This window comes from Streptosporangium sp. G11 (assembly GCF_051192615.1).
Classification (GTDB): domain Bacteria; phylum Actinomycetota; class Actinomycetes; order Streptosporangiales; family Streptosporangiaceae; genus Streptosporangium.
The window spans coordinates 1-56,707 of the sequence record NZ_JBPJUQ010000055.1 but is presented as its reverse complement, the minus strand read 5'-3'; the positions used below and the strand labels follow the sequence as shown (position 1 = coordinate 56,707).

Below are 56,707 nucleotides of genomic sequence, written 5' to 3'. Positions count from 1 at the left end.
TCGACGTCAGCACCGCGAAGTAGAACCCGCTCATGAAGCGTTCGACGATCGCGGTGATCGTGGCTGCTTGTGTGTGGGGCGGTGTTCTGCTCGTTCCCGTCGCTTTCTTCGCGCTGAACTATGGGTGCGATGCCGGCGATGACTACGAAGTATTCGTGAGCACTTCCGCGGCCGGCCTGAGCTGGTGGTGTTGACCCCGCGGTGCCTTTGAACGCTTCGAGCCTCCGCCACCGGCTACGGGAGGCGGGGCTGACGACAACGGCGGCCACCGCTAGCGCACGGCGCCAGCCGTCCGCAGCCCTCTGCTCCCTGACCGGGCCAGGTGGCAGCGTACGTAACCGGGCAATCAATAGAAGCGCCCGGGTTTAATCACGCGGGCGCTTGGATGTGCATAGAGATGCTTCGACCGAGGGCGTCTCCGAGCTTTCCCAGGGTGTTGCGTTTGTCGTCGGGGGAGATGTGGGCGTAGACGGTCATGGTCACTTCGATGTCGCTGTGGCCGGCGATGCCGCCGACGACCCGGGGCGGGGCGCCGAGGTTGAGCAGCAGGGTCACGCAGGTGTGGCGGAGATCGGGAATCGCCCGCCGCCTGGGACGGCTCCGTCGACGATGAGTACCACGGCGTGCCGTCTCGGTGGGATAGGACTGCTCCAACGTTGATCGCTGAGCGGCGACGCCGATGTGTCGCCCCGGGATGTTCACACGATTCGGAGCTTGCCGGCGCCAGTGCTGCTCAGGCCGCACCCGTACAGTCGGCTTCCCTTTGGGCTACAACTGACGCAGCACCTGCATGGCGTCCTTCTCGATGCGCGAAAGATCGTGGAGGATGACGCCGGCCTGTTCGAGGTACCCCGCGTCGCCGCTCTCTCCAGCCTTCGCGATCAGGATGGACACGTCCGTCCACAGGAGGGCGGCCTCGGCGTACAGCTTGTGACCGGCGCGGAGGTTGCCGTCGTCGATCAGCCGGGTGCACTCGTCGAGGAAGTCGCGATAGAGGGCGCGAAACAGGGCGCCGCCGGTGCCGCCCTTCTCCATGAGGAGAGCGGCCTGCGGCAGGTCCTGCTGCGGCTCGCCGGCGCGTAGCAGCCATCCGGGCACCTGTTTGCCGGCCTTCTCGATGCCGCGGTGGCCCAGGTTCGCGATGGGAGCGGCGAGGAAGGCGTCGGCGCAGTCTTTGACGGCGGGGATGATCTGGTCCTGCCAAGAAAGCGGGTGAGCCGGCAGGGTGATGGTGAAGGATCGGTTCCTGGCGGTCATCGGGCCGCGTTCGGCGCGTGCCATGGCGAGGCCGGCCCGGCTGGTGCGCACCGCTCCTCCCTGCTGGTCGGTGTCCACAAGGTAGGCGTCGTGCTCGTCGTAGCCGTACATGGCGACGACATGACCGCCGAAGTGCACCTTGGAGCGGAAATAGTCCAGGTGGTAGCAGTCGAGCTGAAGGCCGACCGGCCGACCGGCGTCGATGGAGGCGGCCACGTTCTCCCACGCCTTGCGCGGTGAGGTGGTCTCCTCGGCCATCAACGTCAGTCCCAGCCTGGCGGCCAGGTTCCTGGTGAGCTCGAAAGGCTTGACGCGGCCTCCGAGAAAGGGAAACGCCATGCCCTTGCTGTCCCAATAGATGAAGGACAGGCCCGAGCCCAGCCCGAACAGCATGGGCTCGGACAGATCAAGTCCCTCATGCCGCAACAGCACCCCCAGCGCCGTCGTCTCGCAGTGGCACATGCCGCGGGTCTCGATGTCCTTCACGATGGTCATGCGTCGCTCTCCTCAGGCTGACGCGGCGAACGGTCACACCGCCCCCCTCCCTGATATCTTCATGATCAACATCTGGGGACCGCTGGGAGTAGCATGAGGCCTCCCACAGTGGGAGAGTCCAGCCGAGACCGCGACAGTCGGGCGAACCCGTGACCGACTCGACGAATTCAACCTGTGTGCCGGCCGCGCGGTCGCGCTTGACGACAACCCTGGCGACAACGTCGGTCACCTCAAACACACTCCGGCGACCTTCCACCCTCTGGCCACGCTCTCCGGCACCCGAGCAGAGGGATTGCTCCGCTCGAAAAACGGAAGGCCGGCGGCTCGACCCTGCCCCTGACCACAGCGGCTGAGCAATATCGTTCAGGGCTTTTTGATCTTCGGTGACAGCAATGTCATCCGATTACCGGTGAGCGTGAGACACGTGGATGATGTCCAGCCGAAATTCCTCCTGATCGACGCGGATGAGCAAATCTGTGGCTCCTGCCTTGATGCCGAAGGCGCCTTCGTCGAGGCGCCGGAGGACGACGAACCTGTGAACGTCGAAATCCTGGGTTGCCTTCCCTCCCAGCGGATGCGTGACTACCTCAGCGGGTCCAAGCGTCACCGCCGGAGGAATCCGCTGGGGCCGGGTGCGCTCCGGATGCTTGATACGGACGGGAATCCGCTCGCGGAGTTCTGGATGGGCGAGATCATCGACTGGCGGCCCTCACCGCTCGGCCGTGAACGGGTGGACCTGGTCGCCCGCTGTGGGGATTACGTCCCCTCCTCTCGTACGCGGCATGTCTGGGAGCGTTGGCGTACGGCCAGGCCCGACCGGATCAATCAGTGGGCCGGCTACGCGGGGGCGGACAGAGAAGAGTGGCTGACCATCGTCTTCCACAACAACCGCTGGCGGACAGGACACCCCGATCGCCCATCGGGACGCACCTACGATCTCGACGGAACGCACGTCACCGACAAAGCGAGCTTCTACCTGGCGATCGGGGAAGCGATCAACGGGCCCGGGGGCTACTTCGGCTGGAACCTCGACGCGCTGGACGACTGTCTATGTGGGCATTTCGGGGCGGAGGCGCCTTTCACGCTGCTCTGGCACCATGCGCACGTTGCTCGGGAATCTCTCGCCTTCTCGTTCGAGGGAGCGGGTGCCGGCTCGACCTATTTCGATGTCATCCACACCGTCTTCGAGGAGAAGGGGGTAGACGTCGTACTGAGGTGATCCTCTGCCGCCCGGATGTTCACCACCTTGCGGGCCGATCCGGGATCGCTGTTCAACGGCGTTGACGCCCTGTCCTGATCTGAGGACAGGGCTTCATCGGAGTCCGCCTGCCTGTTCCATCGTCACGATGGGGCGAGGCGGAGGATCTGGTCGCGGACGGGGTCGTCCAGGTCGGCCTGGAGCAGGCCGTTGTTGATGGCGGGGGCGCAGTTCATCGAGATCGTCACCGCGGCGGCGGGTCCCTGCGGATAGCCGAATATGAGCCGGATGCCGCGTTCGCTGGTGGCTCCGAGCCCTTGGCAGGTGTTCTCGCTCGGCACGGTGTCCAAGGAGTTCAGTGTCGCGGCCAGGGCACGGGCGATGTCCCTGTTGTGCCGTTTGCGGTAGGGCGGCCTTGAGTACGTGGCGTCCCTGCACACGGTGAGGCGGCCAGGCCGCCCCGGAACCAGCAGCTCGTCCTGGCCCCGGCGGTCGCCGGGACCCCTGCAGGGGTCCTCCGGCGGTACGGGCCGCCAGGTTCCGTCCTTGTAGGCGGTGGTGATGGCGGGCCCGACGTACGAGTTGCTGCCGGCGGTGCCGTTGGTGGTCCGCACGCAGCGGTTGACCTCCTCGGCGCTGCCCACCCACAGGGCGCGGCCGTCGGGGTAGGCGAACCGGATGAGGTAATTGGTCATCGGTCCCCCCATCGCCGTGCACATACGGCCTACCTCGGCGTCGGCCACCGGGAGGTAGGCGAGGTCACGGGCCATCGCCGCCGCCTGGTCCGTCAGCGTTCGCGAACCGGCCAGCCGCTCACCACCCGGATGCGCGTTGTCCCTTCCGGGGTAGGCGCAGATGAGGGCCTTCACCGGCGAGCCGGGGACGAGTGACTCCTCCACACCGTTGATGTCGGCGGCGGCGGGTACCCAGCCGCCGATGTTCTCGCTGTCCCAGCGCTGCGGGCAGGTGGCCGGTACGGGCGACGACCCGCTGATCGGTCCCGAGATCACCAGCGTCGCCACGCACACGCCGGCCGCCGCGAGGCCGAGACCGATCGAAGTGGAAAGCTTCATAGTTCATAGACGTCGATTCCCGGTCGATCGGTTCGCTTCGTTCGTCCCTGTCCGGGCGCCGGGTGAAGAGGAGGAGCGCGACCGCGGCGACGGCCGCGGTGGCGAACCCGGCCCGGCCGGCCGTTTTGGAGGTGCTCGGTCTCAGACCGTGAGCGGAGAGTCCTTCCGCATGGAGACTCGCTGAACCACAGAGGAATCGGGCCGAGTGTGATGTGGCAAACGAACCACACGCTCATTGATCGATCAGGGCTACGCGCACCGTGCCGGTGGCCCCGCGAAACGCGGGATCACCGGCACGGCATGTCATGCGAGGTGGTGAAGGGGATCGGTCAGCGGCCCCAGCCCGGCGTGGTGCCGCACTTGGCCTTCGCGTTGATGCAGACCTTCACGAGCGCGCCGAGCGTCTCCGGCTTCCACGCGTTCATGAAGTCCCCGTGAATCGAGGACGCCAGGCCCGACGACAGCGCCAGGCCGTCACCGCCGAGGGAGTCGTAGCCGAGCATGAGCGAGATGTTGGGGACCGCGACCGGATAGGCGCCGGAGCACTGGCCATCCTTGGCCGGCCCCATGTGCGACTTGTGGTCGGGCGAATCGATGTGCTTGCCGTCCCAGCAGTCCTGGAACGACAGCTGGTAGATCAGGTTGCCGCCCTGTGCGCAGACGGGCCAGTTGCCGTCGGCGCTACGTCCGGTCTCCGCGCTGCCGGCGCACCAGAACTGGCCGCTGGCACCCTTCGGCGTCGCCACCTGCCGCTTCGCGTCGCCCTGCACCGCGACCAGACCCGGCGGGAACGGCACGACCTGCGACGGGTCCTTGAGCCGGGAGCCGTAGTACACGCGGAAGTTCTTCATCGGGACCGGCTTACCGTTACGCAGCAGGGTCGGCGCCCAGTAGGCGCTGTGATCCCCAGGCGCGTCGCAGTTCGTGGGACTCGCGAGCAGGTCTTCCGTCGTGGTGTCCGCCGTCACCTTCGGGCCGAAGAAGGTGTGCAGGTGGGAGGCGCCGGACAGGCCGGGCAGCACGACCGGGTCGTCCTTGGCCTCGTTGGCCACCGAGCAGTTGGTGTGGAACTCGGGGACTCTCACGATTCCCGCGGGGACCGCCTGGGGCGCGACCTTCTCGTAGGCGTCCAGGGCCTTCTTCCACGCGGCCTGGTTCACCGGCACCCAACCACCGGCAGGCGCGGTAGTGGTCGGGGTCGCGCTGGGCGTCGAGCTCGGCTTGGGCGTCGAGGTCGGGGTGGAGGACGGTTTCGGGGTCGGGGTCGGGGTCGAGGTGCCCGAGCCGGTGCCGAAGACCTGGAACTCCCACAGCGAGACGCCGTACTGGCTGGACCGCTTGGTCGCGTACAGCCGCACGAACCGGCCGGTGGCCGACACGTTGATGGTCTGGACGCCGCCCTTGCCCGCCGTGGTGCTGTGCACCGTCTTCCAGGGGCCGTTACCGCCGGTGGCGGTCTGGATCTGGAACGCCGTGGCGTAGGCGTTCTCCCAGTTGATGACGATCTTCTTGATGGCGGTGGACTTGCCGAGGTCGACCGCGAGCCACTGCGGGTCGCTGAACTTGCTGCCCCAGCGGGTGCTGGTCTTGCCGTCGAAGGCGGCGGCGGCCGACAGGTCACCGCGCTCCGCCGAGGAGGCGATGGCGGTACGGCCCTGCGAGAGGGGTACCTCGGCCGCGGCGGCGGCCGGGGAGGTGACGCTCACCACGGAGGTGCCCAGGAGGCCGACGAGAACACCGGCCAGCGACAGGCGGCGGACCTGGCGTACGACGGACGCGCGTCCGGCTCGGATGCCGCGCGGGGCGGTTGAGCTCATAGTGAATGAAGTCCTTGTCCTGTTGGGAAGTCGCGGAGGGGACGTCTGGCGGCGCTCGCACGCGCCGTCACATAAGGAGACCCGCAGGCCGCGAGTGGATAACGAAAACTTCGGAGAAGCTCGGAACGTTTTGTCGTCCGTCCCGCGCCCGGCCCGTCTCCTGCTTCGCCGGTCTCCTCCAGCCACCACAGGGCGAGCGGGACGCGGTCGTCCTTGTCCAGCCGTCGGGTGGCCTCGGCGACCTCGCGGTGCCGGCCGGTGAGGCCCAGCCGCCTACGGGACTGGAAACCAGCGCGCAGGCGAATCTTTCTGATCTCAAGTCCGTACAGGCCCTAAGTCCGAGGCGCCGAGTCTGGCTTGGATCGCCCGCCGTGCTCCTGGCTGGTCCCTGGTTCTTCATCTGAATGGCTGGATGTCATCTTCGGATGCGCTTGATCTCGCTGGGGCCGGCGGCCGATGCCGTTTGGATGGGGATCCTGCCGGCGACTTCGCTTGATGATCATGTGGGGAAATACCGGCAGTTCGGAGTGGTTCAATCCAGGTTCTGCGGATCATCTGCTTCGCGATGCGTTGTCATGAGCGGACCGGTCGGGCGCGCAGACGCTGCTCAATCGTGGGATGAGTCTGCGGCGCCCAATGCTCGCGGATGGCATTTCGCGCTCCCCCGCCCCCACGTTGCAGACGTAGCATGGCCCGCACCGGGGCGGCGCCAACCAGATCGACCGCGAACCGATCGGACGCGTACACCCGGCGACGCAAGATCCACAGCGCGGCATGGTAGGCCATCAGCAGGCCGGCCCCGACGGGGAGCAGTACCGGCAGCATCGTGAACTCGATCAGTCCCCATACGGCCATCGCCGCGGCCGCTACCGGCAGGACGTGCTGGGCGGCATGCAAGACGTACACATCAAAACCGAGGTGTCCCAGCGCGATGTAGCCGAGTTGGTGGGCGACCAGACCGGCCAGCGCATCCTGTGGCCATTGTTCGGCTGTGGTCCGGTCGACGATGAGTGTCGCGGCCGGGCGAGGCCAGGCCCACCTGACATCGATCGTCGCTGCCACGTGCAGGTCACCGACGGCGACGGGCAGGCGGGGATCAAGATCTGCGCGCGCCGTGAGAGCGCGCATCAGAATGTGCAGCCGATCAACGGTGTCTATGTCCATTGCCTCCGCCTGCGACGAAAGATCGGCATACGAGCCGCTACCGTCGACCAGTCACGCCGAACTCGGCCGCGCTGATCCTGGAGGTTTTCAGTATGACCGGTCCGGAGGCTGCCAGGACCGCTCCGACGCGGAGTGCCCCCGCGGGGAGGTGCGTCTCCGCATGCGGTGCCTGTGCCATGGTGGCCTTTCCGTTTCCGCCGCTCGCCGGTGGAGCGATTCGGGTGACGGTAGCGCGGTGACTCAGGCGTTGCCGTTGTCTCCACGCAGAGCCGCCGCGAAGCGCCGGCCCGGCGTCGGGTCGACCCCGAAGCGCTCGGCGTAGCGTTCGTGAGTTTCCTCCCACGATCCGTGTGCCTCCTCTTCGGAGAGGGGCTCGCCGGCGAGATGAGGTTCGAGCCGCGAGAGGTAGGCATCCCAGCCGCTGGCGGTCTGCGCGGCGAGGCCGCGGTCGTCGAGGACGTGGGTGAAGACCAGGTGGCAGCCGTCTCCGTGAGCGGCCAGATCGAAGCTGTACAGCTGGCCGGCGTAGGTCCAAGCCAGGCGGTGGGGCGGATCGACCTCGATCACCTCGCCGGTCGCGCCGCCGGCCTCGAAGGTCTCACCCGTCGCCGGTGTCCAGTCGGCGGCCGCGGGGAACCAGCGCTCGAGCTCTGCCGGCACGCTGACAGCTCGCCACACACGCTCGATCGGGTAGGCGAGCGTGCGCTCGAAGCGCAGTGCCGGGCGACCGTCGATCGTTTCCAGGGTTCCGTGAATCATGGGTTCTCCTCCAGGTGTTGTTCCAGAGCATCGAGGCGCCTCGACCAGAACGCGCGGTAGGGCTCCAGCCACTGGTCGACCTCGGCAAGAGGTTCCGGGCGCAGCGCGTACACACGCTGCTTGCCATCCGTGCGCACCACGACGAGCCCGGCCTCGCGTAATACCTTGAGGTGTTTGGACACGCCGGGCTGGCTGAGATCAAGGCGTTTCACCAGCTCTCCGACGGGCCGCTCACCATCGCGCAGCAGGTCGAGAATCTGCCTGCGGTGCGGCTCGGCCAGGGCTGCGTAGGCGCTCACGTGCTCATATTGCCAGATGGAAATATGAGTCTGCAACCCGGAACCGAGCCGGCGCCCCCGAGTGCCGTCCGAGCTCACCGGCAGACGGCTGCTGCCACTCGTCGGCAAAATCAAGGCGGCTACGGCCCGTGAGGAATGGCCGGCCATCGTCCGCCACGGCAACCGCCGGCGGGCAGGACACCCCGATCACCGGTAGGGAGGCACTTCGCCGGAGGTCGCCTGGTTGTGGCGGGGTGCCGCGCCGGGAGGGGAGATCCTGCCCGTATGTGTGTCGTAGTGCACGCTCGGCATTAAGTGTGTGTTTGTACGCAGAACGGGACTTTCCTTCTGCCTAATGTCAGTGCTGTCCGGAGCGCAGCACCGAAAAAGCGCACCGGGCGCAGGTCACACGGGTTCTTCCCGAACACCCTCGCTCAAAGGAAATCCCTCATGCGTAAGCTTCGCAGCGTCCTTGTCGGCACGGCCCTGGCCGGCGCTCTGGCGGCCGGTGTCGTCGCCGCCCCCGCCCAGGCCGCCACCGCGACCACCGCCGGTACGGCCTCGGTCGCCCAGGCGCAGTACACCAAGCACTGGTTCTCCGGCTACTCCAGCTTCGGCCGCGGTGAGTCGCGCGGCGAGCGCTCCTACTACAAGGGCTACTGGTACTACTCCGAGGGCCGCTACTACTTCGACATCAACACCTGGGACCGTGACCGCGACCGGGAGAACACCTTCATCGACTTCTACTACCACGACGACCGCGGCTGGCACAACCGTCGCTTCAACACCGGCGGTCACCACGAGTGGAAGTTCAGCTACAGCGCCAAGGGCGGCTTCGACGGCTTCCGCGTCCGCATCGGCGAAGGCCGCTCCGGCGACTTCGACTGGGGCAACTACCACCGCGACTCCTTCTGACCCTCCCGTGAAGGTGTGACACGCGTCGCGTTCGAAGGGCGAACCGGCGGAGGTGACCAGCGATCCCGCTGACGCCTCCGCCGTTCGGCGCCCTCCCTCCTCGCCGCCCCTCACTGACGAACGCTGACATCGCGGGCCCTCACTGACGAACGCCGAAAATCAGAGAACGGTTTAGCATCGTATGGATGGAGCTGTGGGAGCGTTCCGCGACGCTGGATCTCCTCGGCGACCTTCTGCGCGAGAGCGCCCGCGGCGGTCGTGTGGCGGTGGTGGCCGGCGAGGCGGGCATCGGCAAGTCCGCGCTCGTGACCGAGTTCGCCCGGCGATGCGGGTCGGCGGCATGGGTGCTCTGGGGCGGCTGCGACCGGTTGATCACCCCGCGGGCGCTGGGCCCCCTGCACGACATCGGACGCCAGGCCGGAGGCGTCCTGGCCGATCGGTTGAGCGCCGGCGCCGCGCGGGAGGAGGTCTTCGCGGCCTTCCTGGACGAGCTTTCCGGCCCGCCGCAGCGGCCGCGTCCGGTCGTCGTGGTGGAGGACGCGCACTGGGCCGACGAGGCCACGCTCGACTGGCTGGTCTGGTCGGGCCGACGGATCGGCAGGATGCCGGCCCTGTTCGTGGTGACCTACCGTGACGACGAGGTGGGCGCCGAGCACCCGCTGCGGGGCGCCCTGGCGGCTCTGCCCAGTGCCATCGTGCGACGCGTGTCGTTGGCGCCGCTGTCGCCGGAGTGTGTGACGGAGCAGGCGCGCCGGGCAGGGCGGGATCCGGAGCCGGTCCACCGGTTGACCGGCGGCAATCCGTTGCTGGTGACCGAGCTGTTCAAGGCCGAGGGCCGGGCGGTGCCCGCCGCCGTGCAGGATCTCGTCCTGGACCGGATGCGGGCACTGCCGCGGCCCGCCCGGGAACTGGCCCAGCTGGTGGCGGTGATCCCGACTCGCGCCGACGCCGCCGTCGTGGCGGGGGCGCCGGACCTGGTCGACATGTGTGTCGACGCCGGGGTGCTCGTGCCGTCCGGTGACGGCGTGTCGTTCCGTCACGAGCTGCTGCGCGGCGCGGTGGAGGACGCGATGTCGCCCGCGCGCCGTGCCGCCCTGCACCGGCGGGTGCTGGGCGTGCTGGCGGGGACCGCCGGGGTCGACCCCGGACGTCTGGTCCACCACGCGCTACACGCGGGGGACGAGGCCGCGGTCCTGCGGTACGGCCAGGTGGCAGGCGCGGGCGCGGCCCGGCAGGGCGCGCACCGGGAGGCGACGGCACACTACCGGGCCGCGGCCGTGCACGCCGACCGGCTGCCGGCCCCGCCGCGGGCCGGGCTGCTGGAGGCGTACGCGTTCCAGGCGTACCTGGCGGGGCTGGCCGAGGAGGGACTGCGGGCCCGGTGGGCGGCGCTGGCCGTACGGGAGGATCTGCGGCAACCCGGCCAGGTCGGGGAGAACCTGCGCTGGATCTCCCGGCTGGCGTGGTGGGCGGGAGACGCGGGGCAGGCCCGGGAGGCGGCCGCCCGGGCGGTGACGGTCCTTGAGGCCGAGCCGCCGGGCCGGCAGTTGGCCATGGCCTACAGCAACCGGTCGCAGCTGCACATGCTGGCGGGCGAGCGGGAGACCGCGGTCACGTGGGGGGAGCGGGCGCGGACCCTGGCCGACCGGCTGGGGGATGTGGAGACCTCCGTACACGCTGTGATCAACGTGAGCAGCGCCCGGCTGATGGACGGTGACGACGGCGCGGCCGCGGTGCTGCGAGAGGCGCACGAGCGGGCCTCATCTCTCGGGCTGGCCGATCACGCCGCCCGGGCGCTGGTCAACCTGGCCACCTCGCTGGTCGAGCTGGCCGAGTACGAAGCCGCCGTCCCGGCGGTCGAGCGGGCGCTGGCCTACGCCACCGAGCAGGACCTCGACGGCTACGTCCAGTACCTGCTCGGGGTGCGGGCGGGGCTGCGGCTGGCCCGCTGTGACTGGACCGGCGCGCTGGCCGACGCGGACGCGGCGCTGGACCGGCCGGTCAGGGCCGGGGTCGCCGTGGTTCCCGCGCTGGTGGCGCGGGGCCGGATCCAGGCCGCTCGCGGCGAGCCCGAGGCGTCGGCCACGCTGGACGAGGCCGCCCGCCAGGCCGAACGCACCGGTGAGGTGCAGCGGGTCTGTCCGGTGGCGGCTGCCCGCTCGGAGTACTTCCTGTGGCGCGGCGATGCCGGGCGTGCCGCCGAGGAGGCTCGGCGCGGCCTGGACCTGGCCATGACGGTGAGCCACCCGGTTTACGTCGGGGAACTGGCCTACCGGCTGCGGCGGGCCGACGGGACCGGGATCCCGGGTGCGGTGGCGCGGCCGTACCAGATGATGATCGACGGTGACTGGGCGGGCGCGGCCGCGGAGTGGGTCCGGCGCGGTGCCGGATACGCGCGCGTCGAGGCGCTGGCGGGCGGTGACCAGGGCGCGGCGACCGAGGCGTTGCGGGCCCTGGACGGGCTGGGGGCCACTCGGGCGGCGGAGAGGTTACGGGCCGAGCTGAGAAGGCGCGGATTCACCCGGGTGCCGCGCGGCCCCCGCCGGGCGACGGCCGCCAACGCCGCCGGCCTGACGCCGCGCCAGGTGGAGGTGCTCGCGCTACTGGTCGAGGGGCTGTCCAACGCCGAGATGGCCGGGCGGCTGTCGTTGTCGGTCAAGACCGTCGACCACCACATCTCCGCGGTGCTGGGCAAGCTCGGTGTGGCCAGCCGGGGCCAGGCGGCCGCCGCGGCGTACCGGCTGGACCTGGTCCGTAATCCCGCAAATTAGGGAGATCTCCCCAATCGCGGACCGTCGCGAGGGTCATACCGTTCTGTGCGGAGACGCCGCCGTAAGGGGAGATCGTGACCTATCTCAGCACGCCCGCCGAATCACCCCTCTACCAGAGCGAGCGGGCCGCCCTGGGGTACGTGCCCAACCACCTCAGGGTGCTGGCGCTGCGGCCTGACGTCCACGATGCCTGGCAGCGATTGGGGGAGGCGGTCAGGGCCGGCATGGACCCGCGCCGCTACGAACTGGTCACCCTGACGGCCGCCCGCCGTCTCGGCTCCACGTACTGCGGTCTCGCCCACGCGGCCGTGCTGCGTGAGCGGTTCTACGACGACGCGGCGCTGCGGGCGATCGTGACCGACCGCCACGACGCGGGGTTGGCTCCGGTGGACGTGGCGGTCATGGACTTCGCCGAACGTGTCGCCGCCGATCCCGTCACGGTGACCGAGGCGGACGCCGAGATCCTGCGCGGGCACGGGCTGGCCGATGTCGACATCTTCCAGATCGTGCTCGCCGTCTGCCTGCGCCGCTTCTTCAGCGGCGTCCTGTCCGCGGTCGGCGCCGTCCCGGACCCGGTCTTCGACGGGCTGCACCCCGGTATCCGGGCGGTCCTCGGGGCATCCGGCGTCGAGGCCGCCTCCCTCTAGGGCCGGGTGACGGCGGGCGCCGGGTCGGCGGCTCGCCGGTGTCACGGCCGGTGATCCATCACACGCTCCCTCACCCTCGGGCGCCGCGTCGTCCGAGGAAGTCCACGTGCTCTATCGACGAAATACCGAGGAGAGAACCATGGCCGGAAAAGCCGTCGTCAGTTTGACCACCGGGCTTGAGGACCCGGAGCGGGTCACCGTGGCGTTCCTGGTCGCGGTCGGCGCGGCCGAGCAGGGCCGTCCCACGCTCATGTTCCTCACCAAGGAAGCGGCCCGGCTGGCGCTGGACGGCGTCGCCATCGCCGTCGCGTGTGAGGGCTGCCCTCCGCTGAGCGACCTCGTGGCCCGGTACGCCAAGGCGGGCGGACACTACCTGGTCTGTCCGATCTGCTTCGAGGCCCGCGCGCTCGACAGGCAGCGACTCATCGAGGGGGCGGAGCTGGGCGGCACCGTCCCCATGTGGCAGTGGATCGGCGACGAGGGCGCGACCACCTTCAGCTACTGACGTCCTGAGGGCGTCGAGGCATGGGACACGGCCATCGCGCGCTCAAGGTCATCGGAGTCCGCCCACCTGTTCCATCGCCACGACAGGGCGGGGGAACGCGCCGCGCGGTGATCACGATCGGGGTGACAGCGGCGCCTCGGTGATCGGCCCGATCGGTTCGTCAGCCGGTCCCGACGGCGATTCCCGGGAAGGCGGCGGTGGCGTTGCTCCACGGCGAGTAGTACAGCCGCCAGGAGCAGATACGGCCGCTGACCACGTAGCCGGTGCAAGGCACCCGAGCGCTGGTGTCGATGAGGGAGATGACCCCCACCGCGTACTGCCGGGTGGTGCTGGACGGTTCGGGGGTCTCCACCGGGCCGCCGCTGTCACCCTGGCCGGCCGCGTTCTTGCGCGTCGAATTCTCAAGGAGGGCCATGCCGTGGAACACGCCCTCGGCATGGGGGATCGTGACATTGGTCATCTTCACCTGGCAAAGGCAGATGGTGCCCGAGGAGGCGCCGGAGGTGCAGAGCCACATGCCCGGGTAGGAGGCGGAGGTGCCGACGACCGGATTGCTGAACTCCGGCGATACGGTGCCGGGGTCGTTGTTGTAGACGCGGCCGGAAGTGCCGGCGCGGATCAGCATCACGTCGCGGCTGGTGTTGGCGTAGGCGATCGGGCCGATCACCTGGCCGGTCGGGTCGGTGGCCGTCTGCCCGACGCTGCCGCAGTGGGCCGCGGACAGCATCCAGCTCGCCCCGCCGAGGGTGACGGCGAAGCCTGTCGAGCAGGCACGGCCGGTGCCGGCGTTGCGCCAGGCGGCGCCGCCCAGCCAGGGCGCGGCGTCGTTCCAGCGGCTGGCCGGTGCCGGCGTGACCCCGGCCTCCACGGTGACCGGCACCGCCGAGTCGACGATCTTCGAGAGGGTCGGGCCGTGGCCGGCGACCGAGAGCGTGAGGCCCGAGCCGTCGGCGTTCGGCGCGATCGAGGTGATCGCATCGCCCAAGGTGCGGACGAGGCGGTTCGTCTCGCTCTCCAGCTCGCGGGCCGAGTGGGCCGCGGGCAGGACGCTGACCGGGACGTCCCGGCGCAGTCGGCCGACCAGGTCGCTGATGTGCCCGGGGGTGTCTCCCTTCCAGTAGACGCGCAGCTCGCGGTTCTCCGGCGCCGCGATGATGCCGGCGAACCCGGTGTCGTCCCGCGTCTCGACGGCGGCGGTGACGCGGTCGGCGGCCTTCACCAGCCTCTCCTGGGTGGCCAGCAGGTCCTTCCAGGAGGCGAAACCGCCCGGGGCCTTGCCGGTCGGCTCGACGGCCCGGGTGAAGGCTCCCTCAACGCGGTCGGCGGTGGCCTGGGCGACGCTCATCGTGACCACGGCGAGGGCGGCTCCCAGCGCCACTGCCAGACGACCGATGGATCGTGGGGCTCCTGAGGTGATCGGGGGGATTTTCACCGGACGCTCCTCTGCGCCTTAATCGGGGGGACATATTCGATATTTCATGCATTTACCGTACGATCAACATCTTGACAAAGGCTTTTAAAGTGGTAAATAGATGCAGTCGGATAACCTTGGCGGTGCAGGGGTGACTGTTTTGCCAAGCCCGTCACACCGCCGCCCATCCGCGCCAGGGCGGCCGGGCCACCCGAGAAGCTGCGGCCCCACCCCTGAGCGCGGCAGCCGGGCGACACAAACCGGCCGTGGCGACCGGGTGACACAAACGTCCCGAGCCGATCTGGGAGATCAAGAAATATCAAACCATGTCTGAGATGTGATGTTCGGAGAGGATTGATGCGGAGTCCGTGGAGCCACGGCCCCACCCGTACGCGCGGCCATGCGCGGCCATGCGCGGCTACGCGGTCGGCGTGTCAAGGCCGGTCAACCGCACCACCATCGCCGAGGGAGCCCGCGGGGCCCGCGGGGCTCGCGATGACCTCGGCGACCCGTTGGTCGTGCCCGGTGTCCCGATGCGAGAACCCCGTTGGCCCCGGGATCCGTATCGGAAGGCCCCGCATTACTTTTGCGGGAAATCAATCTTCACGGGGCATACCGGTATGCCTATTCTCTTGCACGAAACTTTGGCGGAAGAATAGCCGATGGGACTGGTCGGGCCATCCGGTCCGCACATGCCGGGAATCCGGGATGATTGGCGCTCGCCGTCGAGGTTGACGCCTGTGTTTATCGATCGCGGGCACGGGGATAGCTGTTGTCGTAATCGCCCATTTCGGGCGAATCAACCAGATCCGGGAGGCAACATGAACGGATACCTGCCGTATCGTGATTCCACTCCGGCGGCCCGCATCGGGGCAGTACGCGGCTGGCAGGCGGACATTCTCCGCGGCGAGTCGTAGCCGAGTGAAAGAGAGGTACTGCGGTGTTACAGGCCGCAGTGCCTCAACCTGTGGCAGGCGGGGCGGACGCATCGGGGGGCATTCATGGCGCGATTGTTCTACCCTGCCGCCCGGCGCAGCGATGTGGTGGAGGATCTGTTCGGATTCACGGTCTCCGATCCCTACCGGTGGTTGGAAGACGGGGACGACGCGCGGGTGCGGGACTGGGCGGCGGCCCAGGATCGTCTCTTCCGCGTGTGTCGCGCCGGATGGCGTGAGATCCGATCGTGGGCGTCCCTGGTGGACCAGGTATCGTCCTCCGGTGTGTCGGAGCCTCCGATGGTGCGCGGTCCGGTCATGTTCCTCGCCGAGCAGCTCCGTGGGGATGAGCAGCGGCGCCTGCTCGTCGTCGACGCCGAGGGCGACAGGCGGGTGCTGGTCGATCCGGTGGAGATCGATCCGTCCGGCCATACCGGGCTGTACGCCTGGTGGCCGTCGCGCGAGGGCGAACGTGTGGCCGTTCAGATGGAGGTCGCCGAGCAGCCCGGCAGCGACATCATGGTGCTGGACGTACGCACCGGTGAGGTGGTGGACGGGCCGTTGCCGCGCGCCCGCAACACCTCGCTCACCTGGCTGCCGGGAGGGGACGCGTTCTACTACGTCAGCCGAGTTCCCGATGAGGAGCTCGCCCCCGGCGACACGCGCCTGCAGCGGCGGGTGAGGTTGCATCGGATCGGCTCGCCCTGGCAGGCCGACACGGTGGTGCTCGGCGGCGACGACGCCCCGGACCACTACTACGGGCTCACGGCCGGCGCCGACGGCCGCTATCTGGCGATCACCGCGACGGCCGGGCCCGCCTCGCACAACGATGTGTACGTGGCCGAGCTCATCGATCCGGAGGCCCCGCGTTTCATCAAGATCGTGGACGGGCGCACGACACGCGCCCGCGTGCTCCCACGTTTCCTCGCGGACGGCGATCTGCTGCTGGTCACCGACTACCAGGCCCCGTGCGGCCGTGTCTGTGTCGCGCACCGGCACGACACCGGCCCGGCCGCCTGGCGCACGCTGGTGGCCGAGGATCCCCAGGCCCCCCTGGACGAGTGTCTGGTCCTGGACGACCCGGCACTTCCGCGGCCCCTGCTGCTGGTGGCACGCACCCGCCACGGCGCCTCGGTCCTGACGGTGCACGATCTGGCCAGTGGCCGGCCGCTCACCGATCTGCCCCTTCCCGGCGCGGGCGTCGTGTCATCCCTGCGCACGAGCATCCCGCACGGACGTCACGCGTGGTTCAGCTACTGCGACGCGACCACGCCCCCCACCATCCATCGCTACGACGCCATCAGCGGGCGGACGGAACAGGAAACCGGTGCCACGACGGCCGGGCACGCTCCCCGGATCCGCAGCCGCAGTGTCCGCTATCACGCCGGCGACGGTACCGAGATCACGCTGTTCCTGTTCACCCCGGCCGAAGAGCGTCGAGGCCCCCGCCCCACCCTCCTTTACGGCTACGGCAGCTTCGGCATGCCGATGCGCCCATGGTTCTTCCCCATGGCGGCCGCATGGGTCGGCGCCGGCGGCACCTACGCGGTCGCCTGCGTACGCGGAGGCGGAGAAGAAGGGCAACACTGGCACGACGCCGGACGGGGACCGCACAAACACCGCGCGGTCAGCGACCTCAACGACGCCGCGACCTGGCTCATCGACACCGGCCGAACCACCCGCGACCAGCTGGCGATCTTTGGCCAGTCCGCCGGCGGGCTGCTGGTCACCGCCGCCGCCACCCAGCGACCGGACCTGTACGCCGCGGTCATCGCCGAAGGCCCGCTGTGTGACATGGTGCGCTACGAACGCTTCGGCCTGGGACGTACATGGACGGACGAATTCGGTAGCGCCTCCCGGCCCGAACAACTCCAATGGCTGCTCGCATACTCTCCGTACCACAACGTCACGCCCGGACGCTCCTATCCCGCGTTCCTCCTCACCGGCGCGGTGACCGATCTGCAGACCGGAGAGGCCCATGTCACCAAGATGTGCGCGGCCCTCCAGCACGCCACCGGCGGCGACCGGCCGATCCTCATGCGTCGAGAACCCGACACCGCCCACGCCGCCTTCCCCGCGAGCAAGGAACGCGCCCTGATGGCGGACATCCTGGCCTTCGCCGGAAAGTACACCGGCCTGTCGCCGGGGAAGGCGACCGCGCGTCTTCACGAGACCGTCGCGGAAGCGCACCGAGACGGGCTCGTCCGCGAATCCTGACCAGGCGCGGGGCAGGGAGCGGCCGCGGATGCGATCGTCGTTCCTGGATACCGCGGGGACGCCTCGCAGCCCCGCCGCACCGCCCCTCACGGCGCGCACGGGCCCTCACGGCGCGCACGGGCCCAGACCACGGCGCGCACGGGCTCAAAGCACGGCGCGCACAGGCCCGGGCCACGGCGTGCCCGGACCCAGGCCATGGCGCGCATAAGCCCAGATCACGGCGTCCCCAGGTCAGCGCACCCCGGCGGCGAGCGCCCTCTGCGGGAACAGGTCGTCGAAAACCGCACCCCGGTCGAATGCCATCGCGCGGGTGCGGGCGCGAAGTTCCAGGTTCTGCCGCTCGGCGGCGGACATGTCCAGGACCACCCGGTCCACGGCCGCGGCCAGACCGTCGATGTCCCTGGGCTCGACGATGACGGCGGTGTCGCCGACCGCCTCAAGGGTCCCGCCCGTCGCGGTGGTGATGATCGGTCCGCCACCGGCCAGCATCTTCTCGGCCAGGGCGATGCCGAACGTCTCGACGAAGTCGGGCTCGGGCCTGGTCGGCAGGGCGTAGGCCGCACAACCGCGCATGAGCAGCGGTTTCTCGTGGTCGTCGACATCGGTGAGGACCACCACCCGGTCGTCCTTCCCGGCCATCGCCCGCACCTCCTCCAGCGCGGGCCCGGTGCCGGCGACGACCAGTTTCACGCGTGACCGGCAGCGCATCCGGCCGAAGGCGGTCAACAGGTCGTCGATGCCCTTGGCCCGGGTCACCCGGGACAGAAAAAGGACGTACCCATCACGCTCCAGACCGCGTTTCGCGAGTGCGGCGTCCACCCGCGCCGGATCCAGGTCGAGAAAGGCGGCGGAGTCGATCGGCGGGTAGCTGACGGTCACGCGGCGCCGGCACTGTTCGGCGAAGCCGGTGCCGCAGTGAGCGTCCACCTGCTCGGCCGAGGCGATGATCTCCTCCCGGGTGTACTCGGAGACCGCGACGACCTCGTCGTTGGCCAGGAACGTGGTGAACAGCACGGTCGCCGCGCCGAAGCGGCCCTCCCGCAGGCACGACCGGATCACGTTGGTCACGTCGGAGCCGACCGCTTTCGCGACGGTGTGCACATCGGGCGCGAACCCGGCCGCCCGCGCGGCCGTGACCGCGTCCATGACCACCGAGGTGTGCGGAACGATGTACATGGACAGGCAGGTCGTGGGCACCGGTTCGGCGAGCAGTTCGACGAGGCGGCCGGTGAGACCGGCCTGGTGGCGCCCGTCCGGCACCCGGTAGTCCCCGACCGCCTCCGGGCGCTCCACGGTGATCCCGGCGCTGTACGGCAGCAACCGGTCAAGCGGCTTGAGCGGCAGCCCGGCCGCCTGCAGCGCAGGAATCGGCCAGGTCAGCAGCCGTACGTCGTCGAATCCGCGGGTCAGCGCCACCTCGGCGAGGTTACGGGCCTCGCCGGAGTGGCCACAGATGACCGGGTCGGCCCTGACCACGATGACGAGACGGCGGCGGGGGTTGGTCATCGTGCTTCCTTCGGTTTGGCGGGCGGATCGGAAAGGGACGGCGGGCGGACCTCCCGCCCCCACCCCGACGGCTCCGGGCCCAGCCGCAGGTGCAACACGCCGCCCCGGTGAACGGTGGCGGCGCTCAGGTGCGTCGCGTGCAGGGGTTTGCCGTCGAGGGTCGCCGACTGGACGTACTGCGCCGGTAGGTCGCGATCGACGCCGTCGACACCGATCGGCGTCTCGCGGTGCCCGCTGGTCTCGATGACGAACTCGTCGTCGCCGGCCCGGAGCACGGCGCGGGCGAACGCGGGCGCGTTGACCAGGAACAGGTTCTGCCCGGCGATCGGGAACAGCCCCAGCGACGCCCAGACGTACCAGGAGCTCAGGCCGCCGGAGTCGTCGTTACCGGGCAGCCCGCCGGGTCCGGTACCGAACTGCCAGGTCAACGCCGCGTGTACCACCTGGGCCGTACGGTCGGGCCGTCCCGCGTAGTGGTACGCCCACGGCGCTTCCATGTCGGGTTCGTTGTTCAACCCCTCGAACCGGTTCAGGGCGTATCCGGCCGCCATCTCCGCCGCCTGGGGGCGCCGGCCGGGCTGCGTCACCGGTACGGCGCCGAAGCCGAAGAACCTGTCCAGCATGCCGACGAAGGCCTTGTCGCCGCCGGCCAGGGCGATCCTCGCGGCCATGTCGTGCAGCAGCCGGAACGAGTAGTTCCACTTGCCGCCCTCGTAGAACTCCGAGTCGCGCAGCAGTCCCGTGCTCGGGTCGAAGGCGTTGGACCACCGGCGGCCGCGGTCCTCGAGATCGTCGGCCAGGCGCCGGTCGTTCATCGCCCGGGCGACCTGCGCCGTGCAGTGGTAGCCGTAGGCGAGGTCGAGGGTGTGGGAGATCGGGTGCACCACTCCGTGCTCGAAGAAGTCCTCGCCGTACAGACGGCGCAGGTCGTCGACCATGTGCACGAGCGCCCAGTTCCAGTCCAGGGCCGTCCGGCCGAGGGCGTGGGCGTCCGCCAGCGCGGTGTGCGCGAGCGCGCTGGCCTGGCGGTGGAACCGGTCGGCGCCGCGGGCCATCCGGTACCCGATGGGGAAGTTGCCCTCCTCCTCGCAGACCCGGATCAGCGACTCCAGCAGGTCCGCGGCCCGGTCCGGGACGATGGTCGCGAGCAGCGGCAACTGCGTCTTGTAGATGTCCCACATGGTGCACACGTCGAACGCGAACGGGCCGGACGTCGGCCAGAACGGGCTCTCGTCGTCGGCGAAGCACGGCTTGATCAGCGAATGGTAGAGCGCCGTCGTGAAGACGGTGCGGCGGGCCGGCGTGCCACCCTCGACCTGGACACGGTCGAGGTGTTCGCCCCAGCGGGCCCGGGTCCGGGAACGTATCGCGTCGAACGCCGGCCGCGCGTGCCCGCACTCGCGCTCCAGGTTCTCTCGTGCCTGGTCGCACCCGCGCAGCGAGAACCCGAGCCGCACCTCGATCGTCTGCCCCGGTTCGGTCGGGCCCATGAAGAGCATGCCGAAAGGTCGCAGCGTGGTGTGCCGGATGCTGTCGAAGTCCAGGCGGGTGCCGCCGTCGATGAGCCGCCGGTCGTACCAGAGCATCTGCCGCCAGCCCGGGCTGTCGACGTCCAGGTACACCGACAGCGGGACGCCCTCCATCGCCACCGTGCCCTGGGCCCGGCCGTGGCCCATGCTCTCCACCTGCGCCCGCAACGGCACGGTACGGCCGTGCTCGATGGCCAGGCCGCCACAGGACAGGTCGACCACGACGCGGGCGCTGCCGTGCTCGGGAAAGGTGTACCGGTGCACGGCGACCTTGGTGCCCACGGTGAGCTCACAGCGAATCCCGGTGTCCAGGGTGGCCGCGTAGTAGCCCGCCTCCGCCACCTCGTCGTGCAGTGGCCAGGCCTCCCCCAGCGCGTCCAGCGGTTGCACCATCGGGGTGACCCGGACGTAGTTGTAGTACTTGCGGATCGCGCCGGTCCCGGACTGCTGGAAATGGGTGAACCCGGACGCCTGCAGCCGCTCGAACATCTCCTCGGGCACGCCCTCGGTGTTCTTCGTGTACCGCCCGTACCCCGTGGGATACGCGCCGGAGTAGGCGCAGGCCGACACCATGCCCAGCGGCGACGTGGCACCCGGGTGGGTGTTGCCCACCTGGGGTTTCGGCCGCCACCACGTAGCGGCCAGACCGTGCGCCCGAGGCAGGTCGGTGGCCGCGATGCCGATGAATGGATCAACGTTGTCGAGGATGGCGGGACTCTATCCAGCGCGATGCCACCGTAGGTTTCGGCGAGGTGAAATCCAGTGCCCGGCGGTACAGAAGGCCCCGGCGGGCCGATCCTCATACCGAGTCGCGAGAAATGCGGAGAGCGGGCGGCGGGTGCTCGCGGGCGGCTTCGAGGACCGGGCGGGGCCGGGGCCCGGTCAGGCCGCGGGGCCGCGATCGACTTCGCCCGGTCCGGTGCGCGGCCCGATGACGGGTGACGGGTCGCGCGCCGGAGCGGACGTGTGGAGCGGTGGACGTCGGGGGCGTCAGGGCGCGGTGGCTTCCCGCGGCGGGGACACGGCGCCCGCGCCGCTCGCCGTCGCGTCGTCGCCGCGCCTCTCGTCGCTGTAGACCATCAGGGTCGAGCCCGCCAGGGCGAGCACGATGCCGACGGCCCCGTAGAGCGACGGCAGCGTCTGGTAGATCGCCAGGGACAGTACGATCGTCAGGACCGGGGCGAGCGCGTTGGTGACGGGGGCCACGACCGCGGCCTTGCCCCGGCTGAGCGCCATCACCAGGAACAGCGCGCCGGCGGCGTTGAGGACCTGGGTCACCGCGGTCAGCGCGGGGGCCTGCCAGGGGACGCCGCCGGGCAGGCCGCCCATCATCGCCCACGCCACCGGGACCAGCAGCAGCCCGCTGATCGTCATCCAGCCGAAGGTGGTGCCGTCGTTGACGCCGAGGAGAGCCGCCTTGCGCATGAAGAACGCCTGAGCGCCCCAGGCCACGCAGATCACGATGGCCAAGGGCAGCCACGGCCCGTCCGTGTTCGAGCCGTCGCCGCCCCCGGGAATGCTGAGCAGTACGATCGCGGCCAGCGCGGCGACCACGCCGACGACGGCGAGCCGTTGGATCCGCTCGCGGAGCAGCACCACGGCCATGAGCACCGTGATCACCGGTGACAGCGAGACCACCGGGAAGATCAGGTACGCGGGTCCGTCGGACAGCGCCTGGAACAGGAGCAGCTGCCCGCCCGCGCCCGTGAGCCCCGCGAGCAGCCCGTAGACGGCGGCGACGGGCCGCCGATCGAACCGGTTGCCGCGCAGCGCGAAGTACGCGGGGATCAGCATGGTGAACGACCAGATGATGTACACCATCTCGTTGGGGTAGCCGTACAGGCTGGTCGGCAGGCTGGAGAAGGCGCCCCACACGCCCCAGAAGACGACCAGTAGGGTCGCGTAGATCATCCAGTTCTTCTTGACGGCGATCATCCGGTTTCTCCTTCTCCAGCGGTGACGGGCGCCGGGGCGGAGCGCAGACGATCGAGCGCCGCCCGGTCCAGGGGGGTGCCGGCGAGCTTCGCCGCGTAGAGCGCGGCCCCGACGACCGGCTCGTACAGGGGGGCGCGCAGCTCGTATCCGGGGTGAAGGCTCTTCAGTTCCCGGGTGAAGGCCTCGAGCACCGCGGCGGCCGTGAACGTACCGCCGGAGTATGAGACCGGTACGGGCTCTCCGGGCTCGAAGCCGAGCCGACGGCGCGCGGCGTCCACCAGCAGCGCGAGCTCGCGCCCGGCCTCGGACAGGATGGCGGCGGCGCACTCGTCGCCCAGCCCGGCCGCCTCGACGACCTGCCGGCTGAGGGCCGCGATGTCACCGCGGCCGCCGCGCCACCGGTTGAACACGATGTCGATCACGTCGAAGTCCGACGCGAGCGAGAGATGCCGCCGGAAGACCCCGGCGAGCGGGCCCTCGGACATCCGGCCGTCGCTCATCCGGGTGAACGCGTTGAGACCGCGGACCGCGATCCAGTACGCGGAACCCTCGTCGCTGAACAGCTCCCCCCAGCCGCCCGTGCGGGCTCCGCGTCCGGACCGCTCGCCGTAGGTCATCGAGCCGGTGCCGCTGAGGACGTTGATGCCGTCCACCGCCCCGAGGGAGCCGGCCCACCCGCACACCATGTCGTTGTCGCACGCGTAGCGGTCGTGGCCGAGCACGGCCCGCGGCGCGGCGTCCAGGACGGGGAGGTCGCCGGGGGCCTCGCCGTAACCGGGCAGGCCGAAGAAGGCGTACGCGATGTCCGAGGGCTCGATGCCCGCGTCCGCGCAGACCGAGTCGACGCCCTGTCTGAGGGCTCGCTCGACGAGGCCGATACCTTCCGAGGCCTCCGAGAAGTAGTAGCTGCCGGCGGTCCGCGCCTGCCCCACCATCTTCCCGTCCCGGTCGACCAGACAGAAGGCGGTCTTGGTACCACCGCCGTCGACGCCAAGAAACATCCGTGCTACCTCCGTTCGGCGTCCCAGTCAACGCCGTGCCGCTGTGATGTCAGTGCTGCAACCGGTACGGGGTGACGCCCTGCACCACCCGGTTGACCTCGCCGGAAGGGAAGGGGTTGTCGGGTCGAACTCCCCGGAGCACAGCGGCGTTGAGGCCGATGAGCTGGGCACATACGACGGCGGGCAGGGCCAGCGCCGCGTCTTCGACGTCCTCGGCGCCGTGGAGCCGCCAGTTCTCCTCGTCCGGCGTGCCGTCGGCCCCGGCCCCGATCGCGACAACGCTGCCGGGCGCCATGGTCGAGCGCAGTTCCGCGATGATGTCCAGGTCGTACCGGCGGGTGTACGGGTCGTTCGACACGTACACGACCACGACGGTGCGCTCGCTCAGCACGGCCTTGGGGCCGTGGCGGAACCCCAGGGCGGATTCCGAGGTCGCGACGATCGTCCCGCCGGTCAGTTCGAGCACCTTCAGCGCCGACTCCGCGGCCAGTCCACGAAGAGCCCCGCTGCCCAGGTAGACGATCCGTTCGGGGTCGCGGGCCAGCAGCGCGCCGATGTCCTTGTCGAGGACGCCGTCCCGCGTGATCCGCTCGCCCACCCCGGCCAGCCGCTCCGCGACACCGGCATAGGCGGTTCCGCCGAAGGTGAGCAGGGCGGCGAGCGTCATTCCGGTGAAACTCGACGTCATCGCGAAGCCACGGTCGTTGGAGGCGGGCGGCATCAGGAGCACGTACGAGGTGGCCTTCCCGGAATGTGCCAGGGCCAGCCGTCCCTCCTCGTTGCAGGTGATCACGAGGTGGTGCACGTCCGACAGGCACTGCTCGGCGAGTTCGGTGGCCAGGAGGCTCTCCGGGCTGTCCCCGGACCGGGCGAAGGAGACGAGAAGGGTCGGCGGGTCCTCGGCGAAACAGCCTCGCGGGTCGGCGACGATGTCCGTGGTGGAAACGGCGTCGACTCGCCGCCCGAGCCGCCGTGCCAGTGTCGTGGCCAGGATCTGCCCCACGAAGCTCGAGGTCCCGGCGCCGGTGAGCACCACGCGCAGGTGGTCGCGAGCCAGCAGCGGCTGGAGGAAGCCGTCGAGCGCGGCCCGGGAGGCGGCGACGATACCGTCGATGTCCCGCCAGACGCCGGGCTGCTGCCTGATCTCGCGGACGGTGTCGCCGGCCCCGGTGCTGCGAGCCAGGGTGCCGAGAAGGCCGGTCACGAATACTCCTTGTGGTGGGGGTCGCACGCGCGGTCGTAGTCGCGCAGCACATCGCGGATGTGGTCGATCACCAACGCCCGTGGCTTCGCGGCGAGCTCCCCGCGGCGAACGCGCGCGTACTGGCCGGGCAGATGGGCGCTGAGGAGTGGCAGGGGGATGTCCCGCGCCGCGAGGTTGCCGAGGAGCCGCTCCTGCGCCTCCGCCACCTCGGGATCCGGCCAGTAGTAGCGCATCCGGTCGCTGTAGCTGTAGCGCCGGGCGAGGCGCCGCTCGGTGTCGTCGCCCGGGTAGTAGCCCTCCCAGAGGCCGGGCTCGGCGAGCATTCGCTGCTCGACGACCTCGGGCAGCCGGGAGCGCTCGCCCGCGGGCACCAGCTCGTCCTCGATGGCCGCGAGGGCGAACAGCGCCTCGCGGAGCGCGAAGGTCAGGCCGGGGCCGACCTTGAGGACGGCCCAGTGGTCCTCGACCAGTGCCGTGAGCGCTCCGGCCAGCTGGTAGTCGGTCGAGTGCGCCTCGAACGCCATGGTGGGCTCCTCGTCGAGGACCGCTCCGAGCTCCGCGGTCCTCTCCGGCCGGTAGTCGACCACCCGCTGATGGTCGAACTCCACGCCCGGCTGGACGACGAGCGCCATGACGCGGGGCCAGACGTCCTCGAGCCCGTGCTCGGCGAACGCCTTGCGGTGACGTTCCAGGGTCGCCCGCGCGGCCCCCGCCGGGGTGGGCATGAGTTCGTCCAGCGTCTCGTGAGCGCCGCCGGGCGTCGGCACCTCTGTTCCGATCACGTAGCGGATGCGGGCGGAGCCGCGCTCTCCCGCCGTGTCCTCGGCCACGCGGATCAGCCGGGCGGCACGCTCGGCGACCACGTCGTCGGTGAGCGGCGTGGGATCGCCCGCGCAGGGGAAGCTGCAGTCCAGGTGGATTTTGGTGAACCCGGCCGCGACGTAGGCGGCGACAAGGGCCTCGGCCCGCTCCATCGCCTGGTCCGGCGGCAGTTCGCGCCACCGGTTGGGGCCGAGGTGGTCACCGCCGAGGATGACGCGGTCCGGCGGCAGATCCTGCTCGGCGGCGATGGCGTGCACCAGGTCACGGAAGTCGCCGGGCCGCATGCCGGTGTAGCCGCCGTACTGGTCGACCTGGTTGGAGGTCGCCTCCACCAGGACCTGCCTCCCGGTTTCGCGCGCCTGGAGCACGGCCGCCTCGATCACCAGCGGATGCGCCGAACAGACGGAGGCGATGCCCCGAGGCTCACCCGCCTTCTGACGTCGGATCACCTCGTCCAACAAGCTCAACATGATCCGCTCCTGTTCTTTGCCCTGCGTTCCGGTACGGGTGAGTTCGTGCAGCTGGGGACAAGCTGGAACAGTACTGGTCTGTCTTATGGCCGTCAATGGTCGGAATCTGGTATGGTTCTGGTATGACTCCCTCGGACCCTCCCTCCTTCCCTCAGGGCCTGCTGAGCGACGACGCCCTGCCCCTCTACGTCCAGATCGCCGTGCGGCTCTGGGATGACATCTCGGCCCGCGGTGCCAAGACGGGGGACCGGCTGCCGTCGGAGCGGAGCCTGGCCGCGCGGTACGAGGTCTCGCGGGAGACGCTGCGCGCCGCCCTGGCCGAGCTGGCGGGCCGGGGCCTGCTCGAGTCCGCCGCGGCCCGCGGCTGGTTCGTCACCGACGGCGGCCGGCCTGCCGCGCCGGCGGCGGGCGGGCACGCGGTGGAGGGGTTCGCCGACTACGCCCTGAAGCACGGCCTGGCCATCCGCAGCCGGGTGCTCGAATCGGGCACCAGGCCGGCGACCGTGCACGAGGCCGAGACGCTGCGCATCGGTCCGGGCTCCGCGCTGTTCGAGATGCGGCGACTGCGTTTCCTCGACGGCCTCGTCGTCGTCCTGGAGCACAACCGGGTGCCGCTGGCGCTCTGTCCCGCGCTGGCCGACACCGACTTCACCGCCGCGTCGCTCTACGCGGTCCTGCGAAGCGCCGATCCGGCGCAGCTCCCCCGGGTCGCGGACTACTCGGTGGAGGCCCGGCAGCCCAAGGCTCGGGAGCGGGCCCTGCTGGAGATCGAGGACGGGACTCCGGTGCTGGTCGCCGAGCAGCTCTCCTTCAACCAGGACGGGCGGCCGCTCGAACTGACGGTGCAGGTCTACCGGGGGGACCGCTACCGCTTCCGGGCCTCCATCACCGACTGACGGTCCGACGACGGGGCGGTCGTCGCCGCGGCCTTCGCCTCGCGGGCCTCGCGGGCCTCGCCGCCGGTCAGCGGGTGACGGCGACGCCGGCCGAGGATCGGCACGCACCGACGGAAATTTTTGTCTTGACAATAACAGTTGTCGCTGAGAGGCTTTTCGACATGTGGGAAATGGCGGTGCTCCAGGCGACGGCGTCGTACGTCATCTCTTCCGTGGCGCCGGCCGCGGTCGGGCCGGACCCGGCGTGGTCGCCGGACCGGCTCTCGGCGCGCTGGCTGCTGGCGGTGGGCGCGCGGCTGGTGCGCGACGTCGGCACGCTGATCACCGGGGCGACCAGGGCCGGTAAGCGGGTCACGACCTACGCGCTCGACGGGGAGGTGCGGTTCGCCACGGCGCGCGACCGTGCCGCCTTCGCGGAGGAACTCGCCGACGCGGTGACCGGACTGGTCGCCAAACACCACGACGAGAGGGCGCCCGGCGGCCGGGCGTACCGGGTCGTCGTGGCCGTCCACCCGTCGATCCCCCGGGCCGCGGGTGACGGCACGAAGGCCACCGGGAGAGCGGCCGGCGAGCCGTCGGCCGATGAGAGGGGAGAGTCCTGACGTGGGCCACCACCGGGAGCGGGGAGGCGAGGTGAGGGCCGGGGGAGTCGACCCGCGGGCCACCGGCGTCCGGCCGCCCGACGCGCTCCACCGCCTCATCCGGGGTCACCTCGGCCCGACCGTCCCGGGACACCGCCTTTTCCAGCAAGACGACACCGACACCGCGCATGCGCGGCGGGCCTGGCTCAACGGCCTGCCCGCCTGACACCCCCAAGGAGAACCGACATGGGAAGCATCAAGTCCGGCCTGTTCATCTCGCTCGACGGCGTGACCGAGGCCCCGGACACCTGGCACTTCGGCTACTTCAACGAGGAGATGGGCAACGCGGTCGGCGCGCTCATGGCCGACAACGACGCCATGCTGCTCGGCCGCCGCACGTACGACGACTTCGCGGGCTACTGGCCGGGTGCGGACGCCGACGACCCGATGACCAAGCAGATGAACGGCACCAGGAAGTACGTGGTGTCGAACACGCTGACCCACGCCGACTGGGAGAACACCACGGTGGTCGGTGGCGACGACGTGTACGACCGGTTGCGCGCCCTGAAGGCCGATCAGAACCTGGGCATCACCGGCAGCGGGACGCTGGTGCGATCGCTCCTGGCGGAGGGGCTGCTTGACGAGCTGCACCTGCTGGTGCACCCCGTCGTGCTCGGCGCCGGCCGGCGGGTGTTCGAGGGTTCGGCCAAGGTCCCGCTGAAGCTGGTGAGCTCGGCGACGTTCAGCACGGGCGTGCTGCACCTGGTCTACGCGAACGAGTGACGAAGAGGACGCTCGCGTACCCCTGCCGGAGTCCCCGATCACCAGGAGGCTGTGTCGCCCCGGTCGTGGCCTCGGGGACTCCGGCCCGTCTCACACGACCGGGTTCAGGAGTGGGCGATGAGGCAGCGCTTGAGCGAGTCCCTGGAGGCCTGCCGCTTCGGCGCGACCTTCAGGAGCGCCGCGTCGCGCACCTGCACGTACTTGGCTCCGGCGGCGTTGTAGGCCTCCACCATTTTCTTCGCGGCGGGATCGAGCGTCGCCGACTTGACCCCGAGCTGCTGCAGAGCCACCTTCTGGGAAAGCTGGTCGATGTCCGCGGCGTTGCCGGCCTTCATCAGGGCGGTGTGGGCCGCCTTGACCTCCGGGAGGGCGTCGACGTTGGCGAGGGCGTCCTCGGCGTTCAGCAGCGCGAGATATTCGTGCGCGCAGGGGGCCGGGGCGGCGGCTGCGGCGGTGGCGGTGGTCGCGCCGACGGTGGCCATGGCGGTGAGAAGACCTAGGGCGGCCAGCGCCGTCGCGGTGATGCGGGTGTGCATGGGGTGCTCCCGTGAGTACTGAGGGTTGATTGGCATGTGACCTCATGCACCGTAATCACTGTGGGTAATCGCATCGATGCTTCAAGTTAACGTCAAGGGTCGCGGGCCACCGGCCGTGCCGGGGGAGGGCCGCTCACGGGCCGGGAAAGGCCACGGGCGCGAACCCCCGTTCGGAGGGTTCGCGCCCGTGTCCCGCCGGGCCAGGCGTACTGACCGCGGAGGCTAGGTACGGCTAGGACACCGTCCACTTCTGGTTCGCGCCACCGGTGCACTCCCACAGCTGGAGGCGGGCGCCGTCGGTGCTGGTGTTACCCGTGACGTCCACGCACTTGTTCGCGGCGGGGTTCACCAGGTCCCTGGTCGCGGGGTTGTAGGTCCACTGCTGGTTGGCGCCGCCGAAGCACGACCACAACTGGAGCCGGCTGCCGTTGGCCGTGCCGTTGTCGACGACGTCCAGGCACTTGCCGAGCACGCGGAGCGTGCCGTCGCCGGGACGGGTCCACTGCTGGGCGGTGGTGCCGTTGCAGGAGTAGAGCTGGACGGCGGTGCCGTCGGCGCTGCTCGCGCCCGCGACGTCCATGCACTTGCCGCCCAGGCCGGTGATGACGCCGCCACCGGGGTTGCCGGGGTTGCCGCTCGGCGTGCCGGACCAGGTGAAGGTGGCGGTGGTGCGGGCCGGAAGCGAGTAGACGAAGGACTGGCCGCCCCAGTTGACCCGGACGGACTGGGCCGAGGTGCCGCGGTTGTGCGCGATCAGGGCCTTGGAACCGTCGGTGTTGCGCCAGGCGACGTTCTGGATCGTGCCGTTGGCGGTGGAGTCGATCCGGAACGCCCCGGGCCTGACGAACTTCGTGAGGTGCCCGGTCGTGTAGTACTCGATGGTGTTGTCGACCTGACCGGCGCGGGGACCGCCCTCCTGGACGGTGACCAGACCGGTGCAGACGTCACAGCCGCCGTTGTGCGGGCCCATGCTCTGGTTCAGCGCGAGACTCCACTTGATGAGGCTGCCGCTCCAGTTGCGGGCGTAGTTGACGATGTCGGCGAGGTCCTCGTTGTGCTGGTTGCCGATCCAGGTGCCGCCCGAGTGCTCGGTGCTGAACTGGCGCACGACCGGATACTGGTTGTGCACCTGGGTGCCGATCGCCGGGTCACCGCCGTAGCCGTGCCAGGCGATGCCGCCGAACAGCGGGTCGTTGCGCACGGCCGCGTCGTTCAGCACGCCGGCGCCCATGCCGGCGTAGTCGCCGTAGTTCCAGTCGTGGACGAGCACCTTGGTCGTGATGCCGGCGGCGCGGAAGGCCGGGTAGACGTGGTTCTTGGTGAACTCGGCGAGCCCGGACGAGTTCCAGCTCATGCCGGGATAGTTCATCGCGGTCGGGTTGCCCGCCTGGCAGCAGTTGGGCTCGTTCTGCACCGAGATGTAGTTCACCGGGATGCCGGCGTTCTGGTAACTCTGGACGTACTTGACCAGGTACTGAGCGTATGTGGGGTAGTGCTCGAACTTGAGCCAGCCCATCTGGTCCATCCGGCCGTTGTCCTTCATCCAGCCGGGGGCGCTCCACGGCACGCCCTTGACGCGCAGGGCCGGGTTGAGCGACCTGGCCTGCTGGGTGAGCAGGCGCACGTTGGTGTCGTACCCGTTGGCGCCGAAGTCGTTGAGGTCGCAGCAGGTGTCGTCGAGCGAGACGTTGCCGGGCCGCGAGAGGTCGGAGGCGCCGATCGGGTTGCGCACGAACGACAGGCCGATGCCGTCGGTGGGGTGGAAGAGCCTGCGCATCACGGCGTCGCGGGTGGCCGCGCTGATCGGGCCGCCGCGCAGCAGGTAGGCGGTGGTGTCGGTGATCGAGGCTCCGCCGCCCTCGAACTGCTGGTAGGTGGTGCCCTCGTTGACGGTGATGGTGTGGTTGGCGCTGCCTCCGGCGGGCCCGAAGGCGATGGGAGACTGCTGCTGGAGACCCCGCGTGACGGTCCGGCCGCCCGCGTCGGAAGTGGTGGTGAGCCAGATGTTCACCGGCTCGTTGGCGGCCAGGGCGGGCGTGGCGGCGACAGGTCCCGTCGCCCACAGGGCCGCGGCGCAGGCCAGGGCGAGGGTGAGGGCCCGGCGAGGTGGTCGGAGCACGGCAGGGGTCCTTTCGGGGGGTGCGATTGGGCCCGCGACGCCCAGGGCCGTTCGCGTCAGGGCGCGCGCCGCCCCGGGAACCGTCGCTGTAACCGATGTAACAGATAAGAAACTTTTCTGTTGCAGGACAGGACAACACACGTGGAAATCGGTTGTCAAGGCCTGAAAAGCCCTGAATTAACGCACGTCGTGTGATGGCTGGAAAGTCGGCCGGTTAATGAAACAAATGAAACAAACCCACTCAGTGGGCGACGGGTCCCGTGGAGCCGCGGACGATCACATCGGTCCCCAGGGAGACGTGCAGCGCCTCCAGCGTGTGCCGGTTGAGGAGCCGCATCAGCAGCGTGACCGCCATCCGGCCCATCTCCTGCAGCGGCTGGCGCACCGTGGTCAGCGTCGGCAGGGTCGCCCGGCCGAGGTCGAGGTCGTCGAAACCCGCGACCGACAGGTCACCGGGGACGTTCAGGCCGCGCTCGGCCGCCGCCCACAGCGCGCCGACCGCCATCTTGTCGTTGAACGCGACCAGTGCCGTCGGTCGCTCGGGCAGATCCAGCAGCTCGCAGGCGGCGCGGTAGCCGTTCTCCGAGTTGGGTTCCCGCACGCTGCGCAGCAGCTCGGCCGACGGCAGGACGCCGACGTCGGCCAGCGACGCGGTGTATCCCGCCAGCCTGGCCTCGCTGGGCAACCACTTCACGGGGCCGCCGATGATGCCGACCCGCCGGTGGCCGAGCTCGACCACGTGCGCCATCAGCTTGCGCGCGCCCGCGAAGTGCGCCGCCGAGACCGCCACGATGTCCTTGGGAGGCGGAGTCCTGGGATCTATCACCACGAAGGGGAACTGCCGGTCGCGAAGCCGTACGAGCTCGTCGCCGGGTTCGGGGGGAAGGATCAGGATCGCCCCCGCGATGTCGGGGCGGTCGGGCAGGCCGGGGAGCACCGGGGTGTGCTGGGCCGACTCTCCGGCGCTCAGGACCATCTGCCCGCCGTGCAGCTCGATGGTCTCACCGACCGAGGAGACGATGAGCCCGAAATAGTCGGTCAGCAGGTAGGGGCAGCGCACGTAGATCGTGCCACCGGCCATCGCCTCCTGCCCGGCGCGCGGCCGGGGCGCCTGGTCCCCGAGACGGCCGATGGCCCGTAACACCAGCTCCCGGGTGTGCGGGGCGACATTGGCCTGCCCGTTCAGGACCCGCGAGACGGTGGCGATCGACAGCCCCGTCTCCGCCGCGACGTCGCGCACGGTCGCGCGCGTCCCGGGCCGAGCCATGTGCGCCCCCTGATAGCCGTGTCCCTGCCGTCAGCATAACCAGCGCTGACAGGAGGGGCCGCGAGCCGTCCGGCTCGTGACGGTTCAGGACGGCGCGAGTGACGCCGGGTTTCGGACTCACAGGACATTCGCCCCGGGCCGACGGCTTCGTGGAGGGGAAAAACCGGTCGATTCCACCAGTGCGACAGCGTCGCCATCCGACTCCCGGCAAGCCATCCGACTTGCTGGGATCCAGTTTGCCGTTAGCAGGTAAGGCCGGTGCAAGCATCGTCGGAGAGCCAGAACCGATCATGACATCTGGGGGAAAAATGCTTCGAAAACTGGTCCCGCTCCTGGTCGCGATCGTGGCGGCGGGATCGCCGGCCATCGCGACCAAGGCCTGGGCGGACGGTGCGCCGGCCGCCCCGGTGGCCCGGTCGGTCACCGCCGCCGCGCAGCCGGCCGGTACGTGCCTGCCGGGGTCGCCGTGCGCGGCGGTCAACTGCGGTCCGGGCCGCGTCTGCGTCCCCTCGCCCAGGTACTGCATCACCACGCCGTGCCCGCAGTACGACTGCGTGCCCGCGTCCGGTTACCCGGGCGGGTACCCCGGGGGTTATCCGGGCGGGTACCCGGGCGGGCACCCGCCGTACCCCGGGGGGCATCCTCCGTACCCGGGCTGGCATCCTCCGTACCCCGGGTGGCGGCCTCCGTACCCGGGCTGGCGTCCTCCGTATCCCGGGTGGCGGCCTCCGTATCCGGGCTGGCGGCCACCGTACCCGCCCTATCCCGGGTGGCGGCCTCCGTATCCGGGCTGGCGGCCTCCGTACCCGGGGCCGCGGCCTCCTCAGCCGGGACCCAGGCCGCCCATGTCCCACTGGCGGACGGCGAGCCAGCCGGTGAGCTCTTCCGTCGGCGGCTCCTGACCTCCGGCGGCGGGCGACCACGTGGGCCGGGCGCGTAGCGGCCCGGCCGTCACCTCCGGCTGCTCGCCCGCGACGGCGACCCGTACGTCACATCCATCGACCCCGGCGTGCCCGGCACCGCCCACCGCCACCCCGGGACGCCACGGCGGCGGCCCGGGGTGGCAGGCGAGCCGCGACGGCTTGTGGGGACACCGGGTGAGCTGGTCTGATGTGCGAAGGATGAGGTGAAGCCAGTACGGAGGGGTTGCTTTCTGCCGTGGAGGCATCTGTCGAGCAGCTGGTGTACGTCCGCGAGGACGAGTACACGATCGCGCGGATGAGCGCCGAGGGCATGCCCGGCTTCGTCGCCTCCGGCCGGGCCCTGGGCGGGGTCCAGCCGGGGGAGACGCTCAGGCTCGTCGGCGAGTGGGGCGAGCATCCGCGTCACGGCAGGCGCTTCGAGGTCGTCGCGTGCGAGCGGCTGGTACCGGCCACGGTCCGGGCCATCCGCATCTATCTGGGCTCCGGCCTGATCCGCGGCATCGGGCCGAGGCTCGCCCACGCCATCGTCAGCCACTTCGGTGAGGCGACGCTGACGGTCATCGACACCGAGCCGCGACGGCTCACCGAGGTCGTCAACATCGGCCCCGCGCGGCAGGCCCAGATCGCCGACGCGTGGGAGGAGCAGAAGGCGATCGCCGAGCTCATGGTGGTCCTGCAGGGCTTCGGGATCAGCCCGCTGCTCGCGGCCAAGATCTACCAGGTCTTCGGGGCCGACTCGGGGGAGGTTCTCACCTCCGACCCGTACCGGCTCATCGGCAAGGTCAGGGGCATCGCGTTCACCACGGCCGACAGGATCGCCCTGCGGTCGGGGGTCGCCGAGCACAGCCCGCAGCGGGTCAAGGCGGCGATCCTGGACAGGCTGGAGACGGCGGCCAGCCGCGACGGGCACTGTTACGTGCGGCTGGTCGCGCTGATCGCCCAGTCCGCGGAACTGATCGAGCAGGACCACGACCTCGTCGGCCGGATGGTCGACGCCCTCGTCGCCGACCGCCGCGTGGTCGTCGAGGCGTCGCCCGACGGCCGGGGAACGGCCGTGGTCTATCTGAAGGAGACCCACGGCCGGGAGCTCACGCTGGCCGCTCAGCTGACCAGGCTCTGGGAGGCCCCCTCGACGTTGCCCATGCGCACGTTCCAGGAGGATCCCGGGCTGGACGAGGATCAGCGGGCGGCGGTGAACATGGCGCTGACCAGCACCGTGTCCATCCTCACCGGCGGTCCCGGCTGCGGGAAGAGCCACACCGTCAAGACCGTCGCGGCGACCGTGAGGGCGATGGGCGGCATGGTGACGCTCACGGCGCCGACCGGCAAGGCGGCCAAACGCCTGTCGGAGCTCACCGGCCTGCCCGCGATGACCGTGCACCGGATGCTGGCCCACCAGCCCGACCCCGAGAGCGGCACGCTGTTCGAGCAGACGCCCGCGCAGGCCGACCTGATCGTGGTCGACGAGGCGTCCATGCTGGACCTGCACCTGGCCACCAGGCTCACCGCGGCCATCCCGCCGGGCAGCCACCTGCTGATCGTGGGCGACAGCGACCAGCTCCCCAGCATCGCCCCCGGCAGCGTGCTGGCCGACCTGCTGCGCGTCGAGGCGATCGCGCGGATGCGCCTGACCCGGGTCTTCCGCCAGGCGGAGGGCAGCGGGATCATCCAGGCCGCCCGCCGGGTCAGGGCGGGCGAGGTGCCCGCGCTTCCCGGCGGCGGAGGTTTCTGGTTCGAGGAGGTCGACGACCCCGAGCGGGTCGCCGAGCGGGTGATGCACCTGGCGACGGTGGCGATCCCGCGCAAGCAGGGGGTGAGCCCGGACCAGGTCCAGGTCCTGTGCCCGATGCGCAAAGGCCTGACGGGGACGGCCGAACTCGGACGGATGATCCAGGAACGGCTCAACCCGGCCCGCGAGGGAGTCGCCGAGCACTGGTCGGGTGCCTCCGCCTTCCGGGTCGGCGACCGTGTCATGCCGATCCGCAACAACTACGACAAGGGCGTCTTCAACGGCGACACCGGCACGGTCACCGCCATCACCCCGGAGGAGAGGCTCGTCGAGATCCGCACCGACGACGGGCAGACCGTGAAGTACGGCTTCGGCGAGCTCGACGAGCTGACCCACACGTACGCCATCAGCGTCCACCGCTCCCAGGGCAGCGAGTATCCCTTCGTGGTCGCGCCGCTCGTCACCGAGTCCGGGGGCGTCATGCTGCGCCGCAAGCTGCTCTACACCCTGCTCACCCGGGCGCGGTCGTGGGTGGTCGTGGTCGGCGAGCGCAAGGCTCTGGAGATGGCCGTCCACCGGCTGGACCACCGCCGCAACACGGGGCTCGCCCGCAGGCTCGCGCTGAGCCTCGGCGCGGACCTCCACTACGAGACCGCCCCCGCCGTCGACTGACGGGCAGGGGACGGGCCGGATGACGGTTCCGCGGACTCGGGGGCGTCGGTCAGAGCCGGATGACGGTTCCGTGGACCCGGGGGCGTCGGTCAGGGGCGGATCCGTCGTACGCTTCAGCCTTTCCGACTTCGCGATCTTCTTGACAATTTTTCTTCACATAACTTGAATTAAGTTAGACAAGAACCGTCCTCGGCTTGCCGAAGTTGTTGGTAACGCCGGTCTCCGTTATGCCCGTGGGCGGGGCGGGCTTCGCCTTTGTCGTTCGTCACGAGACAGAGGAAACGTACATGACCAGGGAAAACATGGTCAGCACGATGCGGACGTGGGTGCGGCTACTCGCCGTGCTCGCCGTCGCGCTCGGCCTCACCACCATTCCGGTCGGCGGGAACGCGCGGGCGTCGATCGCCCCGAGCTTCAAAGTCATCGCCTTCTACAACGGGACGTGGGACGCGGCCCACATCAACTTCGTCCAGGAGGCCAACCGCTGGTTCCCGCAGGTGGCCGCGCAGAACAACTTCTCCTACACCGCGACCAACAACTGGAGCCAGCTGAACGCGAGCAACCTCCAGCAGTACCAGGTGGTGCTCTTCCTGGACGACCTGCCCCAGAACGCCGCCCAGCGGTCGGCGTTCGAGCAGTACATGCGTAACGGCGGGGCGTGGATGGGCTTCCACGTGAGCGCGTTCAACACCGACGCGCAGAGCTGGGCGTGGTACCACAACGAGTTCCTCGGCACCGGGGCGTTCAGGTCCAACACCTGGGGGCCCACCTCGGTGGTCATGCGCACAGAGGGCGGGGCGCACGCCTCCACGGCCCGGCTGCCCGCCACCTTCACCTCGTCGGTCAGCGAGTGGTACAGCTGGACCAACGACCTGAGGAACAACGCGAACATCAAGATCCTCGGGTCCATCGACCCGTCGAGCTTCCCGGTCGGCACGGACCCCAACCAGACCTGGTACAGCGGCTACTACCCGCTCATGTGGACCAACAAGAACTACAAGATGCTGTACGCGAACTTCGGCCACAACGCCATGAACTACAGCAACAACACCCCGCTGTCGTCCACGTTCGCCAGCGAGGTGCAGAACCGGTTCGTCATCGACGGCCTGCTGTGGCTGGGCGGCGGGAGCACCCCGCCTCCGACGGACACCATCTCGCCGACCGCGTGGTACAGCCTCGCCAACCGCGGTAGCGGCAAGTGCGTGGACGCCCGCGCCGCCGCCTCGGCGAACGGCACCGTGATCCAGCAGTACACCTGCAACGGCACTCTCGCCCAGCAGTTCCAGGTCCAGCCGACCAGCGGCGGCTTCGCGCGGCTCAACAACCGCCTCAACAGCGCTCAGGCCGTCGACGTGACCAACGTCTCCACGGCCGACGGCGCCCCGCTCCAGCTGTGGTCGTACTCCGGAGGCAACAACCAGCAGTGGCAGGCGGTGTCCGAGGGTGGCGGCTACTACCGCTTCGTCAGCCGCCTCAGCGCCAAGTGCCTGAGCGTGCCGGGCTCCTCGACGGCCGACAGCGTCCAGCTGGTGCAGAGCACCTGCAACGGCGGTGCCGCCCAGTCGTTCCGGATCTCCCAGCAGCCGTAGTTCCCCGGGAGTCCGTACGCCCGCCCTTCCCCGCCGACCGGGAAGGGCGGGTGCGCGGTGAAGCGCGCGATTGAGGCCCGGGCCGGGATCACCGGCCTGGGCCTTGGGCTCCTGAAATATGGCTAAATGCGGCAAAGCGTGCAGTGTGATGGGGAGATCCGCCATCTGGCACACTGTGGGTTTCATGCGATCCCAAGCATCTGTGAACCCGCCGGTCGGCGACCGTCCGGCCATGCCAGTCCATCCCGCCGGCCCGCGGGCACCGGGTGTCGCGCGGCGGGTGCCCGCCCGAGACCTGACCGCCGTACGGAAGACCGCCGGGGGCGCGTCGTGAGTCGGGAGATCCGGCGCTTCGAGGCGCGGGTCGCGAGCGCGGACACGTACCTGCTGGGCGAGGGACCCGTGTGGGACGCCGCGAGGGAGCGCCTCCTGTGGGTGGACATCGACGCCGGTCAGGTCTTCGAGGGACGGCTCGTCCACGACTCCGTTCACGTTGACCGCGGGCACGAGTTCGGTGAGACCGTCGGCGCCGTCGTGTGCGACCGGGACGGCAGGCTGCTCGTCGCCGGGCGGAGGGGACTGCTCACCGTGGAGGGCGGGGGAGAGCGCGCGCACCTCGTCGATCTGATTCCCGACGGGAAGAACAGCCGCCTCAACGACGGGGCGTGCGATCCCGCGGGACGCTTCCTCGTGGGGAGCCTCGCCCTCGACGACCGGCACGACCAGGAGTGCCTGTACCGGTACGAGGAGGACGGAGGCACCACGACCATCGACGCCGACCTCATGCTCTCCAACGGTCTCGCCTGGTCTCCCGACCTGTCGACGATGTACAGCGTCGACAGCGTCCCCGGAACGATCTGGGCGAGGACCTACGACGCCGCGACCGGCGCGTACGGTGAGCGCCGCGTGCTGCTGGAGATCGCCGACGGTACGCCGGACGGGCTGTGCGTCGACGTCGACGGCGACCTGTGGCTGGCGCTCTGGGGAGCCGGCCAGGTGCGCCGCTACTCGCCCGAGGGGGAGCACCTCGCGACCGTTGAGGTCGCGGCGCCCAACGTGACGAGCGTCGCGTTCGTGGGCCCGCGGCTCGACACGCTGCTCATCACGTCGGCCCGCGTGGCGATGACCCCGGAGGAGACCGCGCGCCATCCGGACGCCGGACGCCTCTTCCTCGTGGACGTCGGCACGCGAGGGCTTCCCACCCCTTACTGGTCGGGTACCGGCTCCACCGGCCGGATTCCGGGGTAGGGCCTTTCCGCCTCCGGGGCCCGCGGGTGGGAAGCGGGCCCCGTCGAGGCGAGCCGGTTCCACCGCGCCGGTGTTCCGGTGTGAACGTGCCCCCGGTGAGGGGAAAGGGCCCTTTAGGCCGTCCGGGCTCGCAGGAGCGGTAAGAGGCGGCGAATCCCAACGCGGCTGCCATGGGATAGGGGCACATAGGCGCGAATATGCGAAGGTATGGTGATTGTTCGTGACGACGTTTCGGATCAGCGAGGCCGCCGCGCTGCTGGGGGTAAGCCCCGACACGGTCCGCCGATGGGTGGACGCCGGACGGCTCGCGGCCCGGCGGGACGAGCACGGCCACCGCGTGGTGGCGGGTGCCGACCTGGCGGCGTTCGCGCGTGCCCAGATCGAGTCCGAGGACGGTACGGGTCACTCCTCGGCCAGGAACCGCTTTCGCGGGATCGTGACCGAAGTGATCAAGGACGCGGTGATGGCCCAGGTGGAGATCGCCGCGGGACCGTATCGGGTGGTGTCGCTGATGAGCCGCCAGGCCGCCGACGAGCTGGGCCTGGAGGTGGGGGTGATGGCGGTCGCCGTGATCAAGTCCACCAACGTGGTCGTGGAGATCGCCGACCACGCTCGTACGACGAGTTGACGGCGCCGTGAGCGGTCCGTCCGGTGGCGTGACGGGTGGCCCGTCCGACGGCGTGCCAGGCGGTCCGTCCGGCGGTGCGGCGGGTGGTGTGGTGAGCGATGCGGCGGGTGGTGTGCCGGGTGGTGCGGTGAGCGGTCCGTCCGGCGGTGTGGCGGGTCGCCTGCCCTGGGTGCTGGTGCTGCCCGCCGTGGTCGGCATCGTCTTCCTGACGCTGCCGCTGGTCGGGCTGCTGGTGCGCGCCCCCTGGTCCACCCTGGGGGAGAGGCTGGGCGAGCCGCAGGTGCTGGAGGCGCTGCGCCTGTCGCTGGTGACCGCGACCGTGGCCACTTTGGTGTGCCTGCTGCTCGGCGTGCCGCTGGCGTGGCTGCTGGCCCGTGTCGCCTTTCCCGGCCGCCGCCTGGTGCGGGCGCTGGTCACCGTCCCCCTCGTGCTGCCCCCTGTGGTCGGCGGGGTCGCCCTGCTGCTCGTCCTGGGCCGGCGCGGCCTGGTCGGCCAGTGGCTGGACTCCACCTTCGGCATCACCCTGCCGTTCACCACGGCCGGAGTCGTCATCGCCGAGACGTTCGTCGCCATGCCGTTCCTGGTCATCAGCGTCGAGGGCGCGCTGCGCGCCGCCGACCCGCGCTTCGAGGAGGCCGCCGCGACGCTGGGCGCCTCTCGCTGGATCATCTTCCGCCGCGTCACCCTGCCCCTGATCGCTCCCGGCGTCGTCGCGGGAGCCGTGCTGTGCTGGGCCCGCGCGCTGGGCGAGTTCGGGGCCACCATCACCTTCGCCGGCAACTTCCCCGGCCGGACCCAGACCATGCCGCTGGCCGTGTACCTCGCCCTGGAGACCGAACCCGAGGCCGCGATCGTGCTCAGCCTTGTCCTGCTCGCCGTCTCGGTGATCATCCTGGCCAGCCTGCGCGACCGGTGGGTGAGCGGCCCGTGACCCTGAACGCCCGCCTTGTCGTCACCCGGCCCCGTTTCCACCTGGACATCGACCTGGAGGTCGCCGCCGGCCAGGTCGTCGCGCTGCTCGGCCCCAACGGCGCGGGCAAGACCACCGCGCTGCGCGCGCTGGCCGGGCTCACCGCCCTGTCCGGCGGGCGGATACTCCTGGACGGTGAGGCGCTGCACACCCTGGCGTCCGAACGTCGCCCGATCGGCATGGTCTTCCAGGACTACCTGCTCTTCCCGCACCTGTCGGCCCTGGACAACGTCGCCTTCGGGCCTCGTTGTCACGGTGCCTCCAGGGCGGAGGCCCGGCGCGGCGCCGCGGCGTGGCTGGAGCGCGTCGGCCTGGCCGGGTACGCCGCGGCGAGACCCCGGCAGCTGTCGGGCGGTCAGGCCCAGCGCGTAGCCCTGGCCCGCGCCCTCGCCGTGGGCCCCCGCCTGCTGCTGCTGGACGAGCCGCTGGCCGCCCTCGACGCCCACACCCGCCTGGAGATCCGCTCCCAGCTCCGCCGCCACCTGGCCGACTTCGGCGGCGCGACCGTCCTGGTCACCCACGATCCGCTGGACGCCATGGTGCTCGCCGACCAGTTGGTCGTCATCGAGAACGGCGCCGTCGTGCAGCGCGGCACCCCCGCCGAGGTCGCCCGGCGCCCGCGTACCGACTACGTCGCCCGTCTGGTCGGACTCAACCTCTATCGGGGCCTCGCCGCCGGACGACAGGTCACCGTCGGCGAGGTGAGCTTCAGCGTCGCCGAGCATCTGGACGGTCCCGCGTTCGTCGCCTTCCGGCCCGGTGCGGTCGCGCTCTACAGGACCCGCCCGGACGGCACCCCGCGCAATCTCTGGGAGGCCACGATCGAGGGCATCGAGCGGCACGGCGACAACGTCCGCATCTACCTGGAGGGGCCGATCACCGCCTCGGCGGACGTCACCCCCGCCGCCGTCGCGGATCTCGACCTGACCCCCGGACAGCGGATCTGGGCGGCCGTCAAGGCCACCGAGACCCACGCGTACCCGGCCTGACTTCCGGGGCTTGCGCCTACCCGGCCTGATTCCCGAGACCCACGCCTACCCGGCCTGACTTCCGGGGCTTGCGCCTACCCGGCCTGAGCCCCAAGTCCGCACCTGGCCGGCCTGGCCGCCGGGACCCGCACTCCGCCCGTACGACCCCGCGATGCCGCCCGTCATCCGCGTGGCGGCCCAGGGCGTCCGACCCGCGGGGGCACAATGGCGTGAGGGGGGATGATCTATGCACGTCGCTGTACTCGGGATGGGCATGATGGGCCGGGCACTGGCCCGGCGGCTGCTGGTGCGCGGCTTCCAGGTCACGGTGTGGAACCGCACACCGGGGCGGGCGGAGGAGGTGGTCGGCCTCGGTGCCGTCGAGGCGGCCTCGCCCGCCGAGGCCGCGCGGGAGGCCGAAGGGATGCTGATGTCGCTCGCCGACGACCGGGCGGCTCTCGACGTGATGTCCCAGCTGACCGGAATCGGTTCCGGCGGGCCCGTCGTGGCCGACACGAGCACCGTCGCCCCGGACACGACCCGCGCGCTGCGGGACATGGCGCCCGGGGGCCGGTTCGTGGCCGCCCCCATCATCGGCTGGCCGCCGGCCGTCGCCGAGGGGCAGGCCTCGGTCCTGCTGGGTGGCGAGCGTGGCGTCGCCGACGTGCTGAAACCGGTGTGGTCGGAGGTGTTCGCCTCCTACTCCTACTGCGGGCGCGACCCCGGCGCGGCGCTCGCCTTCAAGCTGCTGAACAACTATCTGCTCATGGCCGGGACCGCCGCGCTGTCCGAGGCGGCCGCCACGGGGCTGGCGGTGGGCCTCGACGAGACGCTGCTGCACGACTTCCTCCTCACGTGGCCCACCGTCGCGCCCGCCCTGCACAACCGGGTCGACGACATCCTGGACGGTGACCACCGAGGGTGGTTCACGACGAGGCTCGCCGCCAAGGACGTGCGGCTCGCCGTCGAGCTGGCGGAGTCGGGCGGCCTCGATCTGCCGATCGCCCGGCTGACCGAGCGGCTCTACGAGGAGGCGGCCGAGCGCGGCTGGGGTGACGCGGACATCGGCGCGGTCGTCGAGCTGCTGCGCGGGAAACCGCGATAGAGCCCCCGCCACCTGGCCGGCGGCCTTGCTCGCCGCCGACAGCGTCTGCACCGGTGGCCTCGTCCGTCGAGAGCGTCTGCACCGGTGGCCTTGTCCGCCGCCGACAGTGTCTGCGCCGGTGGCCTTGTCCGCCGCCGAGAGCGTCAGCGCCGGTGCCTTGGACACCAATCGACGCCTGCCCGGTCACGACCCGTTCGGCAGGCCGGTGCGCCCGTACACGACGAGGGCCCAGGTGATGCAGCCGAAGGCGGCCACGCACGCCAGCGTGCGGAGGAGGTTCCAGCGGACCCACGCCGCCTCGAACCGCTCGCGCACCGCCGCGAGGTCGGTGACGCGATCGGGGTCCCCGGCCGCGTCGAGCGCGTTGTTGAGCGGCACGTTGATCCCCATCGTGATGGCGAGCATCACCACGTACAGGACGAGCGAGGCCACGATCCAGGGCAGCACGGGCCGCCCGTCCTCCTGGAGGTGCAGCACCGCGGCGAGGACGGTCAGCACCAGCGCGCCGCCGAAGCAGGCGGCGAACCAGCCGTTGAGGATCGCCACGTTGATCCGCTGCATCGTGCTGACGAAGGTCCGGTCGTCCGTCCGGGCCAGACCGGGCATGACGGAGCAGGCGTAGGCGTAGAAGAGACCCGCTACGAGTCCCATGGTGATGGCCGCCGCGACCAGCGCGACGCCCCGGAACATCAACATCACATTCTCCTTGGCTGTCGTGGGAACTCCGGTGGCGGTATCGGACATGCTCACCGCCTGGTGCCTGGTAACCGTTGACCGCGATGGGGGTGGGGGCGGGACGCGCTCGCCGCCGTACCGCTGGCCGCTCCGAACCCCGCTAACCGCCCCAGACACCGGTGGCGGCGGTGTCTCGCGCGTAGTCGCCGAAGTCGCGGGGCTCCCGGCCCAGGGCGCGGCGGACGCCGTCGGCCAGGTGGGCGTTGCGGCCGTCCAGGACGGTGGTGAACAACTCGGCCAGCTGTGCGGCGTACTCGGCCGGTACGCCGTGCTCGACCGCCCCGGCCACGTACTCCTCGGAGGAGACCGGCACGTAGTGGACCTGCCTGCCGGTCGCCTTGGAGATCTCCGCGGCGGCGTCGGCGAAGGTCAGCAGCCGGGGACCGGTCAGCTCGTAGAGCTCGCCCGCGTGCCCGTCCTCCGTCAGCGCCGCGACCGTGACGTCCGCGATGTCGTCGGCGTCGACGAACGGCTCGGCCACGTCTCTCGCGGGAAGCGCGATCTCGCCGGAGAGGACCGGCTCCAGCAGGTAGTCCTCGCTGAAGTTCTGCGAGAACCAGGCCGTCCGTACGATCGTCCACTCGACCCCGGACTCCTGGACCGTCCGCTCGCTCACCTGGGCCTCCTCCTCACCCCGGCCGGACAGGAGCACCAGTCGCCGGACGCCGCTTCCGACCGCCCGCGAGACGAACGAGCGGACCGTCTCCACCGCCCCGGGGAACGCCAGGTCCGGGTAGTAGACGACGTACACCGACGCCACGTCCCGCAACGCGGCCTCCCACGTCCCCCGGTCCTCCCAGTCGAACGGCGGCTCCCCTGAGCGGGAGCCGACCCGCACCGGCAGGCCGCGTGCGGTGAGCCGCTCCACCACGCGGCGGCCGGTCTTGCCTGTGCCGCCGAGGACCAGCGTCGTGTTCTTCTCGTACCTGTTTTCTGTCATGGAACCAGTGAACTGGCCAGGGGTGAGACGAACCATGGTTGAGAAGCGCAATTCCATGTTTCAGCGTCTACAGTGAAGGCGTGGACGCGCTCACCGACTTTCTGGACGGTCCGAGGGCCAGGGGAGCGTTCCTGCTCCGCTCGATCCTGAACCCGCCCTGGTCACTGCGGATCCAGGACCGGGCGCCGCTCGCCCTGACGGCCATGGTGCGGGGCGAGGCGTGGATGATCCCCGACGACGGCGATCCGGTGCGCCTGGGCCCGGGGGACGTCGCGATCATCCTCGGCCCCGACCCCTACACGGTCGCCGACGATCCGGCCACGCCGCCCCAGGTGGTGATCCATCCGGGCCAGCACTGCACCACCCTCGACGGGCGAAGCCTGGCCCAGGAGATGACGCTGGGCGTCCGCACCTGGGGCAACAGCCCCGACGGCTCGACGGTGCTCCTCACCGGCGCCTACCAGATGCGCGGGGAGATCAGCCGCCGCCTGCTGGAGGCGCTGCCCCCGCTGCTGGTCCTCCCGGAGGACGCCTGGGACTGCCCCATCATCCCGTTGCTCAGCGATGAGATCGTCAAGGACGAGCCGGGTCAGGAGGCCGTTCTCGACCGGCTGCTCGACCTGTTGCTCATCGCCGTCCTGCGCGCCTGGTTCTCCCGCCCGGAGGCCGGGGCCCCCGCCTGGTACCGCGCCCACAGCGACCCCGTGGTGGGCAAGGCCCTGCGCATGCTGCACGGCGATCCGGCCCATCCCTGGACGGTGGCCACGCTGGCGGCCGGGGCCGGTGTCTCCCGCGCCGCCCTGGCCCGCCGCTTCACCGAGCTGGTGGGCGAGCCGCCCATGGCGTTCCTCACCGGCTGGCGGCTGGCCATGGCCGCCGACCTGCTGCGCGAGACCGACGCCACCGTCGGCGCGGTGGCCACGCAGGTCGGCTACGGCAGCGCGTTCGCGCTCAGCGCCGCCTTCAAGCGCGAACGCGGCATCAGCCCCCAGGAGCACCGCGCCGGGGTCTCGCGTTCCCGGCACCCTCTGCGTGACCACGCCGTCGGCACGCCCGCGCGGTAGGCCTCGGCAGGCCTGACGGTACGGGCCCCGGTGGTCGCCGCGCCCGGAGACGCCGTAGCCGTCGAAGGTGCCGAGCCCTGGGGCCGGGCTCATGCCATCGGAGGCGGCGCTGAGCGCGAACGCGCCGCCGTGGCCGCGACGGTCAGAACAGCCAGTCGAGCAGGCCGCCCCGGCCGCCACCGCCCGAGTTGTTGTTGTTCGTCCCCGTGTCCTGCGGCGGCGCCGTCGTCGGCTGCTCGCTCGGCACGGCACTCTCGGTGGGAGCCTGGCTCGTCGGCGAGGGCGCGGGTTCGGAGGTGATCCGCGGCCGTGCGTCCAGGCTCTCCTCTTGCTCGGCCTCCTCGGCGGGCGGCGTCGGGCGGCTCTCCTTCGACGAAGTGGTGCGGGTCGGCGACGGCCGGGCGGAGGGCTCCTGGGGCCGGGGGGCCCTGCTGGGAGCGGTCGTCGGCTCGTCGGTCGCGGACGGCTCTTCGGACGGTTCCGCCGTCTCCTCCTCGGACTCGGGCGTCGGTGTCTCCGAGGGCACCTGCGGCAGCTCGGCCACCGAGCATCGCACGCCGGGTGAGCACTTGGTGCCGGCCTGTCCGTCCATGGAGGCGGAGAGCATCCAGCCGCCCGCGACGCCCGCGATCACGACGCCGCCCACGACCGCCAGCAGGATCCTGCTCTTGCTCTTGCCCTTGCGGCGGCGCTCCTCGTAAGGGTCGGGGTCCTCCCGCCAGCCCGACCCCAGGAATCCGCGCGACGAGGTCGTCTCGTTCTCCTCGCGGTAGAGGGGGCCGTTGGAGGTGATGTCGGTATCGCCTATCTCGCGGCGCTCGTCGAGGTAGACCATTTCCCGGGACCCGTCGGCCCGGATGATCTCCCGGGATCCGTCGACGTGGACGATTACCTGGGACCCGTCGTCCGGCATGGGTTCGGGAAGGTCGATGTCGCTCCACCCGTCCGACAGCACGTCGCCGGCGGGGCGTTCGGGTTCCTGCTGGGCCGGTCCGAGAGGACCGGTCTGCTCGCGAGGATCTTCTTCATACGATCCCTGGATGTCGTCGCGCCCCACGATGACCCTCTCTGACGTAAACCTTGGTCGGGCATCTTAATAGCAGATTCGACAGGAGTCTGTCTGAAAAGTTCACATACCTCTGGGAATAATGTGACTTGTGGGACCTTACCGGGAATCGGCAATGGACCGAGCCATTATCCGCTGAACGGCGGGTATCTGAGCCGGTAGTCGATTCATGTACCGATGGGAAAATCGACCGGCAGGCGCGCCGGAGACCACGGCGGCACCGGGGCGAAACGTCCTCCCGTCGCACGGGGAGGAGCACGCGCGGGACACGCCCGATCGGGCGATAGGGGTGCCCGAACCCGGCGTGCGGGTAGGAAGGGCGCCTGACGTTTCTCTCCGCTCGAAGGCGGAGGTCTCCACGCTCGAGGAGGACTGATGACAGCGGATTCGCCGATGGACGGGCTGTCCGGTCCCTCCCCCTTCCCGCCCATCGCCGACTACGGGTTCCTGTCCGACTGCGAGTCCACGGCCCTGGTCGCCCCGAGCGGAAACGTCGAGTGGCTCTGCCTTCCCCGGATGGACTCCCCCAGCGTCTTCGCCGCCATCCTCGACCGGGGCGCGGGGGGCTTCCGGATCGGTCCCGCCGACCTGAGGGTGCCCGCCGCGCGCCGCTACCTGCCCGGCACCATGATCCTGGAGACCAGCTGGGGCACCCCCACCGGCTGGGTCATCGTGCGCGACGTGCTGCTCATGGGGCCCTGGCACCACGAGGAGGAGCTCTCCCACACGCACAGGAGGGCGCCGACCGACTACGACGCCTCCCACGTGCTGCTCCGCACGGTGCGTTGTGTCAGCGGGGAGGTGCAGGTCACGCTCGACTGCGAGCCGATCTTCGACTACGGCCGCAGGCCCGCCGGCTGGTCGTACACCGACAGGGGCTACCACCAGGGCGTCGCGACGGCGGAGGGGGAGAGCGTGGAGTTGTGGCTCACCACCGACATGCGGCTGGGGTTCGAGGGCGGGCGCGCGATGGCACGCACCCTCCTCAAGGAGGGAGACACACGCTTCTGCGCGCTGTCGTGGACCCCGCACGAGCCGCCGTACACCTTCAGGGACGCCTACGAGCGGCTCGTGTGGACCGCCCACCACTGGCAGCACTGGCTCGCCAGGGGAGCCTTCCCCGACCACCCGTGGCGGAGATACCTGGAGCGCAGCGCCCTCACCCTCAAGGGCCTGACCTTCGCCCCCACGGGCGCCCTCATCGCGGCGTCGACCACCTCCCTGCCCGAGACCCCGGGCGGCGACCGCAACTGGGACTACCGCTACGCCTGGATCAGGGACTCGACCTTCGCCCTCTGGGGCCTGTACACACTGGGCTTCGACTGGGAGGCCGACGACTTCTTCTGGTTCCTCGCCGATGTGGCGGAGCGGGACGAGGAGCTCCAGGTCGTGTACGGCATCGACGGCGAGCGCGAGCTGGACGAGTACATCCTCGACCACCTCTCCGGATACGAGGGCGCCAGGCCCGTCAGGATCGGCAACGACGCCTACCGGCACCGCCAGAACGACGTCTGGGGCACCGTCCTCGACTCCTTCTACATTCACACCCGGTCCCGCGACCGCCTGGACGAGCGGATCTGGCCCATCCTGAAGCGGCAGGTCGAGTCCACCATCAGGCACTGGCGGGAGCTCGACCGCGGCATATGGGAGGTACGGGGAAAGCTCCGGCACTTCACCTCCTCGAAGGTCATGTGCTGGGTGGCGACCGACAGGGGCGCCAGGCTCGCCCGGCTCAGGGAGGAGCCGGAGCTGGCCGCGCGCTGGCAGGCGGTCGCCGACGAGATCCACGCCGACGTGTGCACCCACGGCGTCAGCGAGCGCGGGGTCTTCAAGCAGCACTACGACACCGACGCCCTCGACGCGTCGCTCCTGCTCATCCCGATGGTGCGCTTCCTGCCGCCCGACGACCCCAGGGTCCGCGCCACCGTGCTGGCCATCGCCGACGAGCTGACCGTCGACGACCTGGTCCTGCGCTACGAGACGGAGTTCACCGACGACGGTCTGAGCGGGGAGGAGGGCACCTTCGCGATCTGCTCGTTCTGGCTCGTCTCGGCACTGACGGAGATCGGGGAGCACACCCACGCCCGCAGGCTCTGCGAGAGGGTCCTCTCCTTCGCCAGCGCCCTCGGCCTCTACGCCGAGGAGATCGACCCGGTGACCGGCCGCCACCTCGGCAACTTCCCCCAGGCGTTCACCCACCTGGCGCTCATCAACGCGGTCATCCACATCATCCGCGCCGAGAGCGGGCAGTCCTCCACCAGGTGGCCGCCATGATCTCGTACCCACCCCGGTGTCCCACCCGCGCGCCGACGTGCGGAGCCATCGGAAGGCCTGACTAGGCTTGTGGATATGAACCGTCGAGTGATTGCCATGGTGGTGGTCTTCGGCCTGCTCGCGACGAGTGGTCTGTCCGTAGTGCTGGCCTGGGGACTGAGCGGCTGAACGCACGCTCCGTGATGTCGGCCTGAGGGCTCGGCGTCCGGGTCCGCGACGCGTCCGGATTAGCGGCGCGTCCGGATCTGTGAGCGCGTCCCGGTCCGCGAGGCGTCCGGATTCGTGCCGCGTCCGGATCTGTGAGCGCGTCCGGATGCGTGAGACGTCCGTTCGTGAGCGTGCCCGATCCGCGGGCGCATCCGGAGGTGTGAGGCGCGTCCGGATACGTGAGGTGTTTCCGGATGCGCGAGAGTGATCGGCCCGCGAGGGATGTGTCCGGGGCCGTGAAAGATGAGCGCCCGCGAGGCCGCCGCAGCGGCACACGGGTGTCGAGGGGCCGAGCCGTCGCGTGCGCCCCCCGACGCCGCGACCGCCGCCCCCCTGAGGTCGCTAGGCGACCACCATCGAGTTCTGGCCCGCGGGCTGCGCGCTCTGCTGCTGGGGGTGGGCCGACTGCCGGTGCGCGGAGGGCTGCTCCGTGGCGGACTGGTGCTGCTGGTGGACGGCCTGCTCGGTGGGAGCCTGCTCGGCGGGGCAGGTGCAGTAGCCGTTGGTCAGGATCAGGCGACCTCGCTGCGCCGTGTAGGTGCGGGAATCGGTGGCGAGGAGAACACCCGTGCATTTATGGCAGACGACGGACTGGCGATCCATGGGCCGGCTTCCTTCCTTGAGGGTAGCCGTCGAACGTCTCTCGGTCCGGCCGGCTGGCTGCTCGTGCCCCGTAAGGAAGACTTGAATCTCCCTAACGAGGTTTCCATCTTACTTCGTGGCACAGAGTGATCTTTGAGCCACACCAGGTAACAGATGTGAACCCTGGTGGTGCTGCTTCACAACGGTCTCATGCGAAGCGACCCGGCGGGTGGGGAATGTCCCTCTCACACCCCCGTCGATCCTGGTTTCAGGGATCTTCGCCACCCCCGGATCCCCGGTGCGGCCGGGGGTCGCTACGCGCTCAGAACTTTTTTCTTTTTCTCCTCGATCACCGACCGGAACAGCAGCGCGTTGGCGGCCACCGCGATGCAGACCACGCCGAGCAGGAAGCCCCAGCTCACGTCGCTCAGGTGGTGCATGCCGCGGTACATGCGCGAGTAGGCGATGCCCAGCGGAACGCCCAGGCCGATCACCCACCACAGCACGTTCAGGATTTTGAAGCGGTGGGTGTGGATGGTCAGCACCAGGGCGACGCCGCAGTAGAAGGCGACCGCGGCGCTGGTGTGCCCCGAGGGGAAGCTGGAGGTGGGCGGGGCGGGGTCGAGGTGCTCGACGGCGGGCCGCTTGCGCTGGGCGAAGACGGTGGCCAGCAGGAAGATCGCAGACTGGGAGAAGACCGCCAGCGCGAGGAAGATCGACTCGTTCCAGCGCTTGAAGGCCAGCCGGAAGCCGATGACCAGCAACGCGGTGGCAGTGATGATCACCGGCGTGTCGGACAGACCCGACACCACGTCGGTGATCGAGCTCCAGTAGGCCGTGCGGTCCTCGGCCATCTGCGCGTTGACCCCCTGGTCGTTCGCGATGAGGGTCGTCGTCTGCAGGACCTTGGTGATGAGGAGTCCGACGCCGATCGTCAGCGCGGCCATGATGATCAGCGGCGCCAGGATGAGGCGCGTCACGCCCTTGAAATCCACCGACATTTTCGACATGGCGCGCCTGCTACCCCGAATGGCTCCCTCGGAACGCCTCGGGTTCGACACCTTCCACGTGCGGTTCGGCGGGCTTGCGGCCCTCTCCGCGGCGCCAGGCCTCGAACCCCACCGCCGTTCCCACCACGACCACCACGCCCAGCGCGACCCCCGCGATCACGTCGCTGGTCCAGTGGACGCCGAGCGCCATCCGGCTGTACGCGACGAACACCATGATGACCGCCGCGACGGCCCAGGCGAGGATCCGCGAGGTCATGCTCCGCAGGAAGGGCAGCAGGATGAGGACGAGGATGCACGTGCCCAGCGCCGCTCCCATCGCGTGCCCCGAGGGGAAGGAGGCACCGGGCGCCGAGGCCACGGGATCCGGCAGGTCGGGCCGGGCGCGGTTGACGATTCCCTTGACGGCGAGGTTCAGCAGGCCACCGAAGGTGATCGTGGCGACCGCCCAGATCGCCAGGCGCGGCGCGCCCCGGCGCCAGAGCCAGACGGCGGTCAGCACCACCAACACGCGCCACGTCCAGGGACCGAACACCTCGGTCGCCACGTTGAGGAAGGTCGTGTAACCGGGGTTCTCCAGCGCGTGGGCGTGCAGGCTCAGGGCGATGCTCTCGTCGAGAACCGTGAGCGGCGAGGAAGACGTCTTCACGAGCACGAGAAGGATCACGAACGGCACCGTGAAGATCGCCACTGCCACCAGCGCCATCGTCAGGCGTACACCCAACCGCAGGTCAGCGGCGTGATCGTCGGAGTTCCTGTGAGGTGGAGGCTTACCTTCGACAAATCTGACCATCGTTCATGGCTACCCGATCCACCGTGAATATTCTCCGCGTGACATGAGAAAGCCCGGGTCGGCGGAGCCGCGGACCGCGTGACGGGGGGCCGCGCGGGAGCCTCTCAGGCCGCGTGACGGGGTTCGCGCCGGGTCGTCCAGCGCAGGACGTCACAGTGCCGCCGCTCGGCCTCGGCGAGCGCCGCGTCGTCCGTGTAGGCGTCGAGGACGGCCCGCAGCCACGGCATCTGCTCGGTGACGTCCTCCCACGCCTGGGAGGGGTCGTCGAGGCCCAGCTCGATCAGCGCGTCCAGGTGCGCGGCGTAGGCCGTCCACCACTGGCGGCTCAGCTCGGCCAGGAACCCGCCCAGCCCGCCGAACTCCCGCTGGATCTCCTCCTCCCACCAGGCGGGGACGGTGACGTCACCGGTCTCCGCGAGGTCGCGGAGCACGAGATTCGCCAGGGAGCGCCGTCGTCGGGCGATGGCCGAACGTGACAGGATGTTCATGGGCCCACCCTGCCGATCCTTGTTTGCCGAACGCTTAACGATGTATTGACGGGGATGTGCGATCTTGGCCGTACGACCTGCGTGTGATTCCCAGCGATAGTTGTCACTTCCCAGCGATAACTGTCACCAAGATCGTCTTGGGAGTGTTGCTGAAGGCGTCGAAGATGATGTCGAGCGATGGCTCTGTCCTGGAGTTGGTCGGCGTTCGGGTGGGTGACGAGTCTTCGATTCGAAGGCGGCGGGCCAGGGGTGGGCAGCGGTTACGGCAGTCGGGCGTGTCTGTGATGTGCGATGGGCTCCGCCCTGAGGCCCTCTGGTGGAGCGTGCAGGCGTTAAAGTCACGCCCAGGAGCTAGGGGAGCCAGGAAGCGCCCCCTGGCCGGCGAGGCGGCGATTGAGGGGCATAGCGAGGTTTTCGCTCAAGGCTGGATGGCGACCACCATGCCGTCAACGGAGTAGATGAGGTCGCCGACACCATAAGGCGCCACGTTTGAGGCGACGTCCGTCATGACGAAATCCAGTACTAACGCAGTTGCTCACGTAGGCCCCGAGTGCTATCGAAAATTCGCTCGATGGCTATGATGCGCAACCGGTTGATCATGATGGGCTGCGATCTCAGGCACGGAACTCTCCGGCCTAGTCGGATATGTGATCATGAGCCGTCGAGTCGCGGGTCGGCGCCAGCTCGACGGCCGTGGAGGTATAGCCGAGCGACGCCAGGTGAGCGGGGTCGCGTGTCAGCCGACCTCCATCAACTCGGAGGCAAACAGGGCGCTCGCCGCCCGGAGGATCTGGTTGGCTCGCTTGAGCTCGGCGTTCTTTTTGCGGAGGTCGCGCAACTCTGCCAGTCGGATGGTGACCAACTGGTCGTCGTCTTGGTGAGTGGCCTCATCCTCGCGAATCCATGTACGCAGTGCTTCGCGATGGACGCCTAGTGCTCTGCCAGACGGCTGATGGCCGGCTTGGGGTCCGACTCCCGGTACAGCTGCACCGCATGCGACCTTAGATCATCGGGGTACTTTTTTACGGCTGGCACCCGATCGTTCCTCTTCTCTCGTGAGCCGAGCGGCCTGCTGGCGGAGATCCTGGCAGGGCGTGATGCCATCTGAAACCTCACCTCGCTAGCTAGCAGCCGGACGAGGGCAATCACGCTCCGTGAGGTGCGTGAACAGCGAGGTCTGACCCAGGAGACGCTGGGTGAGATGGCAGAGGTTGACAGAAAAACCATCAATCGGATCGAGAACGGCGCTTACAGTCCGTTGTTAGATCACGTGTTCAAGATCTCCGACGCGCTTCAGATATCAACCGCTGAGCTGTTTCGTTAGCTGATCTCATGATCGCATCGAACGTGGAAGCTTCATGGTGTAAGCGTGCCATGACATGCTTACCTGCTGGTAGCGGCAAGGCACTCCAGGGCACCGACTTGCTGCGGGAAAACTCTGCCAGCTGTGACAGCGCGGCTCACCAGACCCTGGTGATCTGGATAGGTTGATCCCACCATCCGACCTGCCGGCAATCATGCCTGTCGGATGGCGGGCGCACGCCGCTCTACCGGCAGGCATGAACGTGGAAATGCCGTCTTCGCGCTCGGCCTTCTCCAAGGCGGGAAGAGGGGTTCCTCATCTGTCTTTCATCGTATATCGTCGATATTCGATGAATACAGAGAAGGAACCTCTGGGGCGGGCCGAGGCCGAGGAGTACGCGAGCTGGTTCAAAGCGCTGGCCGACGGCACCCGCATCCAGATCGTGTCGTTGCTGGCCCGGCAGCGCGAGCCGATGAGCGTCGGGGAGATCGTCACCGCCGTCGGGATCGGCCAGTCGACAATCTCCCACCACCTGAAGATCCTGTCCGAGGTGCGATTCGTCCTGGTGGAACGGCAGGGCACCTCCAGCCTGTACCGGATCAACGAAGAGTGCGTGAGCTGCTTTCCCACCGCCGCCGACGTGGTGATGGGCAACCCCGTTCCCGCGATGCCCACCTGCCAGTAGGAGCCCGCCATGGCACACGACGAGGTCGTCAACCGCTACTCCGGCCTGGCCCGCGCCGCGCTGGCCGGTGAGACCGTCGCCGACTGCGGTGCCGAGGCCTTCGAGCGGGGCCGCTTCGGCGCGGCCGGCTACGACGACACCGAAGGACTGCCTGAGAGCGCGCTGCGGGCCAGTCTCGGCTGCGGCAACCCGGTCGCCGTCGCCGAGTTGCGTGAGGGCGAGACCGTGCTCGATCTGGGCTCCGGGGGTGGCATCGACGTCTTGTTGTCGGCGCGCCGGGTCGGGCCGCACGGCAGGGCCTACGGCCTGGACGCCAGCGCCGACATGGTGGAGCTGGCCCGCCGCAACGCCCGCGAGGCGGGCGCGACCAACGCCGAGTTCGTATGTGGCACGATCGAGGCGATCCCGCTGCCCGATCACGCGGTCGACGTCGTCATCTCCAACTGCGTGATCAACCTGTCCAGCGACAAGGCGGCCGTGCTGGCCGAGACCTTCCGGGTACTGCGGCCCGGCGGCCGCCTGGGCCTCAGCGACGTCGTCACAACAGAAGCCCTCGACCCTGAGCTGCGGACGGCCACCGAGCTTCGGGTGGGCTGCGTCGCCGGCTCGCTCAGTGTTGCCGAGTATCGCGAACTGCTGCTGAAGACCGGTTTCGTGGCCACCTCGATCACGCTGACCGCCGAGCATGGCGACGGTGTCCATTCGGCGATCGTCCAGGCGGTCAAGCCCGCGATCTCGCCGGGGCTGGAGATCCGACCGATGCGCGATGCCGACGCCGAGCAGGTGCTGGCCATCTACCAGGCTGGCTTGGGAAGCGGCCAGGCCAGCTTCGAGACGACGGCCCCCAGCTGGGAGGGCTTCACCGCGAGCAGGCTCGCCCGTCTGCGCTACGTCGCCGCAGATACCGGCACCGGTGAGGTCGTCGGCTGGGTGGCCGCCTCACCGGTGTCGGCGCGTCCGGTGTACGCCGGAGTCGTCGAGCACAGCGTCTACGTCCACCCCGGCTGCCAGGCCCATGGGATCGGCCGGGCCCTGCTGGCGGCGTTCATCGCCGCCAGCGAGGACACCGGGATCTGGACGATCCAGGCCGGGATCTTCCCGGAGAACTCGTCCAGCCTCTCCCTGCACCAGGCGCTCGGCTTTCGCGTGGTCGGCACTCGCGAGCGCGTCGGCCGCCATCACGGCACCTGGCGTGATGTGGTCATGATGGAGCGGCGCAGCACGGTCGTCGGGCGATGAACCCGGAGTGAGGGTGCGGGAACATCCGGCGGCCGGTGGTGGTTGTGCATCTCGTGGCCGGTGTGCCCAGTGTCCCCGGGCCTCACCTATCGCCTTCGCGGAATACCGTTCGGCTGGAGCCGCGTTGCGCATTTCGCCGAGAGGCGACCTGCACACCGGTACGCACACGTTGAATCGAAGGCCCCCGCCCTGAGTCCGGGTGGGGGCCTTCGGTGTGTCCGGGTGCCGTTGACGAACGGGCCACCGGTTCCGAGGCAGAAGGAAGTTCATCCCCCCGCAGGGGCGTGACGGGCTAGCTTGACTGCCGAGATCAGCAAGATGGCCGCGAGGATGGGGATGAGGATCAGGTCGGGGATGGCGCCGAGCAGCAGGCCGCCCAGGAGCGCGCCGGTGACCGAGCCGGCGACCATGACCGCGATGAAGCGCAGGTTGGCGCCCAAGACGGCGAAGCTGCCATCGCGGCTGTAGCGGGTGAAGGCGACCAGCATGGTGGGCAGGGACACCAGCAGCGACAAGCTGCCCGCGGTCTTGATGTCGACGGCGTACAGCAGCACGATCGTCGGGATCAGCAGTTCACCGCCGGCCACGCCCATGATCGCGGCGACCACGCCGATGCCGAACCCGGCCGCCACCCCCGTGAGCGCCTGCACCGGGGCGGGCAGCACCATCGAGCCCAGGGCGGTGGTGTGGGTGAGCACCAGGGCGACGGCCATGCCCACCATCAGGGCCGCCAGCACCTTGTACAAGGTGGCGGTGCGCATCCGCACCGCCCACGATGCCCCGACCCACGCCCCCGCGAGGCTTCCGGCCAGCAGGTTGACCGCCACCGGCCAGTGCGCGCCCAGCTCAGCCAGCGAGACGGCGCCCAGGCGAGCGGGCAGGGCGACCAGCACCACGATCAGGCTCATCGCCTTGTTCACGATGACCGCTGACAGCGCGGCGAAGCCGAACAGGCCGACCAACAGCGGCAGCCGGAATTCGGCGCCGCCCAGGCCGATCATTCCGCCCAGCAGGCCCACCGCCGCCCCGGCGGTGAAGACCAGCGGCGCCGAACCCGCCGCGCGAGAGGGGAGGGCGGCTTCGTTCGTGCTCACACCCACCACGCTCCTTGCCGCCCGGCGCCCGCGCCGCACGCGGGTCGGCTTCTACGATCTCCCACCACTCCTGGCGGGCGACACGCGGGGCTGAGACGGCCGCCGGGATTATCAAAGTTCGGAACTGCATGTTCGTTGGTGACTTCTCGCAGTCCGACGATTTCCCCGTTTGAGCGCCTGGGCCAGCAGCATGCCGAACCGATGCTCCCTCGCTCCCTGACAGGGCCTTATCTCCGAACGGCCCCAGGCAGAAGAAGGCGCACGTCGGCTGTTCATGCGCTGTTTACCCATACCGGGATCGATGGATGCCAATATCGGCAGAAGTCGAATTAGACACTCATCGATTCCATGCACTGACGTCCTGGGAGCCAGTGATGACCAGTACCGACAAGCGCGACGACCTGACCATCGACCAGCAGCTGGCCATCGCCACCGCGGCCCGCCGGCTGGGCGAGGAGTTCACCGGCACCTTCTCGGTCGAGACGATCGAGCGGTTCCTGCACACCAGCTACGACCAGTTCGCCACCCGCGCCGCGGTGGCCAACTTCCTGCCGCTGCTGGCCGAGCGTTTCGCCCGTCAGCGGCTGCACGCCCTGGCCCGCGTCGAGGGCAAGAGTGACGGGCGGCCGATCGTGCTGTTCTTGTGCGTGCACAACGCGGGCCGCTCCCAGATGGCGCTGGGCTTCTTCTCTCATCTGGCCGGTGATCACGCGGTCGGCTGGTCGGGCGGCTCGGAGTTCGCCACGGAGATCAACCCGGCTGCGATCACCTCGATGGCCGAGCGCGGCATCGACATCTCCCGGGAGTTTCCCAAGCCGTGGACCGAGGAGATCGTCCGTGCCGCCGACGTCGTGGTCACCATGGGCTGCGGGGACACCTGCCCGATCTTTCCCGGCAAGCGCTACCTGGACTGGGAACTGGAGGACCCGGCGGGCAAGAGCGCCGAGGAGGTGCGCCCGATCCGCGATGAGATCGAGCGCCGGGTACGCACCCTTCTCGGCGAACTCGGCGTGCCTGTGAGCTGACCCCCGCACACCGGGCATGCATAGACGTCTGTCAATATAGATAGCGCATGACTTCGATAAGCATCTATGTTCGGAGGTCTGATGGAGCTGCTGCAGATCCTTGAGTGCAGCCCGCCGCTGGTTCGCGAACCCCTGGACGCCGGGCAGGCCGCCGGGATCGCGCAGGTGTTCAAGGCCCTGGGCGATCCGGTCCGGCTGCGGATCTTGTCGATCGTGGCCAGCCATTCGGGCGGCGAGGTGTGCGTGTGCGACATCACCGGCGCCTTCGAGCTGTCCCAGCCC

The 56,707-nt window shown here is 69.9% G+C and carries 52 protein-coding genes and 1 pseudogene (1 of these 53 cut by a window edge); 26 read left to right on the top strand and 27 right to left on the bottom strand.

Features of this window, described 5'->3' with window-relative positions; all coding sequences use genetic code 11:
- A protein-coding gene (gene lepB / locus ACSDR0_RS36150; protein ID WP_435293442.1) for a signal peptidase I crosses the window boundary here: on the top strand, nt 1-23 show its end. Its footprint begins 544 nt before the window's first position; 23 of the gene's 567 nt are visible here — the last part of the coding sequence; its start codon lies off the left edge, out of view; its stop codon occupies nt 21-23.
- A gap of 9 nt (nt 24-32) precedes the next feature.
- On the top strand, nt 33-194 hold the full coding sequence (locus tag ACSDR0_RS36145) for a hypothetical protein (protein ID WP_435293441.1): 162 nt from the start codon (nt 33-35) through the stop codon (nt 192-194).
- A 175-nt stretch (nt 195-369) separates the two neighbouring features.
- On the opposite strand, the gene ACSDR0_RS36140 is transcribed toward ACSDR0_RS36145, so the two are convergent.
- Together ACSDR0_RS36140 and ACSDR0_RS36135 are read right to left on the bottom strand one after the other, a co-directional pair.
- A complete protein-coding gene (locus ACSDR0_RS36140; protein ID WP_435293440.1) occupies nt 370-702 on the bottom strand; it encodes a tyrosine-type recombinase/integrase in 333 nt (110 codons plus the stop codon).
- A 66-nt stretch (nt 703-768) separates the two neighbouring features.
- Nucleotides 769-1,752, bottom strand: a complete 984-nt coding sequence (locus tag ACSDR0_RS36135) for a BtrH N-terminal domain-containing protein (protein WP_435293439.1) — start codon at nt 1,750-1,752, stop codon at nt 769-771.
- Nucleotides 1,753-2,176: 424 nt separating this feature from the next.
- Here ACSDR0_RS36135 and ACSDR0_RS36130 point away from each other — a divergent pair, with 424 nt between their 5' ends.
- Entirely contained in the window at nt 2,177-2,971 is a 795-nt protein-coding gene (locus tag ACSDR0_RS36130; RefSeq protein WP_435293438.1) for a barstar family protein, read from the top strand.
- Between the two features lie 122 nt (nt 2,972-3,093).
- Here the strand turns inward: ACSDR0_RS36130 and ACSDR0_RS36125 are convergent, their stop codons facing one another.
- From ACSDR0_RS36125 to ACSDR0_RS36105, 5 genes are all read right to left on the bottom strand, one after another.
- The gene (locus tag ACSDR0_RS36125) at nt 3,094-4,023 is read right to left on the bottom strand and encodes a hypothetical protein (RefSeq protein WP_435293437.1); all 930 of its coding nucleotides are present in this window, start codon (nt 4,021-4,023) and stop codon (nt 3,094-3,096) included.
- Between the two features lie 329 nt (nt 4,024-4,352).
- Entirely contained in the window at nt 4,353-5,840 is a 1,488-nt protein-coding gene (locus ACSDR0_RS36120) for a DUF1996 domain-containing protein (RefSeq protein ID WP_435293436.1), read from the bottom strand.
- A 573-nt stretch (nt 5,841-6,413) separates the two neighbouring features.
- The gene (locus tag ACSDR0_RS36115) at nt 6,414-7,004 is read right to left on the bottom strand and encodes a M48 family metalloprotease (protein ID WP_435293435.1); all 591 of its coding nucleotides are present in this window, start codon (nt 7,002-7,004) and stop codon (nt 6,414-6,416) included.
- A 240-nt stretch (nt 7,005-7,244) separates the two neighbouring features.
- Nucleotides 7,245-7,763: an SRPBCC domain-containing protein gene (locus ACSDR0_RS36110; protein WP_435293434.1), complete on the bottom strand. Its 519-nt coding sequence runs from the start codon at nt 7,761-7,763 to the stop codon at nt 7,245-7,247.
- Entirely contained in the window at nt 7,760-8,062 is a 303-nt protein-coding gene (locus ACSDR0_RS36105; protein ID WP_435293433.1) for an ArsR/SmtB family transcription factor, read from the bottom strand. Before ACSDR0_RS36105 ends, ACSDR0_RS36110 begins: the two co-directional genes overlap by 4 nt.
- A gap of 429 nt (nt 8,063-8,491) precedes the next feature.
- Here ACSDR0_RS36105 and ACSDR0_RS36100 point away from each other — a divergent pair, with 429 nt between their 5' ends.
- From ACSDR0_RS36100 to ACSDR0_RS36085, 4 genes are all read left to right on the top strand, one after another.
- The gene (locus ACSDR0_RS36100) at nt 8,492-8,956 is read left to right on the top strand and encodes a hypothetical protein (RefSeq protein WP_435293432.1); all 465 of its coding nucleotides are present in this window, start codon (nt 8,492-8,494) and stop codon (nt 8,954-8,956) included.
- A 185-nt stretch (nt 8,957-9,141) separates the two neighbouring features.
- Entirely contained in the window at nt 9,142-11,727 is a 2,586-nt protein-coding gene (locus tag ACSDR0_RS36095; RefSeq protein WP_435293431.1) for an ATP-binding protein, read from the top strand.
- A gap of 74 nt (nt 11,728-11,801) precedes the next feature.
- On the top strand, nt 11,802-12,374 hold the full coding sequence (locus ACSDR0_RS36090; RefSeq protein WP_435293430.1) for a carboxymuconolactone decarboxylase family protein: 573 nt from the start codon (nt 11,802-11,804) through the stop codon (nt 12,372-12,374).
- Nucleotides 12,375-12,513: 139 nt separating this feature from the next.
- Nucleotides 12,514-12,879 (top strand): hypothetical protein, encoded by a 366-nt coding sequence (locus ACSDR0_RS36085; RefSeq protein WP_435293429.1) that lies wholly within the window; start codon nt 12,514-12,516, stop codon nt 12,877-12,879.
- A 160-nt stretch (nt 12,880-13,039) separates the two neighbouring features.
- Here ACSDR0_RS36085 and ACSDR0_RS36080 read toward each other — a convergent pair whose 3' ends face one another.
- Nucleotides 13,040-14,311, bottom strand: coding sequence for a hypothetical protein (locus ACSDR0_RS36080; protein ID WP_435293428.1), 1,272 nt, complete (start codon nt 14,309-14,311; stop codon nt 13,040-13,042).
- A gap of 980 nt (nt 14,312-15,291) precedes the next feature.
- On the opposite strand from ACSDR0_RS36080, the gene ACSDR0_RS36075 reads away from it, so the two are divergent.
- Nucleotides 15,292-17,442 (top strand): prolyl oligopeptidase family serine peptidase, encoded by a 2,151-nt coding sequence (locus ACSDR0_RS36075; protein WP_435293427.1) that lies wholly within the window; start codon nt 15,292-15,294, stop codon nt 17,440-17,442.
- Between the two features lie 231 nt (nt 17,443-17,673).
- On the opposite strand, the gene ACSDR0_RS36070 is transcribed toward ACSDR0_RS36075, so the two are convergent.
- The 6 genes from ACSDR0_RS36070 to ACSDR0_RS36045 form a co-directional block, all read right to left on the bottom strand.
- Nucleotides 17,674-18,948 carry a glycosyltransferase gene (locus ACSDR0_RS36070; protein ID WP_435293426.1) on the bottom strand — a complete coding sequence of 425 codons (1,275 nt, stop codon included), beginning with the start codon at nt 18,946-18,948 and terminating at the stop codon, nt 17,674-17,676.
- Nucleotides 18,945-21,161, bottom strand: coding sequence for a glycoside hydrolase domain-containing protein (locus ACSDR0_RS36065; RefSeq protein WP_435293461.1), 2,217 nt, complete (start codon nt 21,159-21,161; stop codon nt 18,945-18,947). Before ACSDR0_RS36065 ends, ACSDR0_RS36070 begins: the two co-directional genes overlap by 4 nt.
- Nucleotides 21,162-21,467: 306 nt before the next feature.
- Nucleotides 21,468-22,412: an EamA family transporter gene (locus ACSDR0_RS36060; RefSeq protein ID WP_435293425.1), complete on the bottom strand. Its 945-nt coding sequence runs from the start codon at nt 22,410-22,412 to the stop codon at nt 21,468-21,470.
- Nucleotides 22,409-23,413 carry a BadF/BadG/BcrA/BcrD ATPase family protein gene (locus ACSDR0_RS36055; protein ID WP_435293424.1) on the bottom strand — a complete coding sequence of 335 codons (1,005 nt, stop codon included), beginning with the start codon at nt 23,411-23,413 and terminating at the stop codon, nt 22,409-22,411. The genes ACSDR0_RS36060 and ACSDR0_RS36055 overlap by 4 nt, the downstream gene beginning before the upstream one ends.
- 49 nt (nt 23,414-23,462) lie before the next feature.
- Entirely contained in the window at nt 23,463-24,617 is a 1,155-nt protein-coding gene (locus tag ACSDR0_RS36050; protein ID WP_435293423.1) for an SIS domain-containing protein, read from the bottom strand.
- Complete coding sequence (locus ACSDR0_RS36045) at nt 24,614-25,909, bottom strand: D-tagatose-bisphosphate aldolase, class II, non-catalytic subunit (protein WP_435293422.1); 1,296 nt, start codon at nt 25,907-25,909, stop codon at nt 24,614-24,616. The genes ACSDR0_RS36050 and ACSDR0_RS36045 overlap by 4 nt, the downstream gene beginning before the upstream one ends.
- Nucleotides 25,910-26,031: 122 nt before the next feature.
- Here ACSDR0_RS36045 and ACSDR0_RS36040 point away from each other — a divergent pair, with 122 nt between their 5' ends.
- The 4 genes from ACSDR0_RS36040 to ACSDR0_RS36025 all read left to right on the top strand — a co-directional run bounded on the left by ACSDR0_RS36040 (nt 26,032) and on the right by ACSDR0_RS36025 (nt 28,169).
- Nucleotides 26,032-26,805, top strand: a complete 774-nt coding sequence (locus tag ACSDR0_RS36040; RefSeq protein ID WP_435293421.1) for a GntR family transcriptional regulator — start codon at nt 26,032-26,034, stop codon at nt 26,803-26,805.
- A gap of 161 nt (nt 26,806-26,966) precedes the next feature.
- Nucleotides 26,967-27,407 (top strand): hypothetical protein, encoded by a 441-nt coding sequence (locus tag ACSDR0_RS36035; protein WP_435293420.1) that lies wholly within the window; start codon nt 26,967-26,969, stop codon nt 27,405-27,407.
- Between the two features lies 1 nt (nt 27,408).
- Nucleotides 27,409-27,612, top strand: coding sequence for a hypothetical protein (locus tag ACSDR0_RS36030; protein WP_435293419.1), 204 nt, complete (start codon nt 27,409-27,411; stop codon nt 27,610-27,612).
- 20 nt (nt 27,613-27,632) lie between these two features.
- The gene (locus tag ACSDR0_RS36025; protein ID WP_435293418.1) at nt 27,633-28,169 is read left to right on the top strand and encodes a dihydrofolate reductase family protein; all 537 of its coding nucleotides are present in this window, start codon (nt 27,633-27,635) and stop codon (nt 28,167-28,169) included.
- 104 nt (nt 28,170-28,273) lie between these two features.
- Here the strand turns inward: ACSDR0_RS36025 and ACSDR0_RS36020 are convergent, their stop codons facing one another.
- The 4 genes from ACSDR0_RS36020 to ACSDR0_RS36005 form a co-directional block, all read right to left on the bottom strand.
- Nucleotides 28,274-28,741, bottom strand: coding sequence for a hypothetical protein (locus ACSDR0_RS36020; RefSeq protein ID WP_435293417.1), 468 nt, complete (start codon nt 28,739-28,741; stop codon nt 28,274-28,276).
- A 196-nt stretch (nt 28,742-28,937) separates the two neighbouring features.
- Nucleotides 28,938-30,824, bottom strand: coding sequence for a ricin-type beta-trefoil lectin domain protein (locus tag ACSDR0_RS36015; protein WP_435293416.1), 1,887 nt, complete (start codon nt 30,822-30,824; stop codon nt 28,938-28,940).
- Between the two features lie 241 nt (nt 30,825-31,065).
- Nucleotides 31,066-32,091 carry a LacI family DNA-binding transcriptional regulator gene (locus tag ACSDR0_RS36010; protein WP_435293415.1) on the bottom strand — a complete coding sequence of 342 codons (1,026 nt, stop codon included), beginning with the start codon at nt 32,089-32,091 and terminating at the stop codon, nt 31,066-31,068.
- 823 nt (nt 32,092-32,914) lie between these two features.
- The gene (locus tag ACSDR0_RS36005) at nt 32,915-33,124 is read right to left on the bottom strand and encodes a hypothetical protein (protein WP_435293414.1); all 210 of its coding nucleotides are present in this window, start codon (nt 33,122-33,124) and stop codon (nt 32,915-32,917) included.
- 125 nt (nt 33,125-33,249) lie between these two features.
- On the opposite strand from ACSDR0_RS36005, the gene recD2 reads away from it, so the two are divergent.
- The 7 genes from recD2 (at nt 33,250) to ACSDR0_RS35970 (ending at nt 41,923) form a co-directional block, all read left to right on the top strand.
- The gene (recD2, locus tag ACSDR0_RS36000; protein ID WP_435293413.1) at nt 33,250-35,415 is read left to right on the top strand and encodes an SF1B family DNA helicase RecD2; all 2,166 of its coding nucleotides are present in this window, start codon (nt 33,250-33,252) and stop codon (nt 35,413-35,415) included.
- A 287-nt stretch (nt 35,416-35,702) separates the two neighbouring features.
- On the top strand, nt 35,703-37,004 hold the full coding sequence (locus ACSDR0_RS35995; protein ID WP_435293412.1) for a ThuA domain-containing protein: 1,302 nt from the start codon (nt 35,703-35,705) through the stop codon (nt 37,002-37,004).
- Nucleotides 37,005-37,334: 330 nt separating this feature from the next.
- Entirely contained in the window at nt 37,335-38,252 is a 918-nt protein-coding gene (locus ACSDR0_RS35990; protein WP_435293411.1) for an SMP-30/gluconolactonase/LRE family protein, read from the top strand.
- Between the two features lie 220 nt (nt 38,253-38,472).
- Nucleotides 38,473-38,880 (top strand): TOBE domain-containing protein, encoded by a 408-nt coding sequence (locus tag ACSDR0_RS35985; protein WP_435293410.1) that lies wholly within the window; start codon nt 38,473-38,475, stop codon nt 38,878-38,880.
- A 127-nt stretch (nt 38,881-39,007) separates the two neighbouring features.
- The gene (gene modB, locus ACSDR0_RS35980; RefSeq protein WP_435293409.1) at nt 39,008-39,811 is read left to right on the top strand and encodes a molybdate ABC transporter permease subunit; all 804 of its coding nucleotides are present in this window, start codon (nt 39,008-39,010) and stop codon (nt 39,809-39,811) included.
- A complete protein-coding gene (locus tag ACSDR0_RS35975) occupies nt 39,808-40,839 on the top strand; it encodes an ABC transporter ATP-binding protein (protein ID WP_435293408.1) in 1,032 nt (343 codons plus the stop codon). The genes modB and ACSDR0_RS35975 overlap by 4 nt, the downstream gene beginning before the upstream one ends.
- Before the next feature lie 226 nt (nt 40,840-41,065).
- On the top strand, nt 41,066-41,923 hold the full coding sequence (locus ACSDR0_RS35970; protein WP_435293407.1) for an NAD(P)-dependent oxidoreductase: 858 nt from the start codon (nt 41,066-41,068) through the stop codon (nt 41,921-41,923).
- Nucleotides 41,924-42,106: 183 nt separating this feature from the next.
- On the opposite strand, the gene ACSDR0_RS35965 is transcribed toward ACSDR0_RS35970, so the two are convergent.
- Complete coding sequence (locus ACSDR0_RS35965) at nt 42,107-42,619, bottom strand: DUF1772 domain-containing protein (protein ID WP_435293406.1); 513 nt, start codon at nt 42,617-42,619, stop codon at nt 42,107-42,109.
- Between the two features lie 139 nt (nt 42,620-42,758).
- Entirely contained in the window at nt 42,759-43,598 is an 840-nt protein-coding gene (locus tag ACSDR0_RS35960; RefSeq protein ID WP_435293405.1) for an NmrA family NAD(P)-binding protein, read from the bottom strand.
- Between the two features lie 80 nt (nt 43,599-43,678).
- On the opposite strand from ACSDR0_RS35960, the gene ACSDR0_RS35955 reads away from it, so the two are divergent.
- On the top strand, nt 43,679-44,662 hold the full coding sequence (locus ACSDR0_RS35955) for an AraC family transcriptional regulator (protein ID WP_435293404.1): 984 nt from the start codon (nt 43,679-43,681) through the stop codon (nt 44,660-44,662).
- A 142-nt stretch (nt 44,663-44,804) separates the two neighbouring features.
- Here the strand turns inward: ACSDR0_RS35955 and ACSDR0_RS35950 are convergent, their stop codons facing one another.
- Complete coding sequence (locus ACSDR0_RS35950; protein WP_435293403.1) at nt 44,805-45,719, bottom strand: hypothetical protein; 915 nt, start codon at nt 45,717-45,719, stop codon at nt 44,805-44,807.
- Between the two features lie 384 nt (nt 45,720-46,103).
- On the opposite strand from ACSDR0_RS35950, the gene ACSDR0_RS35945 reads away from it, so the two are divergent.
- Entirely contained in the window at nt 46,104-48,002 is a 1,899-nt protein-coding gene (locus ACSDR0_RS35945; protein ID WP_435293402.1) for a glycoside hydrolase family 15 protein, read from the top strand.
- 549 nt (nt 48,003-48,551) lie between these two features.
- Here ACSDR0_RS35945 and ACSDR0_RS35940 read toward each other — a convergent pair.
- The 5 genes and pseudogenes from ACSDR0_RS35940 to ACSDR0_RS35920 all read right to left on the bottom strand — a co-directional run.
- Nucleotides 48,552-48,812 (bottom strand): hypothetical protein, encoded by a 261-nt coding sequence (locus ACSDR0_RS35940; RefSeq protein WP_435293401.1) that lies wholly within the window; start codon nt 48,810-48,812, stop codon nt 48,552-48,554.
- A gap of 293 nt (nt 48,813-49,105) precedes the next feature.
- Nucleotides 49,106-49,792, bottom strand: a complete 687-nt coding sequence (locus tag ACSDR0_RS35935; RefSeq protein WP_435293400.1) for a phosphatase PAP2 family protein — start codon at nt 49,790-49,792, stop codon at nt 49,106-49,108.
- A gap of 19 nt (nt 49,793-49,811) precedes the next feature.
- Nucleotides 49,812-50,504, bottom strand: a complete 693-nt coding sequence (locus ACSDR0_RS35930; RefSeq protein ID WP_435293399.1) for a phosphatase PAP2 family protein — start codon at nt 50,502-50,504, stop codon at nt 49,812-49,814.
- A 191-nt stretch (nt 50,505-50,695) separates the two neighbouring features.
- Nucleotides 50,696-51,079, bottom strand: coding sequence for a hypothetical protein (locus tag ACSDR0_RS35925; protein ID WP_435293398.1), 384 nt, complete (start codon nt 51,077-51,079; stop codon nt 50,696-50,698).
- A gap of 736 nt (nt 51,080-51,815) precedes the next feature.
- A pseudogene (locus tag ACSDR0_RS35920) lies at nt 51,816-52,007 on the bottom strand (IS3 family transposase); the annotation flags it as partial.
- 216 nt (nt 52,008-52,223) lie between these two features.
- Here ACSDR0_RS35920 and ACSDR0_RS35915 point away from each other — a divergent pair.
- The 3 genes from ACSDR0_RS35915 to arsM all read left to right on the top strand — a co-directional run bounded on the left by ACSDR0_RS35915 (nt 52,224) and on the right by arsM (nt 54,306).
- Complete coding sequence (locus ACSDR0_RS35915) at nt 52,224-52,403, top strand: helix-turn-helix transcriptional regulator (protein ID WP_435293460.1); 180 nt, start codon at nt 52,224-52,226, stop codon at nt 52,401-52,403.
- 328 nt (nt 52,404-52,731) lie between these two features.
- On the top strand, nt 52,732-53,067 hold the full coding sequence (locus ACSDR0_RS35910; RefSeq protein WP_435293397.1) for an ArsR/SmtB family transcription factor: 336 nt from the start codon (nt 52,732-52,734) through the stop codon (nt 53,065-53,067).
- A 9-nt stretch (nt 53,068-53,076) separates the two neighbouring features.
- Complete coding sequence (gene arsM, locus ACSDR0_RS35905; RefSeq protein ID WP_435293396.1) at nt 53,077-54,306, top strand: arsenite methyltransferase; 1,230 nt, start codon at nt 53,077-53,079, stop codon at nt 54,304-54,306.
- Nucleotides 54,307-54,572: 266 nt separating this feature from the next.
- On the opposite strand, the gene ACSDR0_RS35900 is transcribed toward arsM, so the two are convergent.
- A complete protein-coding gene (locus ACSDR0_RS35900; protein ID WP_435293395.1) occupies nt 54,573-55,400 on the bottom strand; it encodes a sulfite exporter TauE/SafE family protein in 828 nt (275 codons plus the stop codon).
- A 374-nt stretch (nt 55,401-55,774) separates the two neighbouring features.
- Between ACSDR0_RS35900 and ACSDR0_RS35895 the strand changes: the two genes are divergently transcribed.
- Together ACSDR0_RS35895 and ACSDR0_RS35890 are read left to right on the top strand one after the other, a co-directional pair.
- The gene (locus ACSDR0_RS35895) at nt 55,775-56,425 is read left to right on the top strand and encodes an arsenate reductase ArsC (RefSeq protein WP_435293394.1); all 651 of its coding nucleotides are present in this window, start codon (nt 55,775-55,777) and stop codon (nt 56,423-56,425) included.
- 81 nt (nt 56,426-56,506) lie between these two features.
- On the top strand, nt 56,507-56,707 hold a 201-nt coding region (locus ACSDR0_RS35890), incomplete at its 3' end, for an ArsR family transcriptional regulator (protein ID WP_435293393.1).

Bases quoted from the DNA above. Each gene is read 5' to 3' on its own strand.
- ACSDR0_RS36025 (WP_435293418.1), top strand. From the start codon at position 27,633: ATGGGAAGCATCAAGTCCGGCCTGTTCATCTCGCTCGACGGCGTGACC.
- ACSDR0_RS35995 (WP_435293412.1), top strand. From the start codon at position 35,703: ATGACCAGGGAAAACATGGTCAGCACGATGCGGACGTGGGTGCGGCTA.
- ACSDR0_RS35935 (WP_435293400.1), bottom strand. From the start codon at position 49,792: ATGTCGGTGGATTTCAAGGGCGTGACGCGCCTCATCCTGGCGCCGCTG.
- ACSDR0_RS36035 (WP_435293420.1), top strand. From the start codon at position 26,967: ATGTGGGAAATGGCGGTGCTCCAGGCGACGGCGTCGTACGTCATCTCT.
- ACSDR0_RS36040 (WP_435293421.1), top strand. From the start codon at position 26,032: ATGACTCCCTCGGACCCTCCCTCCTTCCCTCAGGGCCTGCTGAGCGAC.
- ACSDR0_RS35925 (WP_435293398.1), bottom strand. From the start codon at position 51,079: ATGAACATCCTGTCACGTTCGGCCATCGCCCGACGACGGCGCTCCCTG.
- ACSDR0_RS35965 (WP_435293406.1), bottom strand. From the start codon at position 42,619: ATGTTGATGTTCCGGGGCGTCGCGCTGGTCGCGGCGGCCATCACCATG.
- ACSDR0_RS36060 (WP_435293425.1), bottom strand. From the start codon at position 22,412: ATGATCGCCGTCAAGAAGAACTGGATGATCTACGCGACCCTACTGGTC.
- ACSDR0_RS36055 (WP_435293424.1), bottom strand. From the start codon at position 23,413: ATGTTTCTTGGCGTCGACGGCGGTGGTACCAAGACCGCCTTCTGTCTG.
- ACSDR0_RS36010 (WP_435293415.1), bottom strand. From the start codon at position 32,091: ATGGCTCGGCCCGGGACGCGCGCGACCGTGCGCGACGTCGCGGCGGAG.
- ACSDR0_RS36125 (WP_435293437.1), bottom strand. From the start codon at position 4,023: ATGAAGCTTTCCACTTCGATCGGTCTCGGCCTCGCGGCGGCCGGCGTG.
- ACSDR0_RS35910 (WP_435293397.1), top strand. From the start codon at position 52,732: ATGAATACAGAGAAGGAACCTCTGGGGCGGGCCGAGGCCGAGGAGTAC.
- ACSDR0_RS35960 (WP_435293405.1), bottom strand. From the start codon at position 43,598: ATGACAGAAAACAGGTACGAGAAGAACACGACGCTGGTCCTCGGCGGC.
- ACSDR0_RS35945 (WP_435293402.1), top strand. From the start codon at position 46,104: ATGACAGCGGATTCGCCGATGGACGGGCTGTCCGGTCCCTCCCCCTTC.
- ACSDR0_RS36075 (WP_435293427.1), top strand. From the start codon at position 15,292: ATGGCGCGATTGTTCTACCCTGCCGCCCGGCGCAGCGATGTGGTGGAG.
- ACSDR0_RS36045 (WP_435293422.1), bottom strand. From the start codon at position 25,909: ATGTTGAGCTTGTTGGACGAGGTGATCCGACGTCAGAAGGCGGGTGAG.
- ACSDR0_RS36120 (WP_435293436.1), bottom strand. From the start codon at position 5,840: ATGAGCTCAACCGCCCCGCGCGGCATCCGAGCCGGACGCGCGTCCGTC.
- ACSDR0_RS36095 (WP_435293431.1), top strand. From the start codon at position 9,142: ATGGAGCTGTGGGAGCGTTCCGCGACGCTGGATCTCCTCGGCGACCTT.
- ACSDR0_RS36085 (WP_435293429.1), top strand. From the start codon at position 12,514: ATGGCCGGAAAAGCCGTCGTCAGTTTGACCACCGGGCTTGAGGACCCG.
- ACSDR0_RS35970 (WP_435293407.1), top strand. From the start codon at position 41,066: ATGCACGTCGCTGTACTCGGGATGGGCATGATGGGCCGGGCACTGGCC.
- ACSDR0_RS36110 (WP_435293434.1), bottom strand. From the start codon at position 7,763: ATGATTCACGGAACCCTGGAAACGATCGACGGTCGCCCGGCACTGCGC.
- ACSDR0_RS35940 (WP_435293401.1), bottom strand. From the start codon at position 48,812: ATGGATCGCCAGTCCGTCGTCTGCCATAAATGCACGGGTGTTCTCCTC.
- ACSDR0_RS36145 (WP_435293441.1), top strand. From the start codon at position 33: ATGAAGCGTTCGACGATCGCGGTGATCGTGGCTGCTTGTGTGTGGGGC.
- ACSDR0_RS35895 (WP_435293394.1), top strand. From the start codon at position 55,775: ATGACCAGTACCGACAAGCGCGACGACCTGACCATCGACCAGCAGCTG.
- ACSDR0_RS36135 (WP_435293439.1), bottom strand. From the start codon at position 1,752: ATGACCATCGTGAAGGACATCGAGACCCGCGGCATGTGCCACTGCGAG.
- ACSDR0_RS36020 (WP_435293417.1), bottom strand. From the start codon at position 28,741: ATGCCAATCAACCCTCAGTACTCACGGGAGCACCCCATGCACACCCGC.
- ACSDR0_RS36070 (WP_435293426.1), bottom strand. From the start codon at position 18,948: ATGACCAACCCCCGCCGCCGTCTCGTCATCGTGGTCAGGGCCGACCCG.
- ACSDR0_RS36100 (WP_435293432.1), top strand. From the start codon at position 8,492: ATGCGTAAGCTTCGCAGCGTCCTTGTCGGCACGGCCCTGGCCGGCGCT.
- ACSDR0_RS36115 (WP_435293435.1), bottom strand. From the start codon at position 7,004: ATGGACATAGACACCGTTGATCGGCTGCACATTCTGATGCGCGCTCTC.
- arsM (WP_435293396.1), top strand. From the start codon at position 53,077: ATGGCACACGACGAGGTCGTCAACCGCTACTCCGGCCTGGCCCGCGCC.
- ACSDR0_RS35930 (WP_435293399.1), bottom strand. From the start codon at position 50,504: ATGGCGCTGGTGGCAGTGGCGATCTTCACGGTGCCGTTCGTGATCCTT.